Origin of the sequence: Paraglaciecola sp. T6c (genome assembly GCF_000014225.1) — a bacterium.
GTDB lineage: Bacteria > Pseudomonadota > Gammaproteobacteria > Enterobacterales > Alteromonadaceae > Paraglaciecola > Paraglaciecola atlantica_A.
The window spans coordinates 865,072-922,742 of sequence record NC_008228.1 but is presented as its reverse complement, the minus strand read 5'-3'; the positions used below and the strand labels follow the sequence as shown (position 1 = coordinate 922,742).

General features: G+C 45.0%; 42 protein-coding genes and 1 tRNA gene (2 of these 43 only partly in view). 16 read left to right on the top strand and 27 right to left on the bottom strand.

The window, feature by feature from the left end; all coding sequences use genetic code 11:
• On the top strand, positions 1-248 hold the final stretch of the coding sequence (locus PATL_RS04090; RefSeq protein ID WP_011573689.1) for a UxaA family hydrolase. Its footprint begins 1,291 nt before the window's first position; 248 of the gene's 1,539 nt are visible here — the last part of the coding sequence; the start codon falls outside the window, past its left edge; the stop codon is at positions 246-248.
• A 526-nt stretch (positions 249-774) separates the two neighbouring features.
• Here the strand turns inward: PATL_RS04090 and PATL_RS04085 are convergent.
• From PATL_RS04085 to PATL_RS04070, 4 genes are all read right to left on the bottom strand, one after another.
• A complete protein-coding gene (locus PATL_RS04085; RefSeq protein ID WP_011573688.1) occupies positions 775-1,713 on the bottom strand; it encodes an aldo/keto reductase in 939 nt (312 codons plus the stop codon).
• A 10-nt stretch (positions 1,714-1,723) separates the two neighbouring features.
• Positions 1,724-2,554, bottom strand: a complete 831-nt coding sequence (locus PATL_RS04080; RefSeq protein WP_011573687.1) for an amidohydrolase family protein — start codon at positions 2,552-2,554, stop codon at positions 1,724-1,726.
• Entirely contained in the window at positions 2,554-3,570 is a 1,017-nt protein-coding gene (locus PATL_RS04075) for a zinc-binding alcohol dehydrogenase family protein (RefSeq protein ID WP_011573686.1), read from the bottom strand. The genes PATL_RS04080 and PATL_RS04075 overlap by 1 nt, the downstream gene beginning before the upstream one ends.
• 591 nt (positions 3,571-4,161) lie before the next feature.
• Positions 4,162-4,920 carry an IclR family transcriptional regulator gene (locus PATL_RS04070; RefSeq protein WP_011573685.1) on the bottom strand — a complete coding sequence of 253 codons (759 nt, stop codon included), beginning with the start codon at positions 4,918-4,920 and terminating at the stop codon, positions 4,162-4,164.
• 252 nt (positions 4,921-5,172) lie between these two features.
• Here PATL_RS04070 and PATL_RS04065 point away from each other — a divergent pair, with 252 nt between their 5' ends.
• Positions 5,173-6,822: a sulfatase family protein gene (locus tag PATL_RS04065; protein ID WP_011573684.1), complete on the top strand. Its 1,650-nt coding sequence runs from the start codon at positions 5,173-5,175 to the stop codon at positions 6,820-6,822.
• Between the two features lie 198 nt (positions 6,823-7,020).
• Here PATL_RS04065 and PATL_RS04060 read toward each other — a convergent pair.
• The 5 genes from PATL_RS04060 to nlpI form a co-directional block, all read right to left on the bottom strand.
• Positions 7,021-7,110 (bottom strand) — tRNA-Ser (locus PATL_RS04060).
• Positions 7,111-7,726: 616 nt separating this feature from the next.
• Positions 7,727-8,320 (bottom strand): beta-phosphoglucomutase family hydrolase, encoded by a 594-nt coding sequence (locus PATL_RS04055; RefSeq protein ID WP_011573683.1) that lies wholly within the window; start codon positions 8,318-8,320, stop codon positions 7,727-7,729.
• A gap of 112 nt (positions 8,321-8,432) precedes the next feature.
• Positions 8,433-9,491 (bottom strand): quinolinate synthase NadA, encoded by a 1,059-nt coding sequence (gene nadA, locus PATL_RS04050; RefSeq protein WP_011573682.1) that lies wholly within the window; start codon positions 9,489-9,491, stop codon positions 8,433-8,435.
• Positions 9,492-9,590: 99 nt separating this feature from the next.
• The gene (locus PATL_RS04045) at positions 9,591-10,934 is read right to left on the bottom strand and encodes a hypothetical protein (RefSeq protein ID WP_041713303.1); all 1,344 of its coding nucleotides are present in this window, start codon (positions 10,932-10,934) and stop codon (positions 9,591-9,593) included.
• 24 nt (positions 10,935-10,958) lie between these two features.
• A complete protein-coding gene (gene nlpI, locus PATL_RS04040; RefSeq protein ID WP_041713301.1) occupies positions 10,959-11,858 on the bottom strand; it encodes a lipoprotein NlpI in 900 nt (299 codons plus the stop codon).
• Between the two features lie 212 nt (positions 11,859-12,070).
• On the opposite strand from nlpI, the gene PATL_RS04035 reads away from it, so the two are divergent.
• The 9 genes from PATL_RS04035 (at position 12,071) to PATL_RS03995 (ending at position 23,536) form a co-directional block, all read left to right on the top strand.
• Positions 12,071-12,469, top strand: coding sequence for a cytidine deaminase (locus PATL_RS04035; protein WP_011573679.1), 399 nt, complete (start codon positions 12,071-12,073; stop codon positions 12,467-12,469).
• Between the two features lie 278 nt (positions 12,470-12,747).
• Positions 12,748-13,590 carry a PEP-CTERM sorting domain-containing protein gene (locus PATL_RS04030; RefSeq protein ID WP_011573678.1) on the top strand — a complete coding sequence of 281 codons (843 nt, stop codon included), beginning with the start codon at positions 12,748-12,750 and terminating at the stop codon, positions 13,588-13,590.
• A 374-nt stretch (positions 13,591-13,964) separates the two neighbouring features.
• Complete coding sequence (locus tag PATL_RS04025; protein WP_011573677.1) at positions 13,965-14,807, top strand: Npun_F0296 family exosortase-dependent surface protein; 843 nt, start codon at positions 13,965-13,967, stop codon at positions 14,805-14,807.
• Between the two features lie 242 nt (positions 14,808-15,049).
• Positions 15,050-15,724, top strand: coding sequence for an RNA polymerase sigma factor (locus PATL_RS04020; protein WP_011573676.1), 675 nt, complete (start codon positions 15,050-15,052; stop codon positions 15,722-15,724).
• The gene (locus PATL_RS04015; protein WP_011573675.1) at positions 15,721-16,872 is read left to right on the top strand and encodes a FecR family protein; all 1,152 of its coding nucleotides are present in this window, start codon (positions 15,721-15,723) and stop codon (positions 16,870-16,872) included. The genes PATL_RS04020 and PATL_RS04015 overlap by 4 nt, the downstream gene beginning before the upstream one ends.
• Positions 16,873-17,042: 170 nt before the next feature.
• Positions 17,043-19,532 carry a TonB-dependent receptor domain-containing protein gene (locus PATL_RS04010; RefSeq protein ID WP_011573674.1) on the top strand — a complete coding sequence of 830 codons (2,490 nt, stop codon included), beginning with the start codon at positions 17,043-17,045 and terminating at the stop codon, positions 19,530-19,532.
• A 139-nt stretch (positions 19,533-19,671) separates the two neighbouring features.
• Positions 19,672-21,171, top strand: coding sequence for a purple acid phosphatase family protein (locus PATL_RS04005; protein ID WP_011573673.1), 1,500 nt, complete (start codon positions 19,672-19,674; stop codon positions 21,169-21,171).
• Positions 21,172-21,336: 165 nt separating this feature from the next.
• The gene (locus tag PATL_RS04000; protein ID WP_011573672.1) at positions 21,337-22,923 is read left to right on the top strand and encodes a YHYH protein; all 1,587 of its coding nucleotides are present in this window, start codon (positions 21,337-21,339) and stop codon (positions 22,921-22,923) included.
• Position 22,924: 1 nt separating this feature from the next.
• Positions 22,925-23,536: a hypothetical protein gene (locus PATL_RS03995; RefSeq protein WP_011573671.1), complete on the top strand. Its 612-nt coding sequence runs from the start codon at positions 22,925-22,927 to the stop codon at positions 23,534-23,536.
• A 25-nt stretch (positions 23,537-23,561) separates the two neighbouring features.
• Here the strand turns inward: PATL_RS03995 and PATL_RS03990 are convergent, their stop codons facing one another.
• Complete coding sequence (locus PATL_RS03990; protein ID WP_011573670.1) at positions 23,562-24,455, bottom strand: hypothetical protein; 894 nt, start codon at positions 24,453-24,455, stop codon at positions 23,562-23,564.
• A 211-nt stretch (positions 24,456-24,666) separates the two neighbouring features.
• On the opposite strand from PATL_RS03990, the gene yegD reads away from it, so the two are divergent.
• Positions 24,667-26,094 carry a molecular chaperone gene (gene yegD, locus PATL_RS03985; RefSeq protein WP_011573669.1) on the top strand — a complete coding sequence of 476 codons (1,428 nt, stop codon included), beginning with the start codon at positions 24,667-24,669 and terminating at the stop codon, positions 26,092-26,094.
• A 143-nt stretch (positions 26,095-26,237) separates the two neighbouring features.
• Here yegD and PATL_RS03980 read toward each other — a convergent pair whose 3' ends face one another.
• The 3 genes from PATL_RS03980 to PATL_RS03970 form a co-directional block, all read right to left on the bottom strand.
• On the bottom strand, positions 26,238-27,740 hold the full coding sequence (locus PATL_RS03980; protein ID WP_011573668.1) for a mannitol dehydrogenase family protein: 1,503 nt from the start codon (positions 27,738-27,740) through the stop codon (positions 26,238-26,240).
• A 9-nt stretch (positions 27,741-27,749) separates the two neighbouring features.
• Positions 27,750-29,474 carry a purine-cytosine permease family protein gene (locus PATL_RS03975; RefSeq protein WP_011573667.1) on the bottom strand — a complete coding sequence of 575 codons (1,725 nt, stop codon included), beginning with the start codon at positions 29,472-29,474 and terminating at the stop codon, positions 27,750-27,752.
• A 509-nt stretch (positions 29,475-29,983) separates the two neighbouring features.
• Entirely contained in the window at positions 29,984-32,416 is a 2,433-nt protein-coding gene (locus PATL_RS03970) for an alkaline phosphatase D family protein (RefSeq protein ID WP_011573666.1), read from the bottom strand.
• A gap of 247 nt (positions 32,417-32,663) precedes the next feature.
• On the opposite strand from PATL_RS03970, the gene PATL_RS03965 reads away from it, so the two are divergent.
• Positions 32,664-34,601 (top strand): DNA topoisomerase III, encoded by a 1,938-nt coding sequence (locus PATL_RS03965; RefSeq protein WP_011573665.1) that lies wholly within the window; start codon positions 32,664-32,666, stop codon positions 34,599-34,601.
• A gap of 106 nt (positions 34,602-34,707) precedes the next feature.
• Here the strand turns inward: PATL_RS03965 and PATL_RS22340 are convergent, their stop codons facing one another.
• The 6 genes from PATL_RS22340 to PATL_RS03935 form a co-directional block, all read right to left on the bottom strand.
• Positions 34,708-35,526 carry a PEP-CTERM sorting domain-containing protein gene (locus tag PATL_RS22340; RefSeq protein WP_232283285.1) on the bottom strand — a complete coding sequence of 273 codons (819 nt, stop codon included), beginning with the start codon at positions 35,524-35,526 and terminating at the stop codon, positions 34,708-34,710.
• Between the two features lie 525 nt (positions 35,527-36,051).
• Complete coding sequence (locus PATL_RS03955; RefSeq protein WP_041713297.1) at positions 36,052-37,026, bottom strand: DMT family transporter; 975 nt, start codon at positions 37,024-37,026, stop codon at positions 36,052-36,054.
• Positions 37,027-37,128: 102 nt separating this feature from the next.
• On the bottom strand, positions 37,129-37,842 hold the full coding sequence (locus PATL_RS03950) for an AraC family transcriptional regulator (protein WP_011573662.1): 714 nt from the start codon (positions 37,840-37,842) through the stop codon (positions 37,129-37,131).
• An 85-nt stretch (positions 37,843-37,927) separates the two neighbouring features.
• A complete protein-coding gene (locus PATL_RS03945; RefSeq protein ID WP_011573661.1) occupies positions 37,928-39,208 on the bottom strand; it encodes a TRAP transporter large permease in 1,281 nt (426 codons plus the stop codon).
• 2 nt (positions 39,209-39,210) lie between these two features.
• Entirely contained in the window at positions 39,211-39,735 is a 525-nt protein-coding gene (locus PATL_RS03940; RefSeq protein ID WP_011573660.1) for a TRAP transporter small permease, read from the bottom strand.
• A 2-nt stretch (positions 39,736-39,737) separates the two neighbouring features.
• Complete coding sequence (locus PATL_RS03935; RefSeq protein WP_011573659.1) at positions 39,738-40,715, bottom strand: sialic acid TRAP transporter substrate-binding protein SiaP; 978 nt, start codon at positions 40,713-40,715, stop codon at positions 39,738-39,740.
• Between the two features lie 404 nt (positions 40,716-41,119).
• Between PATL_RS03935 and PATL_RS03930 the strand changes: the two genes are divergently transcribed.
• Positions 41,120-41,857: an SDR family oxidoreductase gene (locus PATL_RS03930; RefSeq protein WP_041713293.1), complete on the top strand. Its 738-nt coding sequence runs from the start codon at positions 41,120-41,122 to the stop codon at positions 41,855-41,857.
• 649 nt (positions 41,858-42,506) lie between these two features.
• Here PATL_RS03930 and PATL_RS03925 read toward each other — a convergent pair.
• From PATL_RS03925 to PATL_RS22170, 4 genes are all read right to left on the bottom strand, one after another.
• Complete coding sequence (locus PATL_RS03925) at positions 42,507-44,498, bottom strand: tetratricopeptide repeat-containing sulfotransferase family protein (protein ID WP_011573657.1); 1,992 nt, start codon at positions 44,496-44,498, stop codon at positions 42,507-42,509.
• Positions 44,499-44,617: 119 nt separating this feature from the next.
• Entirely contained in the window at positions 44,618-47,263 is a 2,646-nt protein-coding gene (locus PATL_RS03920) for a TonB-dependent receptor (protein WP_041713291.1), read from the bottom strand.
• A gap of 512 nt (positions 47,264-47,775) precedes the next feature.
• Positions 47,776-49,842: a catalase gene (locus PATL_RS03915; RefSeq protein WP_011573655.1), complete on the bottom strand. Its 2,067-nt coding sequence runs from the start codon at positions 49,840-49,842 to the stop codon at positions 47,776-47,778.
• A gap of 430 nt (positions 49,843-50,272) precedes the next feature.
• A complete protein-coding gene (locus tag PATL_RS22170) occupies positions 50,273-52,078 on the bottom strand; it encodes a sensor histidine kinase (RefSeq protein ID WP_011573654.1) in 1,806 nt (601 codons plus the stop codon).
• Between the two features lie 101 nt (positions 52,079-52,179).
• Here PATL_RS22170 and PATL_RS03905 point away from each other — a divergent pair, with 101 nt between their 5' ends.
• A complete protein-coding gene (locus PATL_RS03905; protein ID WP_011573653.1) occupies positions 52,180-52,596 on the top strand; it encodes a BLUF domain-containing protein in 417 nt (138 codons plus the stop codon).
• Positions 52,597-52,670: 74 nt separating this feature from the next.
• Here PATL_RS03905 and PATL_RS03900 read toward each other — a convergent pair whose 3' ends face one another.
• Together PATL_RS03900 and PATL_RS03895 are read right to left on the bottom strand one after the other, a co-directional pair.
• Positions 52,671-52,958 carry a hypothetical protein gene (locus PATL_RS03900; RefSeq protein WP_011573652.1) on the bottom strand — a complete coding sequence of 96 codons (288 nt, stop codon included), beginning with the start codon at positions 52,956-52,958 and terminating at the stop codon, positions 52,671-52,673.
• Positions 52,955-53,425 carry a DUF4405 domain-containing protein gene (locus PATL_RS03895; protein WP_011573651.1) on the bottom strand — a complete coding sequence of 157 codons (471 nt, stop codon included), beginning with the start codon at positions 53,423-53,425 and terminating at the stop codon, positions 52,955-52,957. The genes PATL_RS03900 and PATL_RS03895 overlap by 4 nt, the downstream gene beginning before the upstream one ends.
• A 262-nt stretch (positions 53,426-53,687) precedes the next feature.
• Between PATL_RS03895 and PATL_RS03890 the strand changes: the two genes are divergently transcribed.
• Positions 53,688-56,333, top strand: coding sequence for a helix-turn-helix transcriptional regulator (locus PATL_RS03890; RefSeq protein WP_011573650.1), 2,646 nt, complete (start codon positions 53,688-53,690; stop codon positions 56,331-56,333).
• A 21-nt stretch (positions 56,334-56,354) separates the two neighbouring features.
• Here PATL_RS03890 and PATL_RS03885 read toward each other — a convergent pair whose 3' ends face one another.
• On the bottom strand, positions 56,355-57,077 hold the full coding sequence (locus PATL_RS03885; protein WP_011573649.1) for a hypothetical protein: 723 nt from the start codon (positions 57,075-57,077) through the stop codon (positions 56,355-56,357).
• A gap of 382 nt (positions 57,078-57,459) precedes the next feature.
• Positions 57,460-57,671, bottom strand: the final stretch of a protein-coding gene (locus PATL_RS03880) for an aminoglycoside 6-adenylyltransferase (RefSeq protein WP_011573648.1). It continues 619 nt past the right edge of the window; 212 of the gene's 831 nt are visible here — the last part of the coding sequence; its start codon lies off the right edge, out of view; its stop codon occupies positions 57,460-57,462.

The window sequence follows — 57,671 nt, the reverse complement described above, 5'->3', positions numbered from 1 at the left end:
GACGAGGTACCCCTCTTGGGTTTCCCGTGCCCACAGTCAAAATCGCTTCTAATTCAGATTTAGCCCTACGCAAGAAACACTGGATTGATTTTAATGCGGGCAAAATATTGGATGAGAATATTGATATAGACCAATGCGCCGATGCACTCTTTGACTGTATTCTAGCCGTGGCATCAGGGCAAAAAACCAGAAATGAAGAAAATGAAAACCGCGAAATGGCCATATGGAAAAATGGCGTTACCTTATAAAGCCGACACGTGAAAGGCTATCCGTTAAAACTAAGGGCTTTTGAACTCAAAGGCTCAAAACTGAAAGGTTAAAACAGCATGTTATTCACAAGGGCTGACGTAGCGACACTACTCAGCGTCTTTGTGATGACCCCGACCTTCTGGCTGTCGGGTTCTTATTCCCTGCTTGTTAGCTCTTTTTTAAAAGGGCGAGTTGCAAAAATCGAGTTGATAAAGGGCTAGCTGACGTTGTGACGCCGGCCCTAATCTTATGGGTTATACCATTCCACGTTAATAAGTGATCACTCAGCGAGAGTTTAAAAGGGCTTAAACAAGGCGCATGACTGAATGAATAGTTGTTCTCTTTCGAAGTCATGCAACGCAGTGTAAGCCCTTTTAAAATTCGCCTGAAAGGAATGCCCCAGCAGCTTTTGCTCTGCGTTCTCACTATTTGAAAGGGAACAACCATTACTACATAGCGACGCCTTAATCAAAAACCGCTGGACGCATTCTGAGGCGGGCACTTATTAATGCGGATTGGTATTATCTATTTGTCTTGATTTTGCTCGTAGCCTGATGGCCATGTACATGGAACATTGGCAAAAATCTGTTGAATTTCACTCACCAAAGATGCATCAGGTTGAGCTGAAGCCCATTCTACATTTTTTACGATATTTGCGGGGTTCGCTGTGCCAACCAAAGTGGAGGCAATAGATGGGTGGTCAATCGCAAATTGCAAAGCCAAGGCAGTAATGTCTATTCCTTTAGACTGACAAAGACTGACCGCTTTTAGACTCGCTTGTTTGAGCTGCTCACTTCCAGGGTGCCACTGAGGCGCGCCCCGTTCGGTCAGCAATCCCATACCAGTAGGTGAGGCGTTGATAATACCAACCGACGCTTCATCTAATGTTGGGATAATCTCTGCCAATGAGTTGTCGTACAAGGCATAGCGACAGTAGGTCAAAATACAATCAATCTCATATTGGCTGATGACCTCACTGAATACCTTTAATGGATATCCGGTCACCCCTGCGTAACGTATTTTACCTGCCTTCTTGAGGGCTAATAGACAAGGAATACTCTCTTGCAGCACTTGGCGCATATCAGCAAACTCAATATCATGTAAAAACAAGATATCAACTTCGTTAACGCCTAAGCGGGAACAGCTTTCATCAAGGCTTGCTTCAATTCGCTTCGCAGAAAAATCAAAATCAGCAAAATCCGCCCCGTAACGCCCTGCTTTAGTCGACAAAATATACTGATCTCGAGGAATGCCTTTTAATGCTTTACCCAGTACTGTTTCCGCTACTGTGTCACCGTAATAAGGTGATACATCAAGGTAGTTTATTCCTAAGTCTAACGCGGTGTGGACTGTCTTTATGCCTTCTTGCTCGCTGATATTTCTAAAAACACTGCCTAGCGGTGACGCACCGTAACTAACTTGTGATAGCTTAAGATCTGTCTTGCCTAATTGCCTATAATTCATAATAACCTCACTACAATCGGTAGAATCGTTCGGCATTTAAGCCAAATACATGCTGCGAAAATTCTGGGTACAGACGGGTGACATATCGTTCAACGATCTGTATTACTTCTGGGTACGTCGCTGCGAGTTGGCACACTGGCCAGTCTGAACCGAACATGACTCTTTCAGGGCCAAAGGCGGAAAACACCACATCCATATAGGGGATGAAATCAGCTTCTTGCCAGTCTTTGTGGCTAGCCTCGGTGACCATGCCGGAAATCTTACAATACACATTTTGGTGTTCAGCAATGGCCTGCATGTGCGCTTTCCACTGGGCGAAACCTTCACCTGAAGCAATATCAGGTTTGGCAATGTGATCGATAACGATCCTGTGCTGGGGTAAGGTATCTAAAAGCTGACGCGCTTGGGGTAACTGAGCGGCGAAAATCAGTAAGTCATAGGTATAGTCAAATTGATGCAACAATTTCAAACCTTCGACAAAGCGAGGTTGTAGCATAAAGTTCGGATCGGGCTCACCTTGAAGCACATGCCGAAACCCCTTCAGGACCTGCTCGTTTTGCCAGCTTAAAAGCTGTTGCTCTAAGCTCGGGTTCATTAAGTCAACCCAACCAACAACGCCCTTGATTAGTGGAAACTGTTGAGCGAGAGACAGCAACCACTGCGTTTCCTCAATAGATTGACGGGCTTGAACAACCACAGTGCCATCAACCCCATTGGCCCCAGCTTCTGCTTCTAGTGCCGGAGGAAAATAATCGCGCTTTAAAACACCCTCATCTTCGCCTATCCAATCAAACTCTTCAGGGTTGTACGCCCAAAAATGTTGGTGTGCATCAATTCTCATTACTCGTCCATTTCTACCACGGCTTTAATCACACCGGTTTCTGGTTTTGTCCAGCTTTCGAACGTATCCATCACTTCACTAAATTTCCCCGTATGGGTCACTAAAGATCGACTTACCACTGAGCCATCTTTCAAACAGTTAACGACAAATTCAAAATCCTCTAACGTTGCGTTTCTACTACCTAATAAGGTTGTTTCACGCTTATGAAACTCAGGATCATTAAAGCAAATGTCTTTTTTAATGACACTAATAAATACGATTTTTCCGCCATGGGCCAAGTTAGTGAATGTCGACTGCATAGCGTTCACATTACCAGTGCAATCCATTATCACAGTTGGATATTGGCCGTCGGTCAGTGCGGCTAATTGCGCATTTACATCACCTGATGCATCCACCACTGCGTCTAAGTTATATTCTTCTTTACAGAAAGTGAGTTTGTCTTGTTTGATATCTGAGACAAAGACTTTTGCGCCCGCTACTTTCGCAAACTGCGCAGTGCTTAATCCTATAGGCCCTGCACCTTGAACCAGAACAGTGTCATCTTTGGTCAGCTGTGCTCGCCTAACGGCATGAGCACCAATAGCAAGACATTCGATTATTGCCATGTCGTTAAATGAAAGTCCATCAGATATCACGACTGCTGACGCTGGCACACTTAGGTACTCACACATGCCACCATCTCGGTGCACTCCTAATACTTCAATATTAGTGCAGCAGTTCGGCTTACCATTGTTGCACGCAATGCAATCACCGCAATGCAAATAAGGAATGATGTAAACCGATGAGCCCACTGGGAGCTCAACGCCCTCACCAAGGCTAACAATTGTACCTGACAATTCGTGACCTAGAACTCGGGGGTATTCAAAAAAAGGTTGGTTCCCTGCGTAGGCGTGAATATCAGTACCGCAAATACCAATAGATTTAATCTTAACTAGCACTTCGCCTGCGCTAGGTGATGGTTTTTCGACATCTCGTTTTTCTAAAATACCGGGCTCAATACATACGATAGTTTTCATCAAAGGGGATCCTAAACGGTCTTCTGGTTCACTTAATCATGTGAAAATCATAACACTTAGGATATAAATTTCTAACTTTATTTTTGTATATGAATATATTTATTTATATTTAATAAATTAAACCAACCCAAAAACATCACTTCTGCAATTTTAGAATAGTAGCTGACGTGCCATAAACACGCTGCAAAATGCCCTAAAACCTTGGCTTCAGTATGACTTAAAACATACCGAAATAATGATATGTCCCGTTACATACAGAAACATATTGTATTTATCTATAAATAAACATTTGGATAAATAAAATAATATCGCTTCTTCTAAGCGCGTAGATGCGCATAAAGCACTAAGAATAACGAGAAGGGGGACGCCTGTGAGTGCGGCACTAAGCTCTTACTTCACCACGCTAGTATAATTGCGCTTCGTGATGGCGCGTAGCAGAGTTAGACGAAGCAAAAAGCCAGAGGTAAACAGTAGATTTGAAAGGAGAAAGAGAAATTTAATTAGAGGCGTGAAGAGCAGGAATAGTAGAGCGGAATAAAAGAGCGAAAGCGTGGCGCAATCGCTCAAAACGTTAATGTAAACTAATGAGGCCTAAAGTTTTCGTACAATCCCATAAGAGACCGCTTTAGAAATTTCTTCAGCTGCCACTTTTAGCTCTTTAAGTACGTCATCAATGCCCATGATATAAGGGATTGTGAGCGTAGCAACGGCGTGGTCTGAATCAATGATTGGGTAAGACAAATCAGTCACTCCGTGCACAAATGCACTGGGGGCTTTCAAGTAGCCTTGCTTAGAGACCTTTTTGCAATCCGCCATAAATTGCTTAACTTCATCTTCACTGTGGTGCTTTTTAAGTAAGTTAATCATTGACTCTTTCTTCTCGGCCGACTGATTAACAAACAAAATTCGCCCGGATGCGGCAAAAACGATGGGGCGGCGATAGCCTACTCTCACCGAGTACGACAAGTTACTTGGTGTTTCTACCCGAGAAATAACCACAATCTGTTCTTGTGATTCCACAGCAATATGACACGACATACTGGTTTTTTCTGCTAGAGAACGCATGATAGGTTGCGCATATTCTAGAATATCTTTGATTGGCTCGTGCTCAGTACCCAACTGCAACAATCGGCGAGTGACTTGATATCCGTCGATATCCTCACTTTTTTCAATATATCCTCGTTGTTCCAATACTAAAATCATTCGGTAAATTTCTGCATTTGAACGACCCAGCTTCTCCGCTATGGTGGAAGTACTCAAAGGGGTGGCGTCTTTGGATAATAGCTCGAGAATATCTAATCCCTTTTCTAGGGCAGGCGCTGAGTACTTCTTCGATGATGTCGCTTCCATATTTAAAACCTTATTCGTTTAGTTTGCCCTTGCAAGCAGAGTGGCGTTGATCTTTCTTTTTCAAATACAAAATTTCAAAAAGCATATATCAATTTTAGAGCCTTTTGAGTGGATGTCGATAGGTTAACTCAAAAAATAACCAACTGAAACGAGGTATCTTTCTGACCAAACGGGGAAACAAGTCACATTACCGATTGATATTTTTTATATTTAATTTTAGATTATCAAATACAATTTATTTAAGGTGACACCATGACGTTAAAATTAAAAGTGCTACTCACGTTGGCAACTGTTTTTGCGCTCGGGGGATGTGTATCGGCTGAGTCTTCTTCCACTAACTCGACGACTTCTAGCGCTTCCAGTACAAGCAACGAAACCCAGCAATACAATATTCTATACATCATGACGGATGATCATGCGGCTCACGCAGTAGGCGCATATCAGGGGCGCTTAGCTGAACTTAACCCCACTCCAAATCTAGATGCCTTGGCAAATGAAGGCATGACCTTTACCAACGTATTCGTGACTAATTCGATTTGCACACCGAGCCGTGCAACGATATTAACCGGTCAATACAGTCAAACGAACGGCGTACTCGATCTCAGGGGGAAAATCGCGACATCCCAGCAGCACTTACCGCGATTAATGAAAGAGGCGGGCTACGAGACTGCCATCATTGGAAAGTGGCATTTAAAAGCAGAACCAGGTGCATTTGATTACTATCAGGTACTTGAGTCTCAAGGCACGTACTTTGACCCTGAGTTTAGAACAAGAGGCCCCAAGCCTTGGCCTGAAAACGAAACGCAATACACTGGGCATTCTTCAGATGTTGTAACTGATTTATCGATCGAATGGTTAGAAAACCGAGTGGCCAATAAGCCGTTTTTCTTGATGCATCAATTTAAAGCCCCTCACGATATGTTTAAGTACGCGCCGCGCTATGAAGACTTCCTCGCTGCTGAAACTATCCCTGAGCCAGATGATTTATACGCTGTAGCCAAAACATTCGGTTCTATTGCGACAAGAGGTAAAAACGATACCCTAAGAGCCGATATTGGCACCTCAGTGTCACGCAGAAACAATCGGCGAAGCATGGGAATAGACTTAGGCGTTGACCCAAATTTAAGTGAAGAAGAATTTACCCGCCAAGCGTATCAAAAATATTTGAAGGCATATCTTCGCTGCGTAAAAGGAGTTGACGATAACGTAGCGCGGTTAATTCAGACTCTCAGAGATACCGGCCAATACAAGAACACCATCATTATATATACGTCTGACCAAGGCATGATGCTCGGTGAGCATGACTTACAAGATAAACGTTGGATATTTGATGAATCTATCAGAATGCCGCTTATTGTTAAGCATCCTGATGCCAGTGAAACGGGCATACAAAGCGACTTGTTGATTAACAACACTGACTTCGCCCCTTTTATTTTAGACCTTGCGAATATCAGCACCCCAAAATATATGCACGGAAAAAGCTTTAAAACAGCGTTATTTTCACAACCCCCCGAACAATGGCGCACGGCGAGTTACTATCGCTACTGGACTCACAGAGCGTATCACGACGTACCCGCCCACTTTGGCGTGAGAAGTAAAGAGTATAAATTGGTTTTTTACTATGGGACGAACCACATGGACTCCCCCTACCCGTTTTACGATAAAGCATGGCTGAATAAAACAGGACGTTCGAACAATACCATCGACACACCCGTTGCATGGGAACTATACGACCTGAAGAACGATCCTTCAGAACAAAATAATGTTTATTACGATCCCCGTTATAGCAGCGTGATAGCTTCTCTGAAGTCAGAGTTACAAGAACAAAGAGCCATGTACGGCGAAACAGACGCTAAATACCCGCACATACAGAGAATTATCGACAGACATTGGAACGATTAGCAACTAAATAAGCACGATGGAAAAGTTAGTGACATTAAGGGATGTCCTCAGGCTCACTCACAGGCTCGCCTTTGGGTAGCGAAAGCAGTGCGTTTTTTGCCCACAAAAACGTCAAACTTGAAAGGGCAACATCAAATCCTCGTAAATTCGAGACAATAAAAAAGCCCCTACGAAAAACGTAGGGGCTTTTTTATTATTTGGCGGAGAGAGAGGGATTCGAACCCTCGTTAGGTTTAACCCTAAACACACTTTCCAGGCGTGCGCCTTCAGCCACTCAGCCACCTCTCCAAAACTCTAATTTACTCTTCGAAAAATTATCGAAGTTAACACGTCCATGATGATCGGCACCCAGTCCGTACATCCATGTCCGGCCGTTCAGCCGGGCGGTGCTTCGCACCTAAAGAGGCCGGCTTCACCCACCTCTCCAAAACTTTTATTTGCTCTTCGAAAAATTATCGAAGTTAACACGTCCATGATGATCAGCACCCAGTCCGAACATCCATGTCCGGCCGTTCAGCCGGGCGGTGCTACGCACCTAAAGAGGCCGGCTTCACCCACCTCTCCAAAACTATAATTTACTCTTCGAAAAATTATCGAAGTTAACACGTCCATGATGATCGGCACCCAGTCCGTACATCCATGTCCGGCCGTTCAGCCGGGCGGTGCTACGCACCTAAAGAGGCCGGCTTCACCCACCTCTCCAAAACTTTTCAGTCTGTGCTTGCCAACCTGCAATAACAGCGCATTGCGTCTTACTAGTAATGTCTAACAAGCTTTTCAGCAGGCGCGTATGTTAGGGAAAACCTTTGGCCTGCGCAAGTGTTTAGTTTGATTAGGCGGTTAAGACGCTCATTATCTAAACGATTAATACTAAATAAGCGTCATAAACCGGGTTAACTAGTGTTTAAGCAACAGGCAGCTCTATCTTGCCATTGATGACCATGATGCAATCCATTCCTGCATGTTGTGCGGCTTGGCGGCCAATTTCAGTGTCTTCAAACACGACACACTCGTCAGCATTCAGGCCCATGTTTTTAGCGACGGTTAAGAATGTTTCACCATGGGGTTTACCATGGGTAACATCTGACGCCGTGACGACCGTTTCAACCCTTTCAAGCAGGCCGGTTTCGGTCAACATTCGAATGGCGTTTTCCCGCTCTGAGCCAGTGCCAACGCCCATTTTCAGGATGCCTTTGTAACGCTGCATTACATCAAACGTATCTTGGATCACGGTTAGGTTTTCATCTAGCGCTAGCCAAGCTTGGCGCTTAACCTCGGCAACTTCATCTAAGTTGTGATCCATGCCGTGCTTTTTATTCAGTAACTGCGCTATTTGACGCGTGGGGACTCCCCCTAAGTCATGAATATATTGAGCATCGTATGGATAACCAAAACGTTCACAGGTTTGTTGCCATGCAACCGCGTGGGAGCCCATTGAGTCGATTAACGTACCGTCCATATCAAAAACGATCCCTTTGTAACGGCTTAAATCTGGCATGATTGCTCCTAAATAGTCGAATTAAAACATAACACTATACTGTTTATGTGGACGAAAAATGAAAAAGCCAGCATTCGCTGGCTTTCAATCAGGATTACTAACGAGAAATGAACTAGGCGTTGCCTGTGACCTTCATTTTCAGCTCAGCGGAAAAATCAAGCATTCGATCAAGCGGTACTAAGGCCTTTTTACGTAGTTCATCCTCTACGAATATTTCGTGACCTGTCGTCTCGGTCAGCGCTTTGTAAATCGCTTCTAATCCATTCATTGCCATCCACGGGCAATGCGCACAGCTTTTGCACGTTGCACCATTGCCTGCAGTGGGTGCTTCTAAAAAGGTTTTGTTCGGCTCTAACTGTTGCATCTTATAAAAGATGCCTCGGTCAGTGGCGACGATAAAGGTGTCATTGGGTAACGTGCGAGAAGCATTAATAAGCTGGGTCGTAGACCCTACAGCGTCGGCTAACTCCACTACACTGGCGGGTGACTCTGGATGTACAAGCACAGCAGCGTCCGGGTATAGGTGCTTCATGTCGCGCAGGGCTTTAGCTGAGAACTCGTCGTGCACGATACATTCGCCCTGCCACATTAGCATGTCAGCACCGGTTTCTTTAGCTATGTATGACCCTAAGTGACGATCAGGCGCCCAAATAATCTTTTTACCTTGGGCGTCTAAATGTTCAACGATTTCAAGGGCTATGCTTGATGTTACCACCCAATCTGCACGCGCTTTTACCGCAGCAGATGTATTGGCATACACCACAACGGTATGCTCAGGATGTGCATCACAAAACGCCGAAAACTCGGCTTCTGGGCAGCCGATATCCAATGAACAAGTGGCATCAAGGGTCGGCATGATTACGGTTTTGTCTGGGCTGAGTATCTTTGCTGTTTCACCCATAAAGCGAACACCTGCAACAATAAGTGTTTGCGCATCGCAATCACGGCCAAAGCGCGCCATTTCTAAGGAGTCAGAAATGCACCCACCCGTTTCTTCAGCTAGCGCTTGGATTTCATGATCAGTATAGTAATGCGCAACTAACGTGGCATTCTTCTCGATGAGCAATTGTTTAATTTTGTCGATGTAATCTTGTTGCTGAGCAGAAGTTAATCGCGCTGGTTTTGCCGGGAACGGATAATCCACCGTACCGATAGAAAGTGCCTGATTCATAGTGCTTATTTGGTTACCACAAACATCATAATTAATCCGAGTAGTATACCGATAGTGTGAGCAAAAATCACACTTCCCGTTATATTCAATCGCACCGACTTAATCTGCTTGCAAGTACTGCTGGTAACGATCGCGCCAATACTTGCCACGCGCAGGCTCGCCTTTAGCCTCATAGCCTTGATATAAATTAATGTAAGCAGGCGTTAATAAGGGCTTTTCCAATAAACGTTCGGCCCATACTTTTAGGTAATAAGGTGGGATATAAGCGATGTCGTAAAACTCCATAAACGTCATTTTTCTACTTGGTTTGTAGCCTTGCGCTGTGTGATTATCACAAGTGCGAGATTCACTCATTGTCGTGGGCGCAGTCATCCCTAAAGTTTGCCATTGCTTTATATTCGGTTTTTTCGCCGCCTTGCTCACGATTAGATTTGGTGCATCATTCGAATTACAAATGCTGTTCGCTAATCCTGATGACAAGGGATATTCATCTACAAAACCAGCAAAATGCGCGAGTTCATGTACAAAAACGTTGTAATCATCTTTGCTATCTAAAAACATAATCCCATTGTGTACATTCGCTTTGCCCTTATCCGCAAGCACCACTATATGGGTAAAACTCTGCTTAATAAGAGGAACACTTAATGCGGTAATATCGCATCCTAAGCGCTGAGCACCCCGCCAGTTAGCTGAGCAAGTGAGTTCGTGTGATGTGAGCCAAATAGGTTGATTAATACAGATAGGCAGCTCTTTTAATCGAGTGTCTTTTTCAAAACGAGTTTTAAAACGCTCTCCCTGTAAAACAGAATGAAGTGTGCCAGCCACCATTTGCAGCTGCAGGGCACATTCTTGCGACGAATTACGCCCAGAGGAGGCGAAATTGTCCTCAGAACGTATCATGTTAAGTAAAGCAGTTGCACGACGACTACCGATTTTCCTAGCTTGTCTCAACGCAACAACAGCGTTTTCTTCTTCGCCAAGCAGGGATAACCATTCAGCATAGTACACCGCACTGCCTGCATCTTGCTGCGCAGCTTTTGCCAACCAATATTGCGCTTTTTGCCGTTGATTCTTGACGATAAAATGATGATAAAGCGCTACCTGAGCATCTACATCACCTTGTGATGCGACGTAGATAAATGCCTTTTCAGAAGCGCGACTGCGTTTTCTACTTGCTTGTAAGTGAGAAAAATACTCCTGAATTTGGGGTGAGCCAGCTAATTTTGAGAAGTGTAACCAATATCCATTGTCAGATTCGATGGCTACTTGGCTTATTCTAGATAACGCTGTTGGGTCACCATATTGATGAGCTTTGTATAAAAAATGGAATGGATTCGATTGAACGGCCGCTTGCGCATTTAGAAAGGCTAAGTAGTAAGTTGAATCACTACGCCCAGCAAGCAGCCAAACCACACAACAAAGCAACAAGCCTACCTTTAGCACTTGTCGTCTCTTAAGCACAGGCTGCTATTGTGGCCCTTCACTTTCAGCAACGGCTTTATCGCGCAGCATATCAAGCTCAAGTCGCGCATATCTGTGTTCAACATATTCAAATACGTTGGTGCTCAGAGCTAACTTGAAGTAATTCGACGCCACACCGCGGTTACCCAAAGCTGAGTTATATTTTCCCAGATAGAAATACGCTTCACAAAGGCGATCCGTCAACTCTTGCTGACTTTTTACCCCTTGAATTAGGGCGTTTAATAATGCCTGTTCATCTATACGTCCTAGATATAGGTCGACTAAATGTGTCGCCCAGTTGTCTTCGTCTAAGTTTTCACGATTATTGCTTAACGTAATTAATGCATCTGCTTGGTCAAGTTCGCTATGGGCAATAAAGGACCAAAGTGCACGATATGGATCGGATTCATCATTTCGGTAGAATTCACTAAAATCATTCACGGCTAAATCGGCACGGCCACCGTAATAAAGCGCAATCCCACGATTCAAAAATGCAAATTCATAATCAGGATTGATGTCTAATGTGGCATCAAACGCTTCATAGGCTTGTATAAAATTCATTTGCTGGGTGTAATGTACCCCCAAAGAATTATACGCCTCCGCCATATCTGGTTTAAGACGTATTGCATGATCAAAATCGTATTGGGCTAAACCAGCAAGCCCAACGCTGTCATACAACATGCCACGTTGATGGAGTAACTCTGCCCTTTCTTGATCTTCTAACGGTGCTTTCTCAAGAATTTGGTTATACCTAGCAATCGCCATTTGCGAACGCACGCTCATGGGCGCAGGTTCCGCGAGTAATAAGTTACTCATCTGTGCTTGGCTTTGCTGAGCTTGATTGCTACTAGCGCAACCACTTAATATCAATCCTAAGAATACCAGTGAGAAAAATTTATTTTGCATTGTAATTAGCATAAGAGTAGGCAACGCTCGGTCTAAAATGTGATGGCGATAAAATGCGGAATCGGCCAGGAAATGAAGCTTAGTAAACAGGCAGGGTGGCGTATTTACCCATAAATGTAAAGACAACGAGAAGGCGAAAATTGCAATCTACTGTATCAAGTTGTAAAAATAATGCACACTAGCCGGCTATTGAGAAAAAAAGCGATACCATTTTGAATAAGCAACAAACTGATTTACAAAGCCTCTTTAATGCCGCTTTGGATGTACAAGCCAAAGCACACGCTCCTTATTCTGATTACAGAGTGGGCTCTGCCCTAGTGGCAGAAGACGGTAAAACGTATACTGGCTGCAACGTAGAAAACGTGTCATTTCCGCTAGGTCAGTGTGCCGAAGGAAACGCCTTAGCAGCAATGGTGGCAGGTGGTGCGAGGCAAGTCCGTGAAATTTTAATTGCCAGCCCAAATGAACACTTTTGCTCACCGTGTGGCGGGTGTCGTCAGCGTATTTTTGAGTTCGCCAGCAAAGACACTTTAGTTCATATGGCCACCAGCGAAGGTGAAATTAAAACGCTTTCCATGAATGAAATTTTACCCTTTGCATTTGAGCAGTAAAAACCTCGTTAGCCCTGATGCCTGATAAAGAAAATATTTGCACACAACAGCATTGATTAAAAATCAACCACCGTTATAATGTGCCGAGTTTCGAAGCGTATCTAGTTAGAAACGCTACAAATTAAAGCCTGTCTACTTTTTTTACACTGACTGTTGAGCGTCAATTAGCCAAAAGCCTAAGATGTTGAATTAAAAGGATTAATTAGAAGTGGCTCAGTTTGTGCTTTATCGACAATACATATCACAGTTGCAGTTAGGTCGTCGTACAGGAGTAACCTATGACACGTTTATTTAAGAAAGCAAAATTCATATCAGCAGCCGCTTTACTAGCGCTAACTGCATCGCAAAACATTAGCGCCGCTACTATTACCTTAGGTGGTCAAGCAGCCACAGACGGTTCTGGTAAAACAAGCGCCAATGTTAACTCGAACAATACTATCAATGCCATCAGCGACGGTTTCTTTGTAGAAACGTTCGATAGCGCCACCGCAATTCCAGGGCTACCGACTGCAAATGACACAACTTATAATGTGGCAGGCAGTTCTACTGGTTGTGCAATCAACTCACCATTACTTGTTCAACCTAGCTCCACTAACGTGTTAAATGTACGTACAGGTTCAGTGAGAAATGTAGCAGCTGCACCTGCTGGTGACACGACTTGTTATGCTTATACCACACCTGAAACGGTTGGAACTGATAGTTACGTAGACATCGATTACACCAATTTCTTAGCCAACATCGGTACAATAGATGCGTCTTTAGCTGGTTCAAGCATTGACTACCTAGGCTTTTATTGGGGATCAATCGATACCTATAACACCTTTGAGTTTTACTCTGATACTGACCAATTAGTGAAAAGCATTGCTGGTCAAGAAATATTAGATCTTGTTGGTGGTGTTGAAGGTGACAGATTATCTGATAAGTCCAATGTTTACGTGAACATAAACTTCAGCGTTGCTGAAGCTTTCACCCGCTTACGTGTTGTTTCATCTGGCGTAGCCGGTGAGTTCGACAACATCGTGGTTGGTTTATCAAATCGTAATGTACCTGCACCAGCTGGTTTGGCTTTCTTAGGTCTAGGTCTAATCGGCTTCGTATTGCGTAAAAAACTGCAGAAGTAATATTAACAATTCATAAAAAAGTCGGTTCGCCGACTTTTTTTATGCCTGAAAATAAGCCGCATTAAAGACAAACGCCAACAGTTAAAAAGTCCTCTATTCAGTCCTATTAAGTTGTTAATAATGGGCTGACAAGTTTTTGCTTTACGCAAAGCTTCAATCCCTTATTTAACGTGTTCTTAGTAGCGATTCCCCCCTTAGAAAACTTTACACTAAGCGTGTAAATTTCGTACACATTAGTCACCTATTTTTACGCTTTCGGTATAGATATTTACCGCTCAGAATGCAATACCATGATAATGCTCAATAATTTGTTCTGGCACGGCTTATGCTAATACTTTAGTAGCAGTAACTGTAGCTGCATAACGGAGTTACACATGAAAAATTCAATGACTAAAAACAGTATAAAGTTATTTAAAACGACCTTAATCGCTTTGGCAGTTAGCCAGTCTGCGCATGCGGCGGTTATTTCCTTCGGGGGCCAAGCCGCCACTGACGGCTCGGGCAAGACGAGTCTAAAAATCAACGCTGACAACACGATCAATTCTTTGTCCGACGGCTACTTCGTAGAAACGTTTGACAAAGCCACCGCTATCGATGCGCTGCCCTTGACCCAAGATGAAAGCTACAACGTTGCAGGCTCATCAAACGGATGTGCCATCAACTCACCACTAGCCGTTACAGCCAGTGGTTCGTCCGTGCTTAACGTTCGTGAGGGGTCAACTAGGAATGTTGCCGCGGCACCTGCTGGCGATAACACTTGTTATGCTTACACAACGCCTTCCACCGTGGGTGTGGATAGTTTTGTAGATATCGATTACACAAGCTTTCTAGACAGTATAGGAACAACCGTGTCGTCACTTGCTGATTCTCGCGTTAATTATCTAGGCTTTTATTGGGGCTCGGTAGACACCTATAACTCTTTTGAGTTTTACTCTGACGATGCACTCGTGGGCAAAATAACTGGCGCTGAGCTTTTGGCCCAACTAAACGGCACCGCTGGTAACCAAGTCGCGGATTCATCAAATGTCTATGTCAACATAGCCTTTGATGCAAACGAAGCTTTTAACAGACTTCGAGTTATCTCTTCTGGTGTTGCAGGTGAGTTTGACAACATCGTTGTTGGATTAGACAAGCGAGACGTGCCCGCGCCAACCAGCCTTGCTATCGTCGGTTTAGGGCTATTAGGTCTTGGCGTTGGAAAGCGCCTCAAGAAATAATGAATACACTTTACATCAAAGCCGGCTTGCCGGCTTTTTTTATATCCATTTGTTTATTTTTCTTTCACCCTTGAACACTTTGTGCAACGAGCCTATGCAGAAAAGCAAGTGCACAGCCTGTGAAGTCCGTCATGAAAAATATGAAGTTTTTATGAATATTAGCCCAAAGCCACCAGCTGTCATGTTTCTGTTTTACTCCGCGATTACTATCCGTCCGTTTTTAGTGTGTAAGAGTAAACACAATGAGCAAAACGCTACAAAAGGCTTCGCTGTTTTTTCTAAACTCCCATGTAAAACCCCAAGCTTTAGAAATAACGTCCCCTGCGTCTAAACCAAAGAAGATACAAGCGCCTAACGCAATCGATAAGCTGTTCAGAGATCATTGGCGCGATGTGTGCTGCATACTGCACAAATGTTACGGCTCAGGTCCACCAGAGCCAGAAGACGTGGCCCAAGAAGCGTTTAGCCGTATTGCCCAAATACGTGATTTTGAACAAATAGAAGACCCCAAAGCCTATATCATCAAAATAGCGATGAATATTACCCTCAAATCGATAGGGCGTTTGTGTAAAACTCGTGAGCTCATTGCACAGCATACTCAACTCCCAGAAGATCAGTGTGATGACGTTTGCCCCGAAACTATTTTGCAGGGTGAGCAACGTATTGCTGCAATACAAAAAGGCACAGAACAGCTAACTGAGAAGCAACGCGACATTTTGATGCGCGCCCGGATCAAAGGCCAAACGTATTCTGAAATATCCTCAGATACCGGCTGGAGTGTTGCAGATATCTGCCGCCAACTAAACGCGATAATGGCAATTTTAGAGCGCATTGATGAGCAGGAGAATAACGCCAACGACCAAGCTTTCTCATCGCATATGTCGCCCCGCAATATCTCAACAGAGCCAACGTCATGACCCATACAAAGAGCAATTCTAGCGACAACGGACTAAACAATAGCAATCGACCAAGTGTTAAAAAAAGCAATAAGCGCTGCGCAAATCATGAAGTGAATGAAAGCAGTGAATACGAGCAGGCTTCCAGCTCATCCTCGCCTCAAGCCAGAGCCAAAGCCAGAGCCAGAGCCAGAGAATGGTTAACGTACTTATATTGCGGACATACCAGCGCAGACAAACGCGAAGAGTTTGTTTTGTGGCTCAATAGCAGTGACGATAACAAGCAGGCTTTTAACCACAGTCAAAAGATCTGGCAAACCATCGGCATGACAGATTCTGCGGCAGAATGGATACAGCAACATGCAGATCAGCAAACGACCACAGTGCATCAAGTAAAGCCCAAACGTATATTCGCAAAATCGTTTTTGGCGTTATGTGCAATGGCCGCCAGTGTGGCTTTACTTGCGTTCAATGGGGTATTTAACACAACCGCTCATCTTGAAATTCCTCAACCGCAAACCGCGTTCACCTCGCCTGTGGGGCAAAATCGCCAAATCACCTTAAGTGATGGCAGTGACGTGACGCTTGCTGGCAATTCAAGTATTTTAGTCGCGTTCAGTGAGGATGAAAGGCGTATAACCTTACGTAAAGGAAGCGCCTACTTTGATGTGACTCATGACCCTAGTCGCGTATTTTCCGTTACGGCTCAGCAAACTCAAGTACGGGTACGTGGTACCGCGTTTGAGGTAAAATACAGCCCAAACAATAGTTTGAAAATTTCAGTTCAACGGGGTTTGGTTGATGTGGCTGACCTACCAGAAACAGCAGGGCAAAGGGAGCAAGTATTACAGCTAAGACCAAACGAACAACTGCATACTGATATCCAAGGGAGGTTTCTCTCACCTATTACTGTTTTTCAGCCTGAGACTGAATTTGCTTGGTTAGAGCAGCGGCTGATTTACGATAACGTTCCCCTCAAAAATGTCATCATGGATATTAATCGCTACGTGAAAAAACCAGTGATTATTTTAGATAACAGCATTAACGAACTGCCTATCACGGCATCATTTACCTTCGAGCAAATCGAGCCCATGTTAGAGGGATTAGCCTCGGCCTACCCCATAACACTCACCCATGAAGCCACTCGAAGCGTGTTAACCGAAGAATAATGTGCAACGCCAGCAAGAGCCAAACCTTGCTGGCACACCTTTACCTCTCCCATCGGATAAATAACGACTCACTATGTGAAGTTTTTATGAAACAAGCACTTATGCTGAAAAAAATATCGCGCTGACGACTCTTCTAGCGAAACCTATATTAACTAACTGGAAGTAACATCATGAATACACTTACACGTTCAATTAAATTCGCTTTGTTTGGTACTGCCCTCGCGGCTTTGACACCCGCCTACGTGTTAGCTCAGCAAACCCAAGTTAATATTTCAGTGCAACCACTTGGGCAAGCATTGAACTTGTTATCGCAACAAACCGGCACGGTTATTATTGCTCCAAGTCGCCTTGTCAGCGGCAAACAGGCTATTGCCATCTCAGGTGAACTTAGCGTTCTCAATGCCGTAGAAAAATTGTTAGATGGCAGCGGCTTACAAGCGTACGAACAGCCCAGCGGCGCGATTGTTATCAAAAAAGCGTCACAAAAAAATAAATATCAAAATAAACGTGCCGCAAGCTATCAAGCCCCGATGGACGAAGTTGTTGTGACTGCGTTAAAGCGCGATAGCAGCTTACAAGATACTCCTGTGGCCATTTCAGTGTTGGGCGCAGACGAGTTAAAAGCCCAAGGCGTAACTGACTTCACTGACTTAATTGATAGCCTCTCAGGCATTTCCATTAACTCTGCTTTTGGTGGCCCTGAAAACAGCTTTATCACCATACGTGGTATAGGCGGCGCTGATGACTATAAGCCTAACGGTAACCCGTCCGTAGCCTTACACGTTGATGGAATTTATCAAACCTCCAACGCTTATTTGAGCATGCCTCTTTTTGATTTAGAGCGCATCGAAGTACTCAAAGGACCCCAAGGCACCCTCTACGGGCGCAATACTACGGCCGGGGCAATTAATGCTATCACTCGTGCCCCAGGTGAGGAGTTGAACGGCTACGCCGATATCGAATACGGCTCGTACGACTTTGTTTCAGGCACAGCAGCGGTTGGCGGCAAGGTCTCTGACAAGTTAGGCGTTCGCGTTGCGGTTCTTATGGAGCAAGGTGGAGGCTTTATGGACGGTAAAGGTGCAGGCAACTTCGCAGGCTTTGTACCCCAAGGCACCCAAGGTATTGTGCCCCCAGTGGCTGACCCAGGTGAGCGCGACGGATTTGGCGATGCAGATTTATTCGCCTTTCGTGGCACAGCCGTATACGACTTTGATGAGGTGACGTCTCTTACGCTGCATTACTTTACCAGCCAAGACCGAGGTGATACCCGCCAGTATGACCGTATTGCATTTGAAGATGACAACCCTTCACTTAACGCAGGGGAAGGTAACGACCCTTACGATTTTTACACCAGCGAATATTATTCTCATGAAATCGATGTGAGCGGATTTTCAGGAGACCTTAACCGCCAATTACAATCAGGCTTAAACCTCGACATACTATTTGCATTGCAAAGCAGTGAGCGCAATGTCAGTGGTAACGGAGACGGCACGTCATTTCCTCGCTACCAATACAACTTCGACGATGATCTTGACCAAACATCATTAGAAATTCGCTTGAGTGACGCAACCGGCGGCGAATTTGACTGGATAGCAGGAGCCTTCTTTATGAATGACTCTGTTGATTTCACCAGTAACTGGACCAGCTACGCGGTGCTATCTCAATACAGCTCGCCCTACAATCAGCGCCGTAATAGCTTTGCGACCTTCGGAAACATCGACTGGAACATTTCAAACGACTTAGTGATAAGCGGTGGCCTGCGCTACACCAAAGACAATGCGAAATTCCGCGGTGAAAATATTGATGCCGATCCATGGGGATTATCAGTTTTCGAAGAAACCTTTAAAACAGACGCCAACTTCTCATGGGACCGCGAGTTTGACGACAGCAATGTCTCAGGCAAACTGGCTATTCAATATTTTATCAATGACAATCTCAACGTTTTCGCCTCCGTGAGCACAGCCTATCGTGGTGGCGGTTTCGACGGCACATCGATATTCTCTGAAGAAGAGACCCAGCCCTTCGAATCAGAAGAAGTACTCGCGTATGAAGCAGGGGCACGGTATGTAACAGACAACATCAACTTCACCTTTGACCTGTTCTCGTATGATTTTGAAGAGCTGCAAGCAACGGCGCGGCTATCAAACGACACCAATGGTAGAACTAACGTGGGTGAAGCCACCGTGCGCGGTGCAGAAGCCTCAATAGCAGTCACGTTATATGAAGCCAATGATCACAAAATCACCTTCAATACTGCCGGTACTTATTTGGATACGGAAATCACAGAATTTAGCTCTAATCGGGTGAACGATGTGGTCAGTACCATCGGCGACCCATTGCCTGGCTCTCCTGAATGGAGTCAAACGGCGGTACTAAATTACCAAACATCACTGGCTAACAATACCCAACTCAACGCCCGTTTGAATTACAGTTACCACGGTGAAGAGTCGAACCGCTTAAACGCTGGCGATGGCAATACAGCTCCCTCGTATGATTTGCTCGGTGTACGCCTAGATGTAACGTTTGCAAACGGGTTAAATGTTTACGCTTACGGTCGCAACATCACAGATGAAGTGTATTTTCTTGAGTTAAACGGTGGGGCGCGTTTAGTCGGCGCACCGGCCACATACGGCGGTGGTGTTAGCTACGCCTTTTAGCCTCACATTATTCATTCACATTGTTTACCTCACTATCATGGCGAGTACGAACGCTCGCCATGAGCATATCCCTTCAAACGCGCCACCGTTTTTCAGTCGCGTGTTTTTACCGTTAATTTATTTGGAAAAAGGTTTACTCATGACAGCCCGTCTTTTCTCGCAGCCTTTAAGCCTGGCTCTGCTCCTACCGCTTTTGCTGTACGTGAGTGTGGCCAATGGCGAAGCGGTTTCAGTTAAAGCGTTAACCCCACACCCAGTTGCCACCCAATGGCCGGATCGTATCATTGCCACTCCAACGGTCTCCCCAGCAGACAGCTTTTCGGTGACATGGCGTACCGATAATTCAGTCAACAGAGCCTACGGGCAAATTGTTCAAGCACAACCTGATGCACGCTATGATACAAACGCGGCTCAGTTTGTAGCGAAAACGCACAGCGCTGCACTGGCCAATGGAATCGGCGACTCTGGTCACTTTCGCTATCCAGCCAATGATGGTTTGCCCAATGTTCATTACCATTCACTAACCTTCAAAGATTTACACGCCGATACGTATTACAACTACCGTGTTGCGGGCGCAACGGGTATGTGGTCCCCGTGGCAACAAATTAAAACTGCCCCTGTTGATACCCATCAAGACTTTTCCTTCTTGTACTTCGGTGACGCCCAAAATGGTATTTATTCACATTGGCCATTAGTACTTCGCCGCGCTTGGCAACATGCACCGAATGCTAAATTTGCTATTTATGCGGGGGATTTAGTCAATGAAGGAGCAAGCGATCAACAATGGTCAAACTGGCTGAACGCAGGGCAATTCATTCATCGTACATTGCCAGCGGTGCTCGTGGCCGGTAACCATGAATATGATTGGCAAGTACAAGAAAACGCGCAAAAAAGCTGGGCACTATCCACATTGTGGCAAAGCCAATTTACCCTGCCCTTGACCCCTTCTTTACCTAGCGCACTGCAAGAAACAGCCTACGTTACCCATTACCCAGAGATGGATGTTTTTGTACTTGACTCCGAAGCCCGTGGTGACATCAATTTATTGCAAGCTCAAGCGCATTGGTTAGACCAAGCGCTACAAACTAGCACAGCGAAATGGCGTATCGTGACGATGCACCACCCTATCTTCTCGTCATGCGGTATGCCGTTAAATACCCCAGGGCAAGATGAACCCGAAATACGCGCAGCATTTTTGCCCATTATGTTAAAGCACAAGGTTGATTTGGTGCTGCAAGGCCACGATCACGCCTACGCGCGGGGCAGCATCGGCATTCAAAGCGACATTCATAAAATGGCCACACCTTCCTCAACGAAGCAAGTTAAAATCGTATTTGTCACCTCTGTAGCAGGACCTAAGACCTACCCGATTAAATCGACGCGCTGGGATGAATACGGTGACTACGATGTCACACTAGAGCGCATTGGCGAGAACACCCCAACCTACCAAATCATCAAGAAAACCCAGGATAATCTCATTTACCAGTCTTTCACCTCTGATGGGCAGATTTACGATGAATTCACTTTACGTAAAGACAATCAAGGAAATAAAACGTTAAGCGTCGCTAAGGAGTTACCCCCCCAGCGCACATTTAAAAATACCGGTTTATACAAAACTCATCACGATTTAGCTGAGTAATAAGGCTACCTCCATATGGGCATGCAGGGAGTCAACGTTACTTCCTGCATTGTCTTAACACTTGCCCCTCCAATAAATCCCCGCGAACTGCACAGTTTCTGCACGCTACCTCCACACTATGTCGATATATTAATCGCCTGAATTTCTGCCCTCAAAGGTCTAGCAATGGCTAAAAAACGATTCACCTCAATCAACACATGGTCTAGCGCATTGTTTCTATGCGCGTTACTCAACGGCTGTGGCGCTGAGTCATCAAATAGCGAAGATAGCGCAACGGGTGAAACAGTGAACACGTCCCCTGTAGTAGAGGCAGGAGAGGCTCAAACTGTGGTAGCGGGCGACTCAGTTACCCTGAATGCCAACATTTCAGACGATGACACAAATTATGACATTAACTGGGCTCAACTATCAGGAACCGACGTCCCCCTTAGCGATGCTAACTCGCCTAGCCCCCGTTTTTCCGCACCAGCTGTAGCCAATGAAGAAACACTGCAATTTCAAGTATCTGTAGATGATGGTGTCAATGATGCGGTCACCGATACAGTGTCTGTTACTGTCAGTGCTGTTAATGATGATAGTGAAGACGACTCTGGCGATGAAAATGACAATGTGTGGATCATCAATACCACTAACGAGGTTTCCAGCCGAATTTTGGACTCAGTCACAGGTATTGGCGTGCTGGTAAATGTGCAATCGGTAAGTGATGAAACCATTGATGACACAGATTATACCCTTGTTACAAGCCAAGGGATCCCAAAATACGATGTCACCATGACCCAAGAGATTATAGACAGCATCAATAACCGCCCAAAAGCCAGTTCAGATTTAGTCACTGGGCAAACAACCGCATCTGTGGGTGATGTGGTTGAGTTCGGTGAAGACGTAGGTTACGTCAGCACAGGACAAAATTGCGATAGCAATGCCGGTTACGGATATTGGCCCCCAGGCCCTGCTTGCCCTATTGAAGATGAGCGAGAAGTGTATTTCCCGAAAAATCCCCAAGCCACGACACAAGAATGTGAAAACGGTTTAGGCAAAGTCGGCTTATTCGTTAATGGCTCATCTGTGTATAACTGGGGAGATGGAATGAGTTACAACAGCGATGGCTCATGGCTAAACCTTGCCCCTGTTGCTGAACAATATGACGTGGATATTTGTGGCGGGCACTCGGCAAATGGCGACTATCATCACCACTTTTATACCCGCTGTTTAGCCGACTTGGTCGGTGATACCGGCGACCAACATTCACCTATTTATGGTTACGCAGCCGACGGTTATCCCATATATGGCCCTTGGCAAGAAGATGGTCAGTTAGCCGTGAGCGCATGGGAAGTACGGGATTATACGTCAAGCTCAGCAACGGGTTGCTCTGACAACGCTCGTAGCTGTACCTTGATTGACCAATACGATGCATCTTTAGGAACCGAGGCCGCCACTCAAGGGCCGGAATTTGAAGATGTGGTGACTACGTTATCGGGTAACGAATTGGTTGCAGATAACGGCTACTACTACGAAGATTACTATTGGAACAGCGCGTTAACCGAGCAAGGTGGAGTCTACTTAGATCAATACAACGGCCATACCGATAGCGTTCGCGGTTACCATTATCACATCACCATCATTCAGGAAAACGGCTCCTACGTACCGGCGTTCCCGTACATTATTGGCACCCGCTTTGCTGGCCAATTACAAGACAACGCAGTTGCATCATGCAGTACAGGGGCGACGATGGGCCCGCCCCCAGGAGCTTAATATGTCAATACGTCAGCATCTTTTACCTCGCAAGCTTCTTGATATTGTTCGTCACAAAGATTTTGTGATAATCACGCTTTTCATTGTGGCCGTGACGCTTTTTAACGTGACTGGCAATATGGCCTTAGCATCAACCGAAATACATGAGCATAAAGCGCGGGATATTGGCAGAACCACGCCCGTTCCGAAAATCCAGCTGAGCGCATTTCGCGATCCCATTGACGGGGTGAATATTCACCTGGAAGTGGACAATTACCTACTGAACGTCCCTGATTTAGCAACGATAACTGCTGACGATAAAGTCGACGGCGTGCTACAAGGCCATGCCCATGTTTTCGTAAACGGGATTAAACGCCAAAGGCTGTACGGTAAAGATGTGCACATACCGCAATCTTGGCTGAAAGAGGGCGTTAACCAAGTTGCGGTATCTTTAAATAGTCATAAGCATGAGAACTGGATGTCTGGGGATCACAATATCGTCAGTTCGGTTTTTCTCGATTTATCTAAGCAAAACATAGTCTTGCACTATTTTACCTCACAGCCCATAAAAGCCACCTCACAGCCTAAAGAATCGAACGCTGAGCAGATTAAAAGCCAACATGCCCACCATTAGGTGTGCTTGTTGGCTAAACTGGGCGTTAATCGATATCTAAATCAAACTTCGCTTTTTGCAACTCTCGCTGCATGCCCTGCTTGCCCGTTAGAAACAATTGCTCAAGCTTAACAGGGGTATCTTCATTCAGCGTGAGGGTAATGCCATCCCCCTTTAATAACGCAATACCGGCTTCGGCTAGTTGCTTCTCAGTTTTATCCGTTGCTCTGTCTTTGGCTTTTTTGCCGCGCTCGATAGCAGACTCACGCAAAGAATCAGCACTGACGCCTTTTTGCTTAGCTTCGCTATTAAGTAACGCGTCTAAAATACCATCATCTTCTAAAGACAAAGACGCTTCATGCACCACCAACTCCTGTAACATAACCGTGCCCATCAACAACGGGCTTTGGTTTTGTAGATCTTGCAGCTTTTTAAGGCCACGCAGCTTCATAGAGGCATACAACTCACCAATATTGTCGCCATCAATACTGAGTGCTTCGAGCTCAGCTTCATCATCATCAATATCTATTTCTAGCGCCAGCGCGAGATCAATTTCATTGCCCTCTTGCTGGAGCAAATAGATGAATGCTTCAAATAAATCCCTAGGGGAGTTGTTAATGGGAAACCCAGTCACTCGAATATCGTCTGCCTCCATTGCTATTTCAGACAGCATATTCTGTTCTTGCTCAAACTCTTCAATATACAATTCATCGATAAACACCTTACCGATACGCGTATCAATCACCAGGTCGTCGATTGTGACGCTGCCAAATACAGAGGCTGATAAGTCATCGTAACTCATCTGAGCCCCAAATCCGCGAGTTTCATTGACTACCGCTTGCATGGCCTCTTCCGCTTTTTGCGTCGCCAACATTGAGCCACCAAAATAAACAACCGCTAAAAAAACGGCCCCGACTAACACTATTTTTTTCATATCCATATTTACACTCTACTGTTCATTTTGGGTTTATTAATTGGGCTATTGATAACAATCCGATACACTTATTGCAATGAAATTTACCGAGACTTTATATCGCTTCACTGTTCATTCGTTGCTCACTCACGTTACTAACAACATTTAAATAACAATTTATGGCGACGCTTTATATTAAAATGTCGGACATTATCTCAGTTCCTAAAGGATCTCCTGAATGTTCGCAGGCCTCGACTTTGGCACGTCAAACTGTTCTATCGCCGTTATCGAAAACAATACTCCAGTACTTATTCCCCTTGAAGATGGAAAATCTCGTTTACCTTCATCGCTGTTTATTGAACACAGCAATAGCACACCTGCCGATTTGACTACGGATATGATTGCTAAGCAGATCTCTGCTTTAAAAGAAGATCCACAAGTATCTACTTCACTCAATCATGAGCAACTGGTGAATATTGCACGCAAACAGCTGCGTAAAGCGCATCGCTTAAACACAGCTAACGATCAGCGAGCACAAAGTATAGTGCAAGCACTTGCAGCCAATGGTGACGTTATTTTCGGGGAGGAGGCTGAGCTAACCCATGTCTCTCATCCTGAAAGTGGCTTTTATATTAAATCTCCCAAGTCGTTTTTAGGGGCAGACATCAACGCTACGCAAAGAGCCGTGTTCACCACCATAGTCGAAAAAATGTTGGCCTTCATTAAGCAAGAAGCAGAATGCATTAAGCAGCAAGAGTTCAGCCAAATCATGATTGGTCGCCCGGTTAACTTTCACGGGCTACTCGGTAAGGACGGCAACAAACAAGCCCTGAGCATTATTGATAGCGCAGCGGCAAAAGTTGGCTTTAAAGACGTGCAATTTTTGATGGAGCCTGTGGCCGCCGCATATGATTATGAGCGCCAATTAAACGAAGACAAGCTGGTGCTGATCCTAGATTTAGGTGGGGGCACCACGGACTGCTCCATGATCAAGGTCGGCCCAAGTTACGTGCACTTAATCGACAGACAAGATTGTATTTTGAGTCACACAGGTAAACGCATCGGGGGTATCGATTTAGACAATAAACTGGCGCTGATGGCCCTGATGCCGGAATTTGGTAAAAATACGGTACTGAATAATGGCTTACCCGTGCCCAACCATTTGTTTAAACAAGCGGTGAGCGTTAACGATGTAGCGGCTCAGCAAGAGTTTAATGGGCGCCTAACGGGCAAAGATATTGAAGAGTATTGCCGCATCAGCCCCAACCCAAAATTGAATCGCTTGAAAGCCCTGCGTGATGGTAAATATGGTTTACGTGTTAGCCGCAGTGCAGAAAAAGCAAAAATCTTGCTATCTGATCAGCAAGAGATTCAGTTGCCCCTGCATTATATTGAAGCTGGCTTGGACATACCTGTTAGCCGCGCACAGCTAAGCGATGCTATTGCCGATGAGCTAAGTAAGTTTGAGCGCTTAATGAAAGAGGCCATTACCCAAGCGGGTGCTACGCCAGACGTGCTTTACGTCACCGGTGGTACGGCGATGTCCCCTGTGGTACAGCAATGGATAAACTTGGTCTTTCCCGAGCTAGACATTGTGATTGGTGATCATTTTGGCAGTGTTACCTCAGGGCTGACAACCCATGCGAAGCGCATCTTCACCGGGTAATATATTTAGTAGGCCCATAAAAAATACGGATGAGAGCTCAGTGGTTCACTGTGCTCTCATCCGCGCGTTAATGCTCATCTGTGTTTTTAAAGCCTTACGGGCTTCTTCGTGAAGCAACGAAAATCGAGAGATATACTTACGCTTTACAGGGCTTGGGCCACAACGTCTTGCATCTGTGCCTTAATATCACCTTGCGCGTAAAGCGCTTCAATTTGCTTCTGGTATTCTGCTACAAATCTAGGCTGTTGTTTCACTTCAGCGAAAATACTATCAAGCTGCAAAAACGCTAAGGGATCATTGGCGGTTTGCTCTGCTGCTTTATGCAAATCAGCTGACATTACGTCGTTAATATCCAGCGCTTTACCGTTTTTATTCACCCGTTTATCGCTGTAGTAACACCAAGCGGCAATCACCAGTGTTGCGCACTTAATTTCGCCGCCGCTCGCAAGATTTTGCAGTAATGTCGGTAACAAAAAGGTAGATACTTTTGACGAGCTTTCTAAGCAAATACGCGACAAGTTATCCTTGATGTTCGGGTTAGCAAAACGTTCAAACAACACATCCTTGTATTCGGTTAAATCAATGCCATCCACTGGGTCAAGAATAGGCGTGACTTCAGAGTCCATAAATAACCGTAAATAGCGCGTAAAAAGAGGCTCTTGCACTGCACCATCAATCGTTTCCTGCTCTTCAATCGAGCCAAGAATACCTAGCACTGAATGGCCCGCATTAAGAAGGCGTATCTTCATTTTCTCATATGGGGTCACATCCGTTACAAACTGCGCACCGACTTGTTCCCACAATGGGCGGGCATCGCTGAATTTATCTTCAATAATCCACTGAATAAAAGGTTCACACACTACAGGCCAGTTGTCTTTCACGCCAACTTCGTCGGCCAAGTAAGCCATATCAGCAGGGGTGGTAGCCGGTGTAATGCGGTCAACCATGGCATTTGGAAAATGCACGTTTTGTGAAATCCATTCAGCCAAGTCTTGGTCAAACTGCCCTACGTAAGCCAAAAGCATCTTGCGAGTCATATTACCGTTGTGCTGAATGTTGTCACAAGATTGCACTGTAAATGGTTTTTTACCTGCGTCTTTGCGTGCTTTTAGCGCCGCCGCTAGATAACCAAAGACTAATCGAGGCGAACCAGGATTCGCTAAGTCATGCACCACATCAGGGTGGGTGAAATCAAACTCGTCTGTCACGGGATTGAAGTTGTATCCCCCTTCGGTGATGGTCAAAGACACGATTTTAGTTTCGTCGCTGGCCATCTTATCCACCACTTTTTGCGGTGCATCGCAGCTAAGTAAAAAGTCCGTCAAACAACCAATCACACGATTTTCAACTTGGCCATTTGGGTGCCTTACTATCAAGGTGTATAGGTAATCTTGATCTTTAAGAATTGCCTGCATTTTACGGTCGCCTTCGCGCAACCCAACGCCGCAAATTCCCCAAGATAAATCACCGCTTTGCTGCATATATTCATCTGTATAAAACGCTTCATGGGAACGATGAAAGCCCCCAACACCAATATGCACGATGCCTGATGTCACTTTGCTACGGTCGTAATTTGGAACGGTAACACTCTTAGGCAATGACGGTAAATTTGCTTGATTTAATACAATACTGTTTTCGATAGTCATAATGATGTCCTAAACGTTGGCGCCGACAGCTATTTTTTTACGCTGCATGGCCCAATAAGCGGTGAAAAAGTAAATAAGTGTGCAAGCAAAACCGACATTGAAAAACATGTCTCTGTTCACTTCGTAGCCAGAAATGTCGGCACTGAAAAACATGGTGTTACACGCCAACGCAAACGTAACAATTAAGCTGGCAATCGATATCACACGCAGTGACTGGGTTAATTTTGATATATGTATAACAGGGTCAGGTTCGTTTCGAGCCTGCTCTTCTTGATGAAGCTCAACACGTTGGTTGAATGCTTCCATTTGTGCTTGCTCTTCTGGGTACGCTTCAGCCGCACCATGACGTTTTGCCATCACGGTATACACAAAGATGGTGAAGAACCACGTTGGTATAAACAGGTAATAAAAAGACAAAACATCCAACGCATTTAAGCCAAAACCAAACGCTAAACCTAAGCCCCAAGCCACAACAGCTGGTCTGCTATGCGTAAGCTGACGATATGCCACCCAGTAACGCGTATAACCAATACGCGGGAAGATAAAGTGCTCAGCAAATACGATGGCACCTACTGGCACCACCAATAAACCGGCATAGGTTAATAAAGGCAAAAGCTTGGTAAACACGAAAGGAAAACATGCCACACACACAGTGACCAGACCTACGGTTAAGGTCGTTTTGGTACGTGAATGGTTTTTGAAAATGGCTTGAGCAGCCAAGCCAGCACGATACAGGTTCGCGTTCGCTGTGGTCCACCCCGCGACAATAACAATCACCAAACCGGATAAACCTAGTGCTTGGTATGCCACGTCACCTGGGTCTAATTCCACAATCGATTTTTGCACGATAACCGCTGTGCCTGCACCCATGATACCAGCAGAAATCCACGCGATATAGTGACCAAATAACATGCCGGCCGAGGTGCACACACCGTACGAGCGCTTGCGGGCGTAGCGTAAAATAGCCATATCAATCAAGCCGAAGTGGGTGATTGTGTTGGCAGCCCAAGAAAAGCCAATGACTTCTAACAGACCAATACCAGGCTCACCGTTGGCGTCTAGGCCCGTCCAAACGGAAATACTACCTATGTGCATGAAATCAGACCAACTACTGAGTCCGGTTTGGCCAATAACAGAGTCTGCCAAAGCGGGCATCAAAATCAATGGGCCACTCACAAACATGACAAGCAACCATGGCGCACAAATGCCAGAGAAATTGGATACTGCGGTAAAGCCATACATAGCCACCAGCACCACGATAATCCCCACCGCTAAGACGATAGCCACAAACCAAGCATTGGTGGGATACCAATTGAGCTGAGCTGGAATATCAAAGGCGAAGCGCACTGCCGTCGCCGAGACCGTAATCATGGCAGCGGATATAACAGTAAAAATAATAACATTCGCCCAATTGTAGAGCTTAGTCATCGAGTCACCAGCAATTTTTTGCAGGTAAGTGTATAGGCTTAATCGAGTTTCAACCGCGATGGGCGTAGTAATGAAGGTCCAGCTTAGTACCGCTAAAATATTACCAATTAACAAGCCTAGTAAGATGTCGGTCATGGTGGCGCCAAGTGCCACAAACGTTGCGCCGAAGACGAATTCCGTCGCGGCAACATGCTCACCAGCGTACAGACCTAAAAAATGGGTCCAACCCTTTAATTTATGCTTGGGAATAGGTAGCTGTTCTTCGCTAATATTCCCGATACTGCTGTTATGCGTTTGAGACGTCATATTGTTTATCCAACCTGCTGTCAATTTATGCCACGCGAAACTCAAATAGCGAGTAGAGCGTTAATAAGTACTCAGGCCTAGGCGTCATAAAATTCGAATAAAAGCCTCGAACGCACTCAGGCAATAACAAGTACAAGATATCTTATTTGGGCATATGCCCCAATGGAGGGCATATTCCCAAAAACGAGTAACACTTGTCAACTCTTTGTTAATGACGTGAGTACAGTTAAATATCGGACAATTATTAAACGACGCACATCCCAATGCCACGAAAGATCGATCGCAAGCAAAGAAAATAACTATATTTTTCATGAAGATGGCTGTGGTAATTCAGAGTTGAATAGCACCAGGACGAGCAATAAAGTAAACATTTTGTAAATAAATAAAGTTGGTAAATGATGTATTTATGTACAAAAAGTTCTAACAAAAAATAGCAAAGGTGAATAAAAGTTAACGATTGAAGACGCAAAAGAGTCGTGCCTTTTCAAAAGACACGACGACAATTTTGCTTAGCGCAGCTGATTCATTCCACGGTTTTCATCTTTGTGAATCGTTACCGGCCAACCGTCATATTGGTTTGACACTTTATTGTCAGCTACATCAATCAAGAATTTATAGGCTTCTAAGGTATATGTTTGTTTTTCGATATCAAACGTGATCATGCCAAAGCCACTGCCCTTTTCGTGCGCTTGCACATACCGGTTAGCCGATTTCCCCACTAACGGGTTCGCGACGGCGTAAACGTACATCTTATTGCCAAAGGCATCCAGATATTCGCCGGTATTAGCTAATCCATGCTCAGGGCGATTTATCACATCGAAACCTACCGCATCGGGCTTCCACCAGCGCGGCCAACCTGCAGCAATCGCTGGGCTACAAAATGCCCAATTACTGTCGCGCTGTTTATGCACACCATATTGCGACAGCGTACCTAAATGCGTATCGCCACATATATGCAGCGCTGCAGACTCGCGCATAATATCGATGGCATTGTTTCTTGCCGTTGCTGGCCAACCACTGCTATCAAAATCGTACTTCAAATATCGGTCAGGCCGTGGTTGATGGGTCGCAATGCCTGCAAATACCGTTTGGCTAAGCACCGCTTTGAGTTTATGACCACGCCAATCTTGTCCCCATTGCTTTAAATATGCCTCTTGACGTTGACCTAACAAGGCTAAGTCCGGACCATCAAAATCGGGGTTTATATAACCTGGCGCCTCATCTTGACCCGTTGCCCCCACTACAACGCCAATTCCCTCAGGCGCACTCTTCCATTGGCGGTCAGCTAATATAGCAAATCCCACATCACCGTAGATCAAGCTGCCATAGTAGCTACTAATACCACTTGGATTGGGCGTTGTATCAAATCCTTGAGGATGGTGTGACGTATTGGTTTTGTGCACAACGTTAATCATAGAAATAGGTTGAATGTATCCCCCTAGAATGCTCGCAGACGGGTCACGTTCAATGTGTTGCATGGGTGCACCGCCCTCTCCCCATAAGTTACCTTGTAGTACATCGTGATCATCCGGTAAACATACCGTCGGACGGTCGCGCATCACCTCTTTAAATGACCAACCAAATTGATAGTACATGCGTAAATAATTCAGTGTTGCGCGCTGCGCTGGCGCCCTAACATAACCAAAACCACCGTGATGTTCGTATAGCTGATCACCAGAGAAAAACACTAAGTCTGGGTTAAGCTTTTGTAGGTTTTCAGCCACTGGAGCATATGGAAATGCGTAGTCGTTTTGGCAGGTCAAAGATGCCATACGCAAAGGCCTGTCTTTGGGATTTGCTTGAATGGTCCCTGAGTATATGTCTGGTGTGTGTGAGCCATCTTTGCGTAATTGATTGTATATCACCCGAAACTCTGTGCTTTGGCTCTCGTCCCAGTTTTCATGGGTGAAGGTCGCTAATGATGCAGCTGGATCAATCTGGCTATGCCCTAATGAATTCCACTGACCACGGCGCTTAACTTGAAGCTCTACGCTCTGATTGTCTTTTGCCCCTAGGGGCCCAAGTAATGCACTGAGTTTGAGCACAAATCCCTTTTCGCTTTGTGAATCGCTCAAGGTATACATAGTCCACAAAATGGGGCCGAAGCGCTGCTCTGGTAAGTACTCGAATGCGCTTCCCGCCATACGCCAGTCACTAAAACGGTAGCGGCTACCATTATGCTCTTTGGCATCAGTTTGAAAATCAGTTGCTGGCAACGCAAAATTACTCACAAGGGCTACGTTGCCGAGCACTTCATCTGCTGACACCAGCAATGAATGCCCCACAAGCAAACGTTGATCTTCTGCTAGATGCACCTCCACATTGAGTAACATCGCGCCGACTTGCGGCTTACCCGAAATGATTAAATCCACTGGTTTATCAGCAATATCAATTTTCAGAGGTATTCGCTCGCTGCCAACAATTAAGGTGTTTTTAATCACCCCAACATCATATCCTTCGCGCACAAAACAATTACTGCGGTATTCATTCAGCTCACTGCGCGCGCCTAGGCGCACACCGCCACCACCGTCGTTTTCATTTGGCGCTAGATTTTGTAAACATACACGTATTTCAAAGTCACCTTGTTGATGTTTTAACTGATGCGTTAGCGAATGAACACTGCGATTGCCACCAGGGTTAATGCAATGAGCATGACCTTCTTTTACTTGCCAATCTTCCATCGGGTTAGCCCAAAACTCGCCCCCAAGCCAAACACGATCATGGGTTTGCTGCCAATTATCCTGCATTTGAGTAACGCGCTCAGCGTCAGCATTTACCGCTGATTTTGCTAGTGTGGTATCCGCTTTTTGATTCTGCAACGAGCGAGCACAGCCTGCACTGGCTGCAAGCACTCCGGCTCCTACCCCTGCTCCTACGAATTTAAGTGCGGCCCGGCGCGACATAATTTCTGGTTGCGTACAGTTATCATTGCTACTTTTCATCTGGGATCACTTTGAAAATTGTTTATTGTTAACATTAATTATACAAAGTAGAAAACAAAAAACCACTACTTTTTTGACTTTTATGAATACGGTTTCCCTCTCACGTGCTCTGTCCCCAAAGGGGATATTCCAACATTGTAAAAGCAAGGTAACATTCAAAAACAAATCGCTCTGGCTACACCCAAGTAAAATTAATTGCTACACTACTGTCTTTACATACAGTCACATTACCTTAAGCACCATTTCAATGATCCTATATATAGCGGAGAAGCCCAGTTTAGGCCGTGCAATTGCGCAAGGCTTCAGCGGTCAGCAACAAAAGCATGATGGCTATATCACCCTAGGAAATGGCGATTGCGTCACTTGGTGTATAGGTCATTTGCTGGAACAAGCTGAGCCTGATAAATACGACCCTGCTTACGCAAAATGGGCTTTGCAGCACCTGCCTATCGTGCCGCAAGATTGGATATTGGTACCCAAAAAAGGCACCAGCAAACAGTTATCGGTCATAAAACGTTTATTGAAAACAGCATCTCAGGTGGTCAACGCGGGGGATCCAGACCGTGAAGGTCAGCTTTTAGTGGACGAAGTCATCACCTACTGCAAAGTTAAGCGCGATATTATCGATAACGCTGGGCGTTTACTGATCAATGATTTAAACCTAAACGCAGTTAAAAAATCCTTAACTAATATTCGCCCCAATCGTGAATTTACTGGCTTGTCCATCTCTGCCCTTGCACGCTCAAGAGCGGATTGGTTATATGGGCTTAACTTAACCCGTGCTTACACTCTGCTCGGCCAGCGCGGCGGCTACTCAGGTGTGCTGTCGGTCGGCAGAGTACAAACCCCAGTACTGGGTTTAGTGGTCAGGCGGGATGCAGAAATAGCCCAGTTTAAATCGAAACCCTTCTATGAAGTCATGGCGACGCTCGCCACTCAAACCGAGCAACCATCCCAAACGTTCACAGCAAAATGGCAGCCAAGTTCAGCTTGCGAGCCTTATCAGGATGAAGAAGGTCGCGTGATTGTTAAGAAACTCGCAGAAACCGTGGTCAATAAAACGCGGGGCCAACCGGGTGTCGTTGAGTCTTATACGGTGAAGGATAAACAAAGTCCGCCCCCCCTGCCCTATAACCTGTCGGCGCTGCAAATTGATGCGTCGAAACGCTTTAACTTGTCACCTAAGGCAGTGTTGACTGTGTGCCAGTCTTTGTACGAGCGTCACCAGTTAATCACCTACCCCCGCTCTGATTCGCGTTATTTACCCATGGAGCATTTCAGCGAAGCGACAAAAGTATTAAGCGCCATTAAAGCCAATGCACCAGAGCAGCAAAGTGCCGTGGAGAATGCGAATAGTAAATTGAAATCAAAAGCATGGAACGATAGCAAAGTAGATGCTCACCATGCGATTATTCCCACCTCTCGCAACAAGGCCATATCAAGCTTAAGTGGCGATGAGGCGAAAATTTATCAATTGATTGCTACCCAGTACATCATGCAGTTTTATGGCCCCCATAAGTATCAAGAACAAGTAGCCGTGGTGACGATCGCTGGGGGGACCTTTGTAGCCAAAGCAAAAGCCACCACAGATAAGGGCTGGTTGGTATTAACCAAGCAAAACGGCGTAGCGATCCCAGAGAACGGCCAAACAAAAAACGAACCTGCATTACCAACCCTGGTGAAAGGCCAAGCGCTCGATTGTGTTGACTCTCAGCTAGTGGAAAAGCAAACCTCGCCCCCTAAACACTTCACCGAAGCGACCTTACTTGCCGCCATGACAGGCATCGCCCGCTATGTGCAGGACGCTAACATCAAGAAAATTCTTAAAGACACAGACGGTTTAGGCACAGAGGCAACCAGAGCCTCGATTATTGATTTATTGTTTAAACGACAGTTTATGCAAAAAAGTGGCAAGGAAATACACGCCACACCCACGGGCAAGGCGCTGATATATGCCCTGCCCAGCGAATCAACCCAACCCGATATGACCGCTATATGGGAGGCCAATTTGGATAAAATTTCCCAACGTAAAATGCGTTATCAAGATTTTATGCAACCTCTTACGCACACCATTGGCGAGTTAATTAACGCCAGTCAGCGCATCGATACCAGTCAGTTTGCAGGCCTTGCCTCAACCAAACCTGCGTACAAAAAGAAGTGGCGTAAGAAGAAAAAGGCCAGTTAGTATGCTTCTCTATAAAAGCCGCTAGCGCATAGTGACGCTAGCGGTTTCTTATGTTTTGCAGATGCCGCAAAATAGCAATCCGCAAATGTTAATCACAGAATTATGACTATTTACGACGACGTAACGCAATGCCGAATAAACCTAGCGCTAGCAAAGCTAACGAGCCAGGAGCAGGTACGTTGGTTGCGTCAGGAGTTGTGGTTACGTTAGTTGGTGTAATGCCATTGGCAAAAACGGTAGCTGAGCCTTCAACGTCTAATATCCCATACAAAGATGAGCGAGGTCCATCGCCGTAGAATTTGAATCCCCCCCAGCTTTGACCATATTCTAATGCACCATCAAAGTAGCTATACCAATTCAACGTATTTTCTCCGTCCTCAAAGAAGTCATCAATATCCCCGTACAAATCTTGAGCGGTATTCACTTCATCTTCATAACCGTATAATTTTTGTGTTTGCCAATTAGAGGCATCGATCGTCATCGCATTGTAGCTGACGTATTGATTTCCAACCCAAGCATCAAGTTCTTCATCAATCCATGCGACGGTGTCCACATTGGTTATACCAAAACCCACTAATGTACTGTTCTCTAGATTATTGGTCACTGTGTATGTTCCAACCCCTTTACCTGCATAATCAGGTTCGATGTCACCATCATCACCGCCACCGCAAGGTATTGAGGAAAGAATAGTATCATCACAAATTATCCCTAAAGTTGGCGAGTCAAGACGTTGCACAGTAGTACTTCGCTCAGAGTTTAGCGCGGTACTTGCCTCAGAATTTACCTCAGAACTTGGCTCAAACGTTTCGGTAAAATAAATACCGTTCAGGTTATCCACATCATCGATCAGTGTGGCATTAGCATGAACGCTAGGTAAAGTGAGACCAAGAACTAGGAATATTTTATTTAAAGATATCAATTTCATTACTGCTTCCATATGAATTATAAGTACTTTTAAGTGCATCGGGATAATTTGACGCGACGGCCCTAAGCAATAAACCAGCCAATAAATAAAATATTGGTAAATCAATAATTTAGACAAACCCCCATTATGTAGTGTAAAGAAGTCCGACAAGTTAAATAAATGATTATTATCGGTATTTATCATATGAAGCTATTTACTATGACCAATCTAAAGTTAGGAATATTAAATTCCAAACTATCGTTTCTTGGATGCCTCGACTGCATATTAAATGCTCTTCAAAAGATTACCTGATATGGCGTGACGAGCCTTATGTGATGCTGTGACATACAACCACCATAGGGATGGCTTTCCTGCTTCTGACAATTGATTACATAGGTTGATGGCGTTTTGGTTATATTTTCACTGCAGTTAAGACACTGTGATTTTCAGTGAACAGTATCGCATCACATTTGAAATTTCATATATATTAAATTTCAAATTTAATTCTAGAAAGTCCATTTAGAACTAGATGTAAGCGCGTCAGACTCAAGCTGTAGCACTGCTCTTCATAGCAACAGTAGCGACCGGTTGTTTCTCGGTTGCTTGAATGAGTAAGCACAGCATAATCAATAACATACCAAACCAGCCCAGCGGTGAAATCACCTCACCGACAATCAGTACGGCCAGTATTGCTGCTACCACTGGCTCCATTAAGGTAAGCAACGAGGCGCTACTCGCTTTAATATGGCGCAAGCCATACCCAAAGGCGATATAGCCTAACGTCATGGGGATCAACGCCATATACAATGATACAAGGGCATTACCTGGAGAGCTAAACAAGTTATCCCCAGTGAAGAATAACGACGGTAACAACACCATAGCGCCTAAGCCAAAAATGCTTCCCATGGCAGCTTGTGAATGCACGCCATTGTCGATCATGGTGCGCGCGGCCCAAGAGTAAAACGCATACGTTAGGCCGGCTAATAATCCTAATGCAATCCCCCATACTTGTCGCTGCTGGGCTACTTGCTCTTCTGACACCCCACTAGCCGCTATTTCAGTCGCGTGCGGTTCGCCATAAGCAAGTAACGCGATCCCAATCAAGCCAATCAGAACACTGATCAACCAGCGCTTCGTTAGATGAAACGCTTTGCTAAAAAGACACTCCAACAAGGCAGCAAATAAAGGCGCACTAGCAATGGAAACAACCGTACCTACCGCCACACCCGCCATGCGCATGGAACTATAAAATGCCAATGGATAAATCGCCAAAGCCAATGCACTCAAGAGCAGTAGTGTTTTTTGTTGCAACAGGTTGGCTACATTAGCTTTTAGTTTACGACGGGCTAATATAGCTAGCATCATTCCCCCCACACCCATCGCAAAAGCCCCTATCCCTAATGGGCTGATACCGGGTGCGAAGCTTGCTGCCACGCCTGTTGTGCCCCAGAGCACAGAAGCAAATAAAATTGCCATTACTCCGTATTGATATTGAGTAAAGCCTCCGCGCATCGCCAACATTTTCCTATTCCGTTTTGAGCAAATCGTGAGAGAAGCATAAACAATTGGCAAACTGATTACTTTGCCAAAAAGACGCAAGGCTTGTTTAAAAAGACGTGATTATTAGGTTTGTGCAAATGCCCGAGGCGATAACCCAGTGTACACAGAGAAACGCCGACTAAAGGCCGAAAGGTCGCCATAGCCCACTTTTTCAGCCACAAGCTGCACTGGCAAGTCAGTATGCGCTAACAAGGCTTTGGCCTTTTCCATTCGAAGTCCAGTAATGTACTGCTGAGCACTCATGGAAAAGCTGGCTTTAAAGCGCTTTTTGAATTGCGTTGGGCTTAAGCAAGCCAGCGCGGATAGCGTATCAATGCTCATAGGCTGTTCAAGATGTTCATTGATCCAGCCTTGTACTATACGCATTTGTTTATCAAGGGTATGCATTGCCCGTTGCTGACTCAGCAACATACTAAAAACATCGAGAATAGAATGCTCAATACCGCTATCGATCTGGTGCTGTAATTGTTTTTCAACAAACAATAAAAAACTCATCAAAGGCGGGGAAATAGAAAATACAGCCAGTCCGCTTTCAAGTAAGTGGGCGGGTAATGTGGCTAAGTCGGCCACCATAAAACGTGCAGCTTCATCCGCTTTGAAACCATGTTCTGTGCCACTAGGCACAACCACACATTCCCCCACGGTCACTTTGCCTGTGTAGCTGACCATATCAATCACTATGCTGCCCTGAACGGGCAGCACCAGCTGATGGTGGTTGTGGTGTACATGGCTTTGAAGTTGCTTGGTGTAAGCACGGATACTCAGGCTGTTGTTCATAACGGCAATGCATCGTAAAAACGGAAAAACAGTATAACGTTAGTTTCTTAGAGTTTGAAAGCGTGCCATTTGGATAAGGTTGCCGCTATGGGTATAACACCGAAGGAAGCCACGTTGTCAGTCCCGGTATAAAGGTGACCAGCATCAATACGATGAGTAAGGGTACCAAAAAGGGCAAGGTTGCTCGGGCGCATGTTTCAAAAGGAACGTCGGTGACCCGAGATAGCACATACAACACCATGCCTACAGGAGGCGTCAGTAACCCGATCATTAGATTGAGCACCATCATCACCCCGAAATGCAAGGGATCAACCCCTAAACTGACAGCAATGGGCAGCAGCACTGGCGTCAAAATGGTGATGGCGGCAATTGTCTCCATAAAGCATCCGACTATGAACAAAATGAGCGTCATCAATAATAATATCGTGACTTTATTATCGGTAAACGCCAACATCCACTGGGTGAAATCAGTGGTGATATGCTGTGTGGTTAACACCCATGAAAAAACAGCCGCAGCCCCAATAATCAGCATGATAATACTGGTCGTTTCTATGGTTTCTATGCTGACTCTCAATAAGGTTTTGAGGTTCAGAGTTCTATACACCAGCCCTCCCAAACACAGAGCATATGCGCTGGCGGCAATAGCCGCTTCAGTCGCAGTAAAGAGTCCAAATAAAATGCCACCAATAATCAATACTGGGGTCATCAGGGAAAGAAACGCCCGTTTAAAGGTGCTTGCGCAGCGCACCACTGAAAAACCATGGTCTTTTGGGTATTGACGTTTTTTGGCATACCAAGCCACCATCAACATTAAACTTAATGCCATCACCAACCCAGGAATTACCCCTGCGGCAAATAGCTTTCCGATTGAAGACGAAGACATAACCGCATAAATAATCAAAGGCAAACTAGGGGGAATAATTGGTCCTATTGTAGAAGATGCCGCCGTTAACCCCACAGCGAATCCAGCGTCATAACCTTGGTCTCGCATTGCTTTGACTTCAATGGCACCTAACCCCCCCGCGTCAGCGACCGCAGCACCAGACATACCGGCAAAGAATATAGATGCCCCCACATTCACATGGCCTAAACCACCGCGTAACCAGCCCACCAGCGCATTGGTAAAATCGAAAATACGTTGGGTTATTCCTGCACTATTCATCAAAGCACCAGCGAAGACGAAAAAAGGGATCGACAGCAGCGGGAAGCTATTCATGCCTCCTAGCATACTGTGCAGCACAACAAGACTTGGTACGCTGCCATCCACCACAATCGCCAACATTGATGCGAGCAATAAAGCAAACGCCACAGGTGTGCCGCTAGCAATTAACAGCAGCAAAGAAATCAATAACACCGCGATCACCATACTTACGCCACCTCAGTCATATGTGCCTGACGCATTGAGCACCAACGGTGCTTTATCACTAAAACACTTCTACCAGCCATTAAGAGTAAAAACAGCGTGATGAGGGCATAAAACCAACTCATTGATATGGGCAGCGAAGCCAGTGTGTAAAGCGACAAGGCAAAGCCAATTTGGCTGGCATATACCATTAACAGCAGCACCACAGCTAAATTGAGCGAAGCGATGCACAGTTGCAGCACACTAAGCATTTTGACGGGCAAGTATCTATGCAACAGGGTGACGCCAATATGCGCATCGTTTTTGGTGGCAATACTCGCCCCTGAAAACGCCAGCAAAATAAGTAAGTAACGGGCCAATTCTTCCGACCATCCTAGGGAAGCATCGAGAGCGTAACGACTGAAAAATTGTGCAAACAATAAAATGGCGAGTCCCCAAAATATAACTAAGCTAATCACCTCCTCTAAACGGATCGGCAAATCAACAACTGGCTGTTCACTATGGTTTATATCGACTTCTGATAAGGACATACTCATTTACCTTCACTATTTAGCTGCAACAAACGTTGATAATTTTCTCGCCCTACGATAGGCAAATAGGGCTCATGAAGGGCCAAGGTAGCTTGGCGAAAGGCATGCGTATCAATTTGATGAACCTGTATCCCTTGGGTCTCAAACCATGCCACCAACTCAAGTTCGATGGTGCGGGTTTCATCAGATACACGGGCAGCGGCTTGTCTTAATACCGTACTAAAAATATCTTTATCTTCTGCGCTTAGCATTGCCCATCTACGTTGACTAATAATGCTTAAATTTGAGCCCAACATATGCCCAGTGAGACTAATATGTGGCTGCACTTCGTACAGCTTTTTGGCCTTTATCGTTGGTAGGGGATTCTCTTGTGCATCAACCACACCCTGTTGCAGTGCCATATACACCTCAGAAAATGCAATTGGTGTTGGGTTGGCGCCTATGGCCGTAGGGAACATTTTAAAAATAGCCGCGTTGGGCACGCGTATTTTCAAGTTTTTGCTGTCAGTTAGGCCAAGCACGGCCGCGTGAGACGTCACGTGTCTTGCGCCGTAATAGTTATTGGCCAGAATTTGATTGCCCTGCGTGATGTCTGCATAGCCTTTGGCCAGCTCATCAAACAAATCACTTTCGTTGAAGCGTTGCCAATGTTCATAGCTAGCATAGATATAAGGTAAATCGGTTAGGGCAAAAGGGGGAAATAGCTGAGCAACAAAACTGGTTCCAGTATAAATAATGTCGACACTGCCTAAACGTAGGCTTTCATTAAGCGCCGCTTCTTTACCCAGCATAGACACTGGGAAGACCTGAATGTCGTAGCGCCCTTTAGTGCGCAGTTTTATTTGCTCAGCGGCCCACACGGCCTGTTTATGCAAGGGCTCGCTAACCTCGTAGACGTGCCCCCAAAATAGCGTTTGTGGTGAGGCAAATACATCAACGGATGTAAAAACCCCTAAGACAAAAAATAGAAAGCTACGCATCGACTGTCAAACAACTCAACTGGTTAATTGTTAACAATAATAAGACAAATGTTAGCAAGTTGCAAAAATAGTTAGGCACGTTTGCTTGCCGAGTATTTCAGATTAGCCGCTCTCAAATACAGTTTTTATGGCCGTTACTGAGGAATTTGAAATACGCAGAGTGGTGATCATAACGACAAAACACAGTGCAAACGGAGCATCAATGCAGCGCTAGTTCGCTGAGGTAATAAAGCCCCTTTATCCAATTAACCCAATTAACCCAAGCGGCGCAGAATGTCAGCTCACCAGAGCAGGTGTTAGTGCTCATTGGGCTAGCGCAATTGTAAGATTAATTTTCTATCGCCCCTATTCGAAACCAAACCTTGTAAGCTGATTCAATCGCTCATTTTCAAACTCAGGAGATAATGATGTCTGTACCTCAAGTCGCGCTAGTCACAGGTGGTTCTAAAGGGATCGGGGCCGCAATAGTACGTAGACTATCGACCGATGGCTTTGCTGTCGCAGTCAATTATTCCAAAAACCCGGCGCCCGCAGACGACTTGGTGAAGGAACTAAAAGATGCGGGATACGCGGCGTTAGCGGTTTGTTGTGATGTAGCGAATAGCGATGGTGTTAGCCAAATGTTCGACAAAATAGAAAGCGAACTGGGTCCTGTGAATGTACTAATCAATAATGCAGGGATCATGAAAAATGCGCCCGTGGCACAAAGTGAAGAGACGGATTTTGACCAGCAAATCGCAGTCAATTTAAAAGGCACATTTAATACCCTAAAGCAGGCGGCTAACAGAATGCCAAATGGGGGCAGAATTGTGAACCTATCTACCAGTGTTGTCGGTTTAAAACTGGAACAGTACGGTATCTACGCAGCGACAAAGTCAGCAGTTGAAACCATGAGTGCAATTTTAAGCAAAGAGCTGCGCGGCAAGGACATCACGGTGAATGCGATAGCACCAGGCCCCACAGCGACAGACTTATTTTTGGATGGAAAATCGCAAGAACTGATCGACCGCTTGGCTAAAATGAGTCCGTTAGAAAGATTAGGCACACCGGAGGATATTGCCCGTGCGGTGGCATTTCTAGTTAGCCCAGACGGCGCATGGATAAATGGCCAAGTACTCAGAGCAAATGGCGGTATCGTCTAGGCTCAAGCGACGTAAATATAAAATGCCCTCCTACAGGCTATCGCTTGTTAGTCAACAATGCTTAGCCTTTCATCGGCACTGACTTTTCTTTGTCAGCACTATCTCGGCTCATTCAAAGTAAAACGCTGAGATTCCTTTACACAAACGTGGAGATGTTCAGCGTTATCATGTCACGCTATTCGATTTCGCTTAGCCGTTTGGTAGTGTCAATTCAGTGATTTTCTTTCTGGCAGTTTTGCTAGAGCGACCTTGAAATGCATTGAAACATGCTGCTAAACCAGCGCTACAGCTTCTTATACATCCACATTGCGAAAACAGGTGGTTCCAGCATTCGCTCAGTGCTTAACAAGTTACATTGGCACGACCCTACGTACTACCTTATGTTCCCTTGTCACAAATCAATACCAATCCGCATTAATTAAGTGCCCGCCTCAGAATGCGTCCAGCGGTTTTTGATTAAGGCGTCGCTATGTAGTAATGGTTGTTCCCTTTAAAATAGTGAGAAGGCAGAGCAAATTTCCTCGCCACTGCGGTGCCATTACAGCGAAAGAGATGCTGTCAGATGCTTTTTTCAATCAACTCTTCAAATTTGCCTTTGTACGTAACCCTTGGGATCTTCAACGCTGGTTTCACACTTTGTTATCCCGTGCTACATGTCATGGTTCAAGACCTTTTTCAACGGTCCTAAATGAGCATCGAAGTGCTTCCATTGCTCCATGCCTGAGCGGTATATAGGCTGCCTGACTTGTTCTGAACTGGGGGTTTTTATCGCCCGCTCAGTCTTATGAAAATCGATACACTGTTGCTCAAACGGTAATCCGCAAAAATCCAAAATCCGCTCCACTTGACCATGCAAGTCATCAATCAGTGTTTCGTGCTGCACTGTTAATACGAAGCCTGGCAACACTGTGTCCCAATGGGTCATAAGTTGTTCATAAGCGCGGTAATAACGGCCTATCTCTTCTAGCCCGTATGAGAACTCCTGCCCGTCACCAAATAACTGCTTGAAGCCGCTAAAACAGCACGCCATAGGATCGCGTCTTGCGTCGATTATTTTGGCGTTAGGCAAGATTAATTTGATTAGGCCTATGTGCAAAAAGTTGTTCGGCATTTTATCGATAAAAAACGGCGCGCCGGCTCTGTACACTTGTGTGTCTTGCAAATACTTCTGCCCAAAACGAGCAAAATAGCTTTCATCCAAATCGGCCAACATCTGAGGATATTGATTTTTTTGACCCTGTAATTTTGATGCCAGCCCAAGAATATCGTGCAGCTCCATAGTGCCATCAACTTGAGAGTGCGATGCGAGTATCTGCTCGAGTAACGTCGAGCCCGCTCTGGGTAAACCAACAATGAAAATAGGATCAGGACTTTGCTCGCCAGCTTCTTTTAAACGTGCAAATAGTTCTGGTTGGCAGGTGTCGATTTGCTTGGCTACTTGGCGCTCGAACACATCAGGACTGTAGTTAATCTGTTGCTGTTTAAGCTGATTACCTTTGGCATAATGTGAAAATGCAGCATCAAAAGAGCCCCTGTCTTCCAATGACTTACCTAAGGCGAAATGCAGATGTACCCTGTCATCTACCGCAATATTCTGTTGAACAACAAGTTGCTCCATTGCAGCAAGCTCAGTATCGCTAAAGCGATAGGTTTTGGTGTTGGCTAAACTCCAGTATGCGTCACCAAATTCAGCTTTGTATCGATATGCCTGTTGGTAAGCGTTGATTGCCCCTGGCAAATCCCCTAACGCTTTTAACGCATGTCCCAACAATAGTTGTATGCCCGGCTGGTTTTGGTTTCTTAGCAACAACTCTTGGTAAATTGAGATGGCTGCTTCCACTTCCCCCAGCCCGACCATAGCACTGGCCTTAGCACTTAACAGGACGACGTTATCGCCAGAGGCTGCCAGCAGCTTATCAGCCAAGGCTTTTGCTTCGGCAAATTTAGCCATTTTGGCTAACAGCTGAAGGTACGCGATGCCGGCCGCTTTGTGTTCAGGGTAAAGCGCTAAACAACTGCTTAAAATAAATTCAGCCTCGCCATATACTTTAAGCTGAATACCGATTTCAGCGAGCAATAACATCGCCTCGCTGTTGTGTTTGTTAGCTTGTAAGAACTGACGACAAACTTTGTCAGCTGCGTATAAATTCCCTTCGTACATTAAATCTTTAGCACCTAGCACCGCATTAGGTAGCCCGGATAAATAGTCTATTTGTGCTTGGCTGATTGTCACCGCTTTGGCATTTTCTTGCTGTTGATAAAGCGGCAGTAATGCGCGCCAGCTGGCCAGTAGTGCGGGGTTTAACTGCGTAGCTTGGTAGAAAGACTGAGCGGCCTGTTGTGGCTCACGCAATGCGAGATACAAATAACCGTTTTCTTGCCAAGCTCGTGCGTGCTTAGCATTTGCCTCCAGCAAGATTTTATTTGACTCGAGTGCCTCACTTAAATCACCATTTAACCGCTGAGCTACGACCAATAAATACAGTATTTCAACTCTATTATTATTTGATAAATGACTCGCTAATTGCTGATCACACAACGCAATGGCCTGACTAAATTTCGCCTGTTGAATAAGTTGTTTTATCCCGTTACACGCTTCATTAAACGATGGTTTGGCTTGGGATGTATGCTTGGTACTCAATGTAGCGACTCCGAAAAACTGAATGGTAATATGTCCTGCCCGTACATAAAAAAGGCAAGCCTAGGTAGGCTTGCCTTCATATGCGTATTGCGCTTAAAAGCTTAAGCACATCAGTAAGATCAGAAGAAGTCGTAAGACAATCTTAACCCTACGGTACGTGGTCTGTTAGACACTATTTTAGGCGTGTATTGCTGGGCATCAATATACAAGATAGCACTCTCATCCGTTAGGTTATCAATAAAGATCTCAGCTTTCCATTCATCGTTAGTAATACCAAATGCAAGGTTAGCAAGTATGTAGCTGTCTTGGATGTAACGCCCACCTTGAATGGTCTCACCGTTTGAATCAGCAAACGTTACGCCTTCGTACACAGCGGCTTCACGCTCAATGCTTAGGCCTGTCCCTGCGCCATAAACGAGCTGTGCAGCATCTTCAAGAGCATAGGCGTCCATCGACATGCTCGCTAAGCGATCACCTGTGTAGCTAATTGAGCCGTTGATATATCCAGTAAAGCCATTGTCTAACTCATAAAAGTATTGTGCACGGATATTGCCCGAGAAATCAGCAGAATACGGTAGTTTACTGCCCACAGGTGGCGCTATTCCATCTAGTGCAGCGTTAATGCTCGTCAACTCAGTGTCTAACACACTAAACGCCGCGTTGATAACAAGGTTGTCAGTGGCCAACCAGGTTAAGTCAGCATCAAGACCGCGAATTTCAGCGTCACCAACATTGTCAGTGAATACCAAGAAGCTGATGTTGGTTGGGTCATAACGTGAGGTTTGTAGGTCACTGATTTCAGAATAGTACGCCGTAGCATTAACACGTAAAATACCGTCTAGGAAGTCACCTTTGATACCGAACTCATAGTTATCTAACTCATCCGTTGTTGAATATACTGGAATACGGAAATCTTCAAACGCCCCTGTTTGATTGGTCGCTAAACCACCACCTACGCGGTTGGTTACAGGCGGACGGAAGCCTTCAGAATAGGTGGCGAATACCAGAATATCTTCGTTTACCTTCCAGTCAACTGACGCTTTCAAAATCACATCGTCTACGGTCAATGTGCCATCACCATCGAGTAAATCAACTTCAAGTTGCCCGCTTTCTATCGCGGCTATCACACCATCATCTAAACCAGATGCCGCCAATTCAGCTGGATCTTGCGTACCGAACGCACGCAAACGGCGACTCACATCAACAGTGGTGGTGGAGCCTTTATACGTATCTTGAATTTCATACCAGCGAGCACCAAACGTTGCGGTAATGTCGTCGGTCAGGTCGTATTCTATTTGGCCAAACACTGCGATTTGGTCAATTGCATGCTGAATATCGTTTACGAAACTGATGCTCGGCTCAAAGGGTTGACTCGTTGAGTTAACCCCCTCAGAGCCTACCAAAGTTCGGGCTAAATCGTCGAACTTGTCCGTATTAGCGATATTAAACTTACCCACTGAATTGAGGTCTTGCTCATCGTAAAATACACCAGCAGTTAGACGCCATACATTGTCTGTTGGCGTATTAAAGCGCAACTCGTGGGTCATACGCGTGCTGTCGGTTTTTTCCTTGTAATACTTAGTTGGGTCTAAGCAAATCTCATCTTCTGGCGCAACATCTCCACCATAATTACACACATAATAAGCAGAGAATAAACCGCCGTTGGTATAACCCGTGTAATCAATGGTTGAGTCGATTGAGCGGTCTAAGTATCCCCCAGTGTAAACGATGTCTAGTTTGTCTAAACGCCCTTCTAAGGTCCAAGTAGTCAAACCAAACTCGTCATCATTGTCTTCAGGTACAAAGCGGTTAGTTGAGGTTTCCCTTTCTAAATTAGGATCGTATGCAAACACGCCTTCAGTGCTCAATGTTTGCTGAGTGTGTTGAACCAATAAGTCCCAATCTTCATTAATAATGTAAGACAGACCAAAACGCGCACCTGAATAAACCGCATCGTTAAAGTCATCTTCCACTAACGCATCGTTTTCAGGTGAAATCACCGGAGTATTTTCAGGGTCGCTAAGCACACCGCCAGAGATTCTGTCGATAACCACTGCGCTACCGATGTATCCGCCATTCGCTGGATCGTTGCGGATGTTATCAATCCAACCGCCTTGGTTATCAGTGTAGGCCGCTACGCGAAAGGCAAGGTCGTCTGATACTGCGAAGTTTATAAACCCTTCTACAGAATTACTCATTTCACCACCTTTAGTGAAACTGGTGCTGGTATCAACCCCTGCAGCAAATCCAGTGTGATCAGGTTTTTTGGTGATCAATCTTACGGTGCCTGATTGTGAGCTGGCACCAAACAAGGTCCCTTGTGGCCCAGGTAGTACCTCAATGCGCTGCATATCGGTAGCGTAAATATCTAGATTACGGCCCTGCATTGAAACCGGTTGTTCGTCCAGGTAAAACGCGACAGAAGGCTGAAGTGCCTGCACAGATGAAACAGAGATATTACTTTGGGTCGTTGCTGCGCCACGAATGTAAATTTCGTTTTGTCCAGGGCCTGTACCCTGAAAGGTCACATTAGGCAAGAACTCGACGTATTCTTGAAAATTATCAACCCCAAGGTTCTCTAATGCTTCACCGTTTAGTGCGGTCACTGACACGGGAATGTCTTGAATCGACTCTGAGCGTTTTGTTGCAGTTACTTCAATAGTCTCAATACTCGCTTTGCCTGTTTTTGCGGCTTCTTGCTGAGCATAGACGGGCGTAGTAGCAAGTGCGGCAACGACCGCGCAGCTTAACTTGGATATTTTCATTCTCATTGGCCTTGTGTGGTCTAGTTTAGGTGTTGCTAGTCGGGTATTTTTTTACGTTTAAAGCTGTTTAATTTTTATTCTACAGTATGATTTTAAAGAAATTACAGCAAAGCGCAAAAATAAGTTCAACACGAACCAATATAATGAGGGAAGAATTCGAGTCTGCGTCGGCAGATATTTGTACAATTCCTTTATGATTAGTGATTTAAAACAGTCAAAACAACAGGATTGATTGCTAACTGATGCAATATCAGCTATTTGCTTCGTAAACGAATTATTTCACCACTACTGAATATACAGTCTAAACAGTACATTTTTAGAGCGAAAATCAACCCTCGATGAATAGAAAACTTAATTAAAAAGTCGCTTGCCAGTGTCAATGCGGTGGGATTATCAGCGCATATAACTGGCAGAAAAAAGGCCGGACTATCCGGCCTTTTTTTTGATTTTTTCATGCCTTTGCTGGCGCGCCAGTAAAGGTCATCTACAAGATTTGACTAGACGTTGCTCTTTTAACGCTGCCAAAAACGTAAGTCTCGCAATGATTGAATAAACTCGGAAGCTGACACGCTGTGAAGGTCTATCCACCCATCATCTTGCTTGTCATTTAACCCTGTCGCCTTAATCAATGCTGAAGCATCAGCGGTATGTCCTATGAACTTCATATGGGCATAGGCGTCTGTAACGAAGTCTTTCGCTTCTGGGATTGTGGCTAGTTGTTCAGCTCCTTCTTTTGACACTAAAATCAAAACGGCGTCATACAACACAGAAGGGCCGCCATCGATGACTTGTTGAGCTGCGATGTGTTTTCCCTTGCTACAAGTAACCCCACCTACTTGCGGAGCAATCACTTCATAATTGGCACCTTCTTTCTTAAGCGCCGTTGTGATGGATGCAAAAATGTCGGCATCAGCGCCATCGCTCATTAATATACCCAGCTTGCGCCCTTTGAATGTTTTGGGTGGATTTTTCAATATACTCAGTGCATCAGACACAGGGAGGTCTTGACGTGTTTTCATCGCTGCCTCAGCAGGCTCAGGCATTGTTTTAATACCTAGACCATCCGCGGCCTTTTGAGCCAGAGTCTCGTCGATGTTGAGTAAATGCGACACCATTCGTTCGCGAATGGGCAGGTGCTCAACTTTAGACAATTCGAATATCAAGGCACTTTGAATATGCTCTTTCTCAACCTCGGTTTGACTCATATAGAACTGCCTAGCTTGGCTGTAATGGTCAGAAAACGTCTCTGAACGGTAACGTAATTTGTCACCACTTGTTGGCTCAGACGAACTTTTGAAACCGTGGGCTGGGCAAGCTCTGGGGTTGTTTTCTCCTCCATCCCACGAATTTGGCTCATAATTGACCCGACCTTTGGGATTCGTCATTGCCATGTGGCCATCTTGTTGGAAATGCCGCATAGGGCACTTAGGCGCGTTCACAGGAATGTGCGTGAAGTTAGGACCGCCGAGACGTTTAACTTGGGTATCGAGGTAGGAAAAGTTACGACCTTGAAGCAGAGGATCTGCTGTGAAATCCATGCCAGGTACGATATTTTGGGTACAGAAAGCGACTTGTTCAGTTTCGGCGAAAAAATTATCTACTACGCGGTCTAACACCATACGTCCAATCATTTTAACTGGCACCTGTTCTTCGGGGATGAGCTTAGTAGCATCAAGGACATCAAACTCGAACTCGTCCGCAAATTTTTGGTCAAAAACCTGTACGCCCAATTCCCACTCTGGGTAATCCCCTTGTCCAATTGCTTGCCACATGTCTCGGCGATGAAAATCGGGATCAGCCCCATTTAATTTGAGCGCTTCGTTCCATACCACCGACTGCATACCACCTTTTGGTTTCCAGTGGAACTTAACAAACTTCTCATCCCCTTTGGCGTTAATGAATTTGAACGTATGCACGCCGAAACCTTCCATGAAGCGTAAAGATCGAGGTATGGCTCTGTCCGACATCGCCCACATAGCCATGTGCATAGATTCAGGTGTTAAGCTGATGAAATCCCAGAAGTTGTCATGAGCAGTTTGCGCTTGAGGAAAACCCCGGTCTGGCTCGGCTTTGGCTGAATGAATAAGGTCTGGAAACTTCATAGCGTCTTGAATAAAGAACACCGGAATATTATTACCTACTAAATCCCAATTGCCTTCTTGGGTATAGAATTTGACTGCAAAGCCGCGAACGTCGCGGGCCAAGTCAGGCGATCCTTTGTTACCCGCTACCGTTGAAAAACGTGCAAATACGGGTGTTTTCTCGCCCTTGCGCTGAAAAATGTCAGCGCAGGTTAGGTCATCGAGTGCGTCATATGTTTCGAAAAAGCCATGGGCACCATAACCTCTGGCGTGTACAACTCGCTCAGGGATGCGCTCATGATCGAAGTGAAAGAGCTTTTCTCGTAATACTTGATCCTCTAGCAAGCCCGGCCCACGCGTGCCGACCTTAAGGGAATTTTGGTCATCACTCACCGGGCAACCTTGAGCTGTGGTCATGGTGGGATGAGTATCTGAGGCCGGTTGGTGTAATTCACCGCCTTTGCCTTTATTGCCTGCATATTTAAATGATTCAGTCATGGCTAGTCCTTCATAATTGGGGAAAGTTGCGTCAGCACGCCCAGAGCGTTATGAGACGCCCGCCGAAGAGCAACTGCAAAAGAAAGGCCATTTACATCATGTATAAATTAAGTTCAGGAAAGACATGGGGCGTAGGGCATTTCCCCATCACGCGCTCGTCACTTCGTTGGAATAATGAGAAAGCAATTACACTAAAGAATGTAAATTTTCTACACTTGAAGCCCCCTTATATTGCGCCGACGTGATTAACTTCAGGATGGTGAATCAAGGACCTTAGTAGAAGACAAGATAGCGGATAAATAAAGCGTAAACATAGCAGTGGTGGCATCAGGTTGATAGGGTAAAATCAACAGCAGCAAGACGCACCATCCAGTGCATTTGCTGGTCGCAACAGTTTGCTAGCATAATAAAATAACGCGCTCAAACACACTTATTCTTTGGCGACGGGAAATAGCATCGTAAATTCGGTGAATTGATTAAGCTCGCTATTAATCGAGATAGTGCCAGCTAATTTTTTGATGATATTAAACGTCACTGATAAGCCCAAGCCTGTGCCTTCTCCGACCGATTTTGTGGTGTAGAACGGCTCAAAGATTTTCTCCTGCGCCTCAATAGGAATTCCGGGGCCATTATCTTTAACGCTTATCTGTATAACGTCTTCACAGCGCTTCGTTTTGATACAGATCTTCGGGTTTTGAACCTGTGTTTGCGTCAGCGCTTGGGCTGCGTTTTTAATCAAATTCGTAAAGACTTGTTGCATCAACCCATTGTGAGCCATGAAACTGGGAAGGTCTACTAGGTCTTTTTCAACTGTGATTTTTCCGTTTAAGTCGTAAGACAAGACTTTCAATGTATCATCGAGAACTTGGGTTAAATCGCATACTTCTAATTCACTAGACTGACTATAAGTGAAGGATTTTAGATCTGTGATAATGTCTTTCACCCGTTTAAGTCCACTATGAGATTCTGATATCACACTACGGATATCCTCTAGAATAAATTCCATACCTTCGTCTTGTTCAAATTTAGCGATATTATTTCTCAACTCGGTAATTTTATGATCTCGCCCTATGTCGATCGATGCTAAAAACTCTGACTGCAGCGATTGCAGCTGCATAATACTTTTTAGGTAATCATCCATGCATGAAAAATTCGTCATCACATAGGCCAAAGGGTTATTAATTTCATGCGCAATACCCGCTGCCATTTGGCCAATACTGGCCATCTTTTCCTTATGCTGTAATTCTTGTTTAGCCGTTTTTAGATCAACAAGTGTCTCCTTAAGACGCTTATACTGACGCTTTAAACTATGCTCTGCTTGCCGTCTTTCTAATAATAAGGTCAATTGTTCAGATGCTTTGTTGATCACGTTAATTTGCTTCATGGACACTTTATCCATCTGCTCATCCGAAACAAAAAACATTAATAAATAAAGTGCCTTACTGTAAGCAACAATCGGAAATGTTAGGTAGCTGCCTATTGAGACACTGAGTTTTTCTTCTACTTCGGCTAGTTCGATCTCTTCGGGTATCAAATTGATCTGGGGTTGTTTTTCATCGAGTGTTTTATTCAAAAAACCCGGTAGTACGGGTAAATGTAGCGCACGATTAAAAGCATCTATTACAGCGGGGTTTTCAGCATCACAGTATTCGATGCTGCCCCTATCATGCTCAAGTATTTTGATGTGTAAACAACATGACGAGTAACATAAAGCGGAAAGCGTCGACGAGAAAACTTTTAATAATTCGGCTACGGATTCCGAACTTCGTGAAAACTGACTTATGCACATAAGCATGTTTGTTTCAGCATCGTGTTGTCGACGATTGTTTTCAATATGTATGAAGGTATCAATTTCTCGATTAAGAATAGAAAGGTTAAATGCTCGCTTACTTTGCTCTGCCAGTAAGCAACCATTGACTTGCATGGTACCCAACCAGCTGACCTGATCTAAATCGTATTCTGGCTGATGAAGCAATATTATGCGGGTATCATTATTCATTAACCCTTGTCTTACAAACTGTGTCACTTGTTCGCTCAATTGCTCATCTTCAGCGCTAGCGATACAGGCCACTATGAGAGCAGGCTTGTCATGCCGAAACTGTTTTTTCATTCCTCGTAAATTATTTATATGTACAAGTTCTCGCCATCCACTCAATTCAGTTAATTGAATCTCAGCACTACCAATGGTGAAAATTGGCAGTGAAATACTCGGGATTTGCATCGTGGAGCTTTCCATTAAAAATCTGCTAGTATAAAAATCATAGAGTTGAATAACGTATTCAGCAAGCCGCCAACTTTGCACTATTTTTGTTATTAAAGAAAAAGAAGGAAATCTTTATGAAATTAGTCAGATTGCTCTACTACAGTCGTGCATCAAGAGAAATGTCGTTGTCTGATTTAAAGGATATTTTGGGCACTGCACGAGACAATAATAATAGTATCGACGTTTGCGGCATGCTCTGTTACGACCAGCAGTATTTCCTTCAGGCCCTTGAGGGAGATAGAGAAACAGTCAATGAGCTTTATTTAGATATCGCTGATGATCCTCGGCACGACGATGTCGTCATTATCAGCTATAACGAAGTGAACGAACACGTATTCCCGCAATGGCAAATGGGCTATGCAGCCAGCTCAGCAAAGTTTTCTGCATTGTTAAAAGCACTAGGTCAAACAGAGTTTTCACCCGATAATATGACTCCAGAGCAAGCATTTACGTTTTTGACAGAAATGGCTGGCGCACAAACTGATATCTAAAGCAGTGCTTGCCAAGCATCCTGCTCAGGATGAACCAGGAAGGGTCAAATGTTCCCTGATTCGCTAAGCAAACGCTATTTTTGCATCTTTCGCTTTGTGATATTTGATAATTTGAGCACCAATAACGTCAGCAACATGGGCACATCAATCAACACCAACTCTTTGACAAAAGGTAGAATGTATCTCAAAAAGCTCGGCATTTTATTACCTTCTCCGCCTTCCCCACCGTGTGAATACCCTTGTTGGTTTATCTGTGCGGCCCAATCAGACAACTCCAAAGAGATCAGTAGCACACTGATCACAACAGAGATCAATAAAACGACAAAAGTACGCGACCTCCAATGGTATTGCAGGTACTTCATGCTTTCGCCCGCTTCAGGCACATACGCTTAGTCAAATTCACTATCCAGCGCCAATGTAGGGCCAGATGCACACCTATAATCGGCATGATCAACGTTGCTGAATCGTGGTGGATCTTCGACCAAAAATCTTGAATGTGTAATTCAATATCAAGCGTTGGTAACAGCGCCACGGAGACCAAAAAACCACTGACAGTAGCAAGCAACATCGTTAGGTACAGCAGGTAATTCCACACCAAACTAATGCGTTCTTTGGCGGATATATGCTCAGTAAAGCGTTTTGCACTTTGTTTTATCCAGTCCCAGTGCAACAACACATGCACGGCAAAGGGCACCACAAACAACACACTCAACCACTCATGTCCTGGTACACCCGTCGCCTGCGGAGCTGAAACAATCATAAAGCTTACCAGCAGCAACACGCCCATTACGTAACGGGTTTTGTGTATATTTTGTTTCCAATCTGACATTAAATAGTCGAACCTGTTTTAGTCTGCGTTTTGATAATCACGCGGATTATCGCCATATCATCACCCGCTGATCGAAAAATGCATTTAGTTGATAAAGTCTACTCTCATACAATTGGATGACTTTATCAACTACATCCCTATTCGTGCCTTATACCTCCCGACGGTCTAAGCAATCATCTTCAAGCAAAATAGATTTTCTAACCGTGCTCTATTAAGGTAGAAGTAACCGTCACTTCGAGAAATAGGTTTAAGTTGATAGCCAATGCTGGTTGAACGAGAAAGTGCTATTTCACAGTTTGGCTTGTGTGTTAAAAAACTCGCGAGCGGTACCGGTCATGTGGCACTGATCAGTGGTGAAGCAGGAATAGGAAAAACCACATTTCTTGAACAAATGCGCCGTAGCTATCAAACCAGAGCGAGATTTTATTGGAGTGGATGTGATCCCCTACTCACCCCAAGGCCGTTCGGTCCTGTACATGACATAGTCGCTGAACTGTCTACATCCTTGTTAAAACTGTTAGAAAACGGGGCTTCTACTACCAGTATTTATTTTGCTTTCTATCAGGCACTTGAATCGTCAAGTGAGCCGGTCATTCTGATTTTTGAAGATGTTCACTGGGCAGATCACGCTACACTTGATTTATTTAAGTTTCTGGTTCGGCGAATCGCTTTTGTAAAATGCTTATTGGTTATTAGCTATCGAGATGATGAGGTCAGCGAAACACATCCGTTTAGAACCGTATTAGATGTTCTTCCCTCTTCGCACACATCGCGCATTCCTATTCTGCCCTTAACACAGACAGGCATTGCACAACTGGCGAAAGACAGTCATCACGATAGCACAACCTTGCTTAACATTACCGCAGGCAACCCCTTCTACATTACAGAGCTATTAGCGGTTGATAGTGCTGATAAAAATCACATTCCTGTGTCAGTGAAAGAAGCGATTGTTTTTCGTTTAAATCAATTGCCCCAAGCAATACGTCACTTTCTCGAAACCATTAGCCTTATCCCCAACAGTGTGCCGCTGTCACTCATCTTGGCACTATGCGGTATCGAGGGGGAAACTCACGCTATCGCTTGTGTCGCTCGAAAACTGCTAACAGTGGATGATGTGGGTAATTTCCGTTTTCGCCACGAGCTCGCTCGCCTAAGCACCGTCGCTTCTATTGCTATTAGCAAACAAAAACAGCTACATAATAAAATAGTACTGGCGTTAGAAGCATCTCAGACTCATGACACGTTAGCCTTATTGATACATCACTCAGCTAGCGCCTTAGACGCTAAACGTGTGCTCAAGTACGCCCCCATAGCCGGTAAAAATGCAGCGAAAAATGGTGCACACCGTGAGGCTGCAGCCTATTTACGCGTTGCACTGCGCTTCGTGGACGACGCCCCCACAGAACTCGCCGCTCAGCTTTACCAAGATTGGGCATACGAAACTGGTCTCACTTTGCAGATTGATGACAGCGTAATTGAAGCACGTCGTCACGCAATCACATTATGGCGAGCACTAAATCGACAACAAAAAGTCGGTGAAAACTTACGTTTTTTATCTCGGTTACATTGGTATAGAGGTGAGGCAGCAGAAGCAGAGCACTTCGCAAATGAATCGATTAAAACGTTAGAAAGTATACCCATTTGCAGCGAACGCGTTATGGCTTACTCCTTTAGAGCCCAACTGGATATGCTCAACGATCGTATGGACGAGGCAATCGTCTGGGGAAATCGCGCCCTCGAGTTAGAAAAAACATTTACTGATCCAGAGCTTCGTATCCATGCCCTAAACAATGTGGGATCTGCTAGGGTATTTAGGGGAGATGAAGACGGTGAAGCGATGTTACATGAAAGCTTAGCACTGGCGATAAAGCATGGCTTTCATGAACACGCAGCTCGGGTGTACACCAATTTTTCAGATTATTGCGTTCGTTATAAAAAACTTGCTATGGCAGAAGAACTCATTGCGTCGGGCATCGCGTTTGATACCACGTACGATCTCGATTCCTGGACCTATTACCTAATTGGTATTCAAGCACAATTACGCTTAGAACAAGGCCGGTTAGAAGATGCCCAGACGATTTCACAAGGCGTACTCGGACGAGATAAATTGACCTTACTCATGAAGCTACCTGCACTTATTGCGCTAGCACGTTCACAACTGCGTTTAGGTGCTACGGGTTGCGATCAGAGAATCTCCCAAGCGCTAGAAAACGCAATGGCCACAGACGAATTGCAATATATTATCCCCGCAAGATTCGGTGCTATTGAGGCGGCTTGGCTACATGACAATAAAGAGGTGGCTTTCACGCATTTACAATGGCTTACAGAGCTCGATGCAAGTTGCTTAGATCACTGGCGTAGTGCTGAATTAGCGCTATGGATAAGCAGGTTCGGTTTTAGCATACAAACCAACACCGCCTTCCCCTTACCCTTGCCTTATCAACTTGAATTGCAAGAAAAATATGCAGACGCGGCTGAAGTATGGATCAACATGGAAATGCCGTATCACGCAGCCCTCAGCTTGTTGCACTGCGAACAACACTCGGCAAAAGATGCCCTGCCTCGAGCATTTCGAATGCTTGAAGCTATCGGAGCAAAAGCGACGTTGCTAAAAGTAAGAGATAAAGCAAAACAACTTGGTGTACTCGAGGATTTACCATCCGCTCGCCGCGGCCCGTATAAGCAGACCCGTCAACACCCCGCTGGGTTGACGGCGAAAGAACAACAAGTGTTAGGTTATCTAAGCGCGGGGTCAAGTAATCAAGAAATTGCAGATTTGTTGTCTCGCTCCCAGCGAACAGTAGAGAATCACGTCTCATCCATTCTCAGCAAATTGAATGTAGCCAATAGAATGGAAGCCATACTTCGCGTGCAAAATGAGCCTTGGTTATCTAGCATCGACAATTGATAGCACCAAGGCTAAACACACTTAAGTCTTTTTCGATTGATTTCTAAAGGCTAAGAAAGCGAAGCACGATAATAGAAGTGAGGCCATTGCGGGTTCAGGCACTTGCACGCCGCCCTCAGTAGGCACTGCAATACCCGTGTAGTTTAATTCAAAAACCTCATCTGGATAATCGACATGTCGGCCAAAGATGCTCATGGTACCTGTATTGGCAAATGCAAATGCATCTGAATTTATTGACATAAAGTAGCTGTCCTCTTGAGGGTTTTGGAACAAATTAGACACCACCAGCGGAAACAAAAAATCAAAAGTAAGCTGGTCTGCGTCAAGCGAACGAGAGGCGTTATTAGGTCCTCGGTCTCCTGCACCATCGGTTCGGTATTCGACATCCAGTGTATAGTCAGAAAAGCCGTTGATTACCGTTCTGTCGATTAGAAAATTTCCAGAGGTATTATTAAGACTTGAGATAATCCTTGGGGCAAATATTAAGCTGCCATCAAGGCTTGAGCGCACCACACGATTTTGCACTTGAATACCAACAACAAAAAATTCGCTTCCACTAGGGGAAACACTGTCATACAAAATTTCATCATAAATAACTGAACCAGCCAATTCAGGTTGCAGCAAAGCCGTGGTGCCGGACAAATTTATAGTATCCCCAGAAACCAGTAAACTCGCGTTACTTTGATTCGAAGTAACCGTACCCAAAGTGCACAGTAAAATGCCGATTAACATGGTTTTATTCATTTTGACGTCCTCTTAATATTAGCCACATTCCGTGATTGGCCTGGCTTAGCATTACGTTTCTTGATGAGTCAATGCGCTTTAGCTGCAAACCCGTTTAACATAAAAAAAACGTAATCCGTTTGCTAAATATAGAGGGGGATTAACGCTAAAATCTAGAGTAGATATACTCAATTTTTGAAAGAAACTACCTAAATTTCATATGTGAGTGTGCCCGCACGAATAGCTCTTTTGAAGACCCTAAGAATCGCAGAAAAATGGATGAGAAGGACAGATGCCTGATTGGCGTTTGCTTATATGATGGGTAGATAATAATACGCATGGATGTGTAAAACAGTACGCCCATCAATATTCAGGGAATGCGCGCACTGCTTGCTGTTGAGGGTTATATATTCGCTAAATAAGCCAACGAAGCAGTCTGTGCTTTTTGATTAACGTTCACCTGTTCGCAGTCAACACCTTTAGATGCTAGGTCTGTGCTCAGCATCTCTCTATAATGAACATAGAGATCAGCCAGGGCGTATAAACAGGACTTGAGCTCCGCTTTATCCATGCTTGGTAATATTCCTTTAAGCTCATTTGCCAATTCTGGCAATT

Excerpts from the sequence above, each read along its gene's own strand:
- PATL_RS04085 (WP_011573688.1), bottom strand. The coding sequence starts at position 1,713 with ATGAATTATAGGCAATTAGGCAAGACAGATCTTAAGCTATCACAAGTT.
- PATL_RS04080 (WP_011573687.1), bottom strand. The coding sequence starts at position 2,554 with ATGAGAATTGATGCACACCAACATTTTTGGGCGTACAACCCTGAAGAG.
- PATL_RS04075 (WP_011573686.1), bottom strand. The coding sequence starts at position 3,570 with ATGAAAACTATCGTATGTATTGAGCCCGGTATTTTAGAAAAACGAGAT.
- PATL_RS04070 (WP_011573685.1), bottom strand. The coding sequence starts at position 4,920 with ATGGAAGCGACATCATCGAAGAAGTACTCAGCGCCTGCCCTAGAAAAG.
- PATL_RS04065 (WP_011573684.1), top strand. The coding sequence starts at position 5,173 with ATGACGTTAAAATTAAAAGTGCTACTCACGTTGGCAACTGTTTTTGCG.
- PATL_RS04055 (WP_011573683.1), bottom strand. The coding sequence starts at position 8,320 with ATGCCAGATTTAAGCCGTTACAAAGGGATCGTTTTTGATATGGACGGT.
- nadA (WP_011573682.1), bottom strand. The coding sequence starts at position 9,491 with ATGAATCAGGCACTTTCTATCGGTACGGTGGATTATCCGTTCCCGGCA.
- nlpI (WP_041713301.1), bottom strand. The coding sequence starts at position 11,858 with ATGCAAAATAAATTTTTCTCACTGGTATTCTTAGGATTGATATTAAGT.
- PATL_RS04030 (WP_011573678.1), top strand. The coding sequence starts at position 12,748 with ATGACACGTTTATTTAAGAAAGCAAAATTCATATCAGCAGCCGCTTTA.
- PATL_RS04025 (WP_011573677.1), top strand. The coding sequence starts at position 13,965 with ATGAAAAATTCAATGACTAAAAACAGTATAAAGTTATTTAAAACGACC.
- PATL_RS04020 (WP_011573676.1), top strand. The coding sequence starts at position 15,050 with ATGAGCAAAACGCTACAAAAGGCTTCGCTGTTTTTTCTAAACTCCCAT.
- PATL_RS04015 (WP_011573675.1), top strand. The coding sequence starts at position 15,721 with ATGACCCATACAAAGAGCAATTCTAGCGACAACGGACTAAACAATAGC.
- PATL_RS04010 (WP_011573674.1), top strand. The coding sequence starts at position 17,043 with ATGAATACACTTACACGTTCAATTAAATTCGCTTTGTTTGGTACTGCC.
- PATL_RS04005 (WP_011573673.1), top strand. The coding sequence starts at position 19,672 with ATGACAGCCCGTCTTTTCTCGCAGCCTTTAAGCCTGGCTCTGCTCCTA.
- PATL_RS04000 (WP_011573672.1), top strand. The coding sequence starts at position 21,337 with ATGGCTAAAAAACGATTCACCTCAATCAACACATGGTCTAGCGCATTG.
- PATL_RS03995 (WP_011573671.1), top strand. The coding sequence starts at position 22,925 with ATGTCAATACGTCAGCATCTTTTACCTCGCAAGCTTCTTGATATTGTT.
- PATL_RS03990 (WP_011573670.1), bottom strand. The coding sequence starts at position 24,455 with ATGGATATGAAAAAAATAGTGTTAGTCGGGGCCGTTTTTTTAGCGGTT.
- yegD (WP_011573669.1), top strand. The coding sequence starts at position 24,667 with ATGTTCGCAGGCCTCGACTTTGGCACGTCAAACTGTTCTATCGCCGTT.
- PATL_RS03980 (WP_011573668.1), bottom strand. The coding sequence starts at position 27,740 with ATGACTATCGAAAACAGTATTGTATTAAATCAAGCAAATTTACCGTCA.
- PATL_RS03975 (WP_011573667.1), bottom strand. The coding sequence starts at position 29,474 with ATGACGTCTCAAACGCATAACAGCAGTATCGGGAATATTAGCGAAGAA.
- PATL_RS03970 (WP_011573666.1), bottom strand. The coding sequence starts at position 32,416 with ATGAAAAGTAGCAATGATAACTGTACGCAACCAGAAATTATGTCGCGC.
- PATL_RS03965 (WP_011573665.1), top strand. The coding sequence starts at position 32,664 with ATGATCCTATATATAGCGGAGAAGCCCAGTTTAGGCCGTGCAATTGCG.
- PATL_RS22340 (WP_232283285.1), bottom strand. The coding sequence starts at position 35,526 with ATGAAATTGATATCTTTAAATAAAATATTCCTAGTTCTTGGTCTCACT.
- PATL_RS03955 (WP_041713297.1), bottom strand. The coding sequence starts at position 37,026 with ATGTTGGCGATGCGCGGAGGCTTTACTCAATATCAATACGGAGTAATG.
- PATL_RS03950 (WP_011573662.1), bottom strand. The coding sequence starts at position 37,842 with ATGAACAACAGCCTGAGTATCCGTGCTTACACCAAGCAACTTCAAAGC.
- PATL_RS03945 (WP_011573661.1), bottom strand. The coding sequence starts at position 39,208 with ATGGTGATCGCGGTGTTATTGATTTCTTTGCTGCTGTTAATTGCTAGC.
- PATL_RS03940 (WP_011573660.1), bottom strand. The coding sequence starts at position 39,735 with ATGTCCTTATCAGAAGTCGATATAAACCATAGTGAACAGCCAGTTGTT.
- PATL_RS03935 (WP_011573659.1), bottom strand. The coding sequence starts at position 40,715 with ATGCGTAGCTTTCTATTTTTTGTCTTAGGGGTTTTTACATCCGTTGAT.
- PATL_RS03930 (WP_041713293.1), top strand. The coding sequence starts at position 41,120 with ATGATGTCTGTACCTCAAGTCGCGCTAGTCACAGGTGGTTCTAAAGGG.
- PATL_RS03920 (WP_041713291.1), bottom strand. The coding sequence starts at position 47,263 with ATGAAAATATCCAAGTTAAGCTGCGCGGTCGTTGCCGCACTTGCTACT.
- PATL_RS03915 (WP_011573655.1), bottom strand. The coding sequence starts at position 49,842 with ATGACTGAATCATTTAAATATGCAGGCAATAAAGGCAAAGGCGGTGAA.
- PATL_RS22170 (WP_011573654.1), bottom strand. The coding sequence starts at position 52,078 with ATGGAAAGCTCCACGATGCAAATCCCGAGTATTTCACTGCCAATTTTC.
- PATL_RS03905 (WP_011573653.1), top strand. The coding sequence starts at position 52,180 with ATGAAATTAGTCAGATTGCTCTACTACAGTCGTGCATCAAGAGAAATG.
- PATL_RS03900 (WP_011573652.1), bottom strand. The coding sequence starts at position 52,958 with ATGAAGTACCTGCAATACCATTGGAGGTCGCGTACTTTTGTCGTTTTA.
- PATL_RS03895 (WP_011573651.1), bottom strand. The coding sequence starts at position 53,425 with ATGTCAGATTGGAAACAAAATATACACAAAACCCGTTACGTAATGGGC.
- PATL_RS03890 (WP_011573650.1), top strand. The coding sequence starts at position 53,688 with ATGCTGGTTGAACGAGAAAGTGCTATTTCACAGTTTGGCTTGTGTGTT.
- PATL_RS03885 (WP_011573649.1), bottom strand. The coding sequence starts at position 57,077 with ATGAATAAAACCATGTTAATCGGCATTTTACTGTGCACTTTGGGTACG.